Annotated in this window: 45 protein-coding genes and 1 pseudogene (2 of these 46 cut by a window edge); 30 read left to right on the top strand and 16 right to left on the bottom strand. The window is 73.8% G+C overall.

Going from position 1 to position 57671, the window contains the following annotated elements; genetic code table 11:
• From ABD223_RS25985 to ABD223_RS25970, 4 genes are all read left to right on the top strand, one after another.
• A protein-coding gene (locus ABD223_RS25985) for a cellulose binding domain-containing protein (protein WP_344039117.1) crosses the window boundary here: on the top strand, positions 1-358 show its 3' portion. 1283 nt of this gene lie to the left of the window's left edge; only the last 358 of its 1641 coding nucleotides appear in the window; its start codon lies off the left edge, out of view; its stop codon occupies positions 356-358.
• A 313-nt stretch (positions 359-671) separates the two neighbouring features.
• Positions 672-974 carry a DUF1540 domain-containing protein gene (locus ABD223_RS25980; protein ID WP_344039116.1) on the top strand — a complete coding sequence of 101 codons (303 nt, stop codon included), beginning with the start codon at positions 672-674 and terminating at the stop codon, positions 972-974.
• Positions 975-1276: 302 nt separating this feature from the next.
• The gene (locus ABD223_RS25975) at positions 1277-4513 is read left to right on the top strand and encodes a GH92 family glycosyl hydrolase (protein WP_344039115.1); all 3237 of its coding nucleotides are present in this window, start codon (positions 1277-1279) and stop codon (positions 4511-4513) included.
• Positions 4514-4555: 42 nt separating this feature from the next.
• The gene (locus tag ABD223_RS25970) at positions 4556-4924 is read left to right on the top strand and encodes an MmcQ/YjbR family DNA-binding protein (protein WP_344039114.1); all 369 of its coding nucleotides are present in this window, start codon (positions 4556-4558) and stop codon (positions 4922-4924) included.
• Between the two features lie 51 nt (positions 4925-4975).
• Here the strand turns inward: ABD223_RS25970 and ABD223_RS25965 are convergent, their stop codons facing one another.
• Positions 4976-5101 carry a hypothetical protein gene (locus ABD223_RS25965; RefSeq protein WP_344039113.1) on the bottom strand — a complete coding sequence of 42 codons (126 nt, stop codon included), beginning with the start codon at positions 5099-5101 and terminating at the stop codon, positions 4976-4978.
• Positions 5089-5529 (bottom strand): RICIN domain-containing protein, encoded by a 441-nt coding sequence (locus ABD223_RS25960; protein WP_344039112.1) that lies wholly within the window; start codon positions 5527-5529, stop codon positions 5089-5091. Before ABD223_RS25960 ends, ABD223_RS25965 begins: the two co-directional genes overlap by 13 nt.
• Positions 5530-5702: 173 nt before the next feature.
• Between ABD223_RS25960 and ABD223_RS25955 the strand changes: the two genes are divergently transcribed.
• Positions 5703-6749, top strand: coding sequence for an AfsR/SARP family transcriptional regulator (locus ABD223_RS25955; RefSeq protein WP_344039111.1), 1047 nt, complete (start codon positions 5703-5705; stop codon positions 6747-6749).
• 74 nt (positions 6750-6823) lie between these two features.
• On the opposite strand, the gene ABD223_RS25950 is transcribed toward ABD223_RS25955, so the two are convergent.
• Complete coding sequence (locus ABD223_RS25950; protein WP_344039110.1) at positions 6824-7432, bottom strand: TetR/AcrR family transcriptional regulator; 609 nt, start codon at positions 7430-7432, stop codon at positions 6824-6826.
• Positions 7433-7519: 87 nt separating this feature from the next.
• Between ABD223_RS25950 and ABD223_RS25945 the strand changes: the two genes are divergently transcribed.
• Entirely contained in the window at positions 7520-7927 is a 408-nt protein-coding gene (locus ABD223_RS25945; RefSeq protein ID WP_344039109.1) for a nuclear transport factor 2 family protein, read from the top strand.
• On the top strand, positions 7924-8769 hold the full coding sequence (locus ABD223_RS25940; protein WP_344039108.1) for a Rossmann-fold NAD(P)-binding domain-containing protein: 846 nt from the start codon (positions 7924-7926) through the stop codon (positions 8767-8769). Before ABD223_RS25945 ends, ABD223_RS25940 begins: the two co-directional genes overlap by 4 nt.
• 163 nt (positions 8770-8932) lie before the next feature.
• Here the strand turns inward: ABD223_RS25940 and ABD223_RS25935 are convergent, their stop codons facing one another.
• The 3 genes from ABD223_RS25935 to ABD223_RS25925 are packed head-to-tail and all read right to left on the bottom strand — an operon-like array spanning position 8933 to position 12737.
• Positions 8933-10552 carry a hypothetical protein gene (locus tag ABD223_RS25935; protein ID WP_344039107.1) on the bottom strand — a complete coding sequence of 540 codons (1620 nt, stop codon included), beginning with the start codon at positions 10550-10552 and terminating at the stop codon, positions 8933-8935.
• Positions 10549-11547: an FkbO/Hyg5 family chorismatase gene (locus ABD223_RS25930; protein ID WP_344039106.1), complete on the bottom strand. Its 999-nt coding sequence runs from the start codon at positions 11545-11547 to the stop codon at positions 10549-10551. The genes ABD223_RS25935 and ABD223_RS25930 overlap by 4 nt, the downstream gene beginning before the upstream one ends.
• A gap of 26 nt (positions 11548-11573) precedes the next feature.
• A complete protein-coding gene (locus ABD223_RS25925; protein ID WP_344039105.1) occupies positions 11574-12737 on the bottom strand; it encodes a 3-deoxy-7-phosphoheptulonate synthase in 1164 nt (387 codons plus the stop codon).
• A gap of 291 nt (positions 12738-13028) precedes the next feature.
• On the opposite strand from ABD223_RS25925, the gene ABD223_RS25920 reads away from it, so the two are divergent.
• From ABD223_RS25920 to ABD223_RS25910, 3 genes are read left to right on the top strand one after another with little or no spacing between them, the layout of a single operon-like run.
• Positions 13029-13601, top strand: a complete 573-nt coding sequence (locus tag ABD223_RS25920) for a hypothetical protein (protein ID WP_344039104.1) — start codon at positions 13029-13031, stop codon at positions 13599-13601.
• Positions 13598-14791, top strand: coding sequence for a sensor histidine kinase (locus ABD223_RS25915; protein WP_344039103.1), 1194 nt, complete (start codon positions 13598-13600; stop codon positions 14789-14791). Before ABD223_RS25920 ends, ABD223_RS25915 begins: the two co-directional genes overlap by 4 nt.
• Positions 14788-15489 (top strand): response regulator, encoded by a 702-nt coding sequence (locus ABD223_RS25910; protein ID WP_344039102.1) that lies wholly within the window; start codon positions 14788-14790, stop codon positions 15487-15489. Before ABD223_RS25915 ends, ABD223_RS25910 begins: the two co-directional genes overlap by 4 nt.
• A gap of 149 nt (positions 15490-15638) precedes the next feature.
• Here ABD223_RS25910 and ABD223_RS25905 read toward each other — a convergent pair whose 3' ends face one another.
• The 4 genes from ABD223_RS25905 to ABD223_RS25890 form a co-directional block, all read right to left on the bottom strand.
• Positions 15639-17171 carry a bifunctional 3-(3-hydroxy-phenyl)propionate/3-hydroxycinnamic acid hydroxylase gene (locus ABD223_RS25905; RefSeq protein WP_344039101.1) on the bottom strand — a complete coding sequence of 511 codons (1533 nt, stop codon included), beginning with the start codon at positions 17169-17171 and terminating at the stop codon, positions 15639-15641.
• A 137-nt stretch (positions 17172-17308) separates the two neighbouring features.
• Complete coding sequence (locus ABD223_RS25900) at positions 17309-20494, bottom strand: ATP-binding protein (RefSeq protein WP_344039100.1); 3186 nt, start codon at positions 20492-20494, stop codon at positions 17309-17311.
• Between the two features lie 94 nt (positions 20495-20588).
• Positions 20589-21821, bottom strand: coding sequence for a metal-dependent hydrolase family protein (locus ABD223_RS25895; protein WP_344039098.1), 1233 nt, complete (start codon positions 21819-21821; stop codon positions 20589-20591).
• Positions 21818-23569: a flavin monoamine oxidase family protein gene (locus ABD223_RS25890; protein WP_344039097.1), complete on the bottom strand. Its 1752-nt coding sequence runs from the start codon at positions 23567-23569 to the stop codon at positions 21818-21820. Before ABD223_RS25890 ends, ABD223_RS25895 begins: the two co-directional genes overlap by 4 nt.
• A 374-nt stretch (positions 23570-23943) precedes the next feature.
• Here ABD223_RS25890 and ABD223_RS25885 point away from each other — a divergent pair, with 374 nt between their 5' ends.
• The 5 genes from ABD223_RS25885 to ABD223_RS25865 all read left to right on the top strand — a co-directional run bounded on the left by ABD223_RS25885 (position 23944) and on the right by ABD223_RS25865 (position 29109).
• Complete coding sequence (locus ABD223_RS25885; RefSeq protein WP_344039096.1) at positions 23944-24603, top strand: hypothetical protein; 660 nt, start codon at positions 23944-23946, stop codon at positions 24601-24603.
• Between the two features lie 23 nt (positions 24604-24626).
• Complete coding sequence (locus tag ABD223_RS25880; RefSeq protein ID WP_344039095.1) at positions 24627-25721, top strand: carboxylate-amine ligase; 1095 nt, start codon at positions 24627-24629, stop codon at positions 25719-25721.
• Between the two features lie 354 nt (positions 25722-26075).
• The gene (locus tag ABD223_RS25875; RefSeq protein ID WP_344039094.1) at positions 26076-26465 is read left to right on the top strand and encodes a LuxR C-terminal-related transcriptional regulator; all 390 of its coding nucleotides are present in this window, start codon (positions 26076-26078) and stop codon (positions 26463-26465) included.
• A gap of 293 nt (positions 26466-26758) precedes the next feature.
• Positions 26759-27895: a dimethylsulfone monooxygenase SfnG gene (sfnG, locus tag ABD223_RS25870; protein ID WP_344039092.1), complete on the top strand. Its 1137-nt coding sequence runs from the start codon at positions 26759-26761 to the stop codon at positions 27893-27895.
• The gene (locus tag ABD223_RS25865; RefSeq protein WP_344039091.1) at positions 27892-29109 is read left to right on the top strand and encodes an acyl-CoA dehydrogenase family protein; all 1218 of its coding nucleotides are present in this window, start codon (positions 27892-27894) and stop codon (positions 29107-29109) included. Before sfnG ends, ABD223_RS25865 begins: the two co-directional genes overlap by 4 nt.
• Positions 29110-29137: 28 nt before the next feature.
• On the opposite strand, the pseudogene ABD223_RS25860 reads toward ABD223_RS25865, so the two are convergent.
• Positions 29138-29335: pseudogene (locus ABD223_RS25860) on the bottom strand (CorA family divalent cation transporter); the annotation flags it as partial.
• Between the two features lie 138 nt (positions 29336-29473).
• Here ABD223_RS25860 and ABD223_RS25855 point away from each other — a divergent pair.
• The 6 genes from ABD223_RS25855 to ABD223_RS25830 all read left to right on the top strand — a co-directional run bounded on the left by ABD223_RS25855 (position 29474) and on the right by ABD223_RS25830 (position 37264).
• Positions 29474-29824: a PRC-barrel domain-containing protein gene (locus ABD223_RS25855; protein WP_344039090.1), complete on the top strand. Its 351-nt coding sequence runs from the start codon at positions 29474-29476 to the stop codon at positions 29822-29824.
• A 68-nt stretch (positions 29825-29892) separates the two neighbouring features.
• Positions 29893-31572 carry an NAD(P)/FAD-dependent oxidoreductase gene (locus ABD223_RS25850; protein ID WP_344039089.1) on the top strand — a complete coding sequence of 560 codons (1680 nt, stop codon included), beginning with the start codon at positions 29893-29895 and terminating at the stop codon, positions 31570-31572.
• The gene (locus ABD223_RS25845) at positions 31569-33008 is read left to right on the top strand and encodes an ATP-binding protein (RefSeq protein ID WP_344039088.1); all 1440 of its coding nucleotides are present in this window, start codon (positions 31569-31571) and stop codon (positions 33006-33008) included. Before ABD223_RS25850 ends, ABD223_RS25845 begins: the two co-directional genes overlap by 4 nt.
• Before the next feature lie 107 nt (positions 33009-33115).
• Positions 33116-34822 (top strand): AAA family ATPase, encoded by a 1707-nt coding sequence (locus tag ABD223_RS25840; RefSeq protein ID WP_344039087.1) that lies wholly within the window; start codon positions 33116-33118, stop codon positions 34820-34822.
• 3 nt (positions 34823-34825) lie between these two features.
• Positions 34826-35674, top strand: coding sequence for a DUF7192 family protein (locus ABD223_RS25835; protein ID WP_344039085.1), 849 nt, complete (start codon positions 34826-34828; stop codon positions 35672-35674).
• 375 nt (positions 35675-36049) lie between these two features.
• The gene (locus tag ABD223_RS25830) at positions 36050-37264 is read left to right on the top strand and encodes a putative glycoside hydrolase family 15 protein (protein WP_344039084.1); all 1215 of its coding nucleotides are present in this window, start codon (positions 36050-36052) and stop codon (positions 37262-37264) included.
• Positions 37265-37327: 63 nt separating this feature from the next.
• Here the strand turns inward: ABD223_RS25830 and ABD223_RS25825 are convergent, their stop codons facing one another.
• Positions 37328-38230: a phosphatase PAP2 family protein gene (locus tag ABD223_RS25825; RefSeq protein WP_344039083.1), complete on the bottom strand. Its 903-nt coding sequence runs from the start codon at positions 38228-38230 to the stop codon at positions 37328-37330.
• 199 nt (positions 38231-38429) lie between these two features.
• Here ABD223_RS25825 and ABD223_RS25820 point away from each other — a divergent pair, with 199 nt between their 5' ends.
• A complete protein-coding gene (locus ABD223_RS25820; protein WP_344039081.1) occupies positions 38430-38717 on the top strand; it encodes a GNAT family N-acetyltransferase in 288 nt (95 codons plus the stop codon).
• A 105-nt stretch (positions 38718-38822) separates the two neighbouring features.
• Here ABD223_RS25820 and ABD223_RS25815 read toward each other — a convergent pair whose 3' ends face one another.
• Entirely contained in the window at positions 38823-38981 is a 159-nt protein-coding gene (locus ABD223_RS25815; RefSeq protein WP_344039080.1) for a hypothetical protein, read from the bottom strand.
• Positions 38982-39196: 215 nt separating this feature from the next.
• Here ABD223_RS25815 and ABD223_RS25810 point away from each other — a divergent pair, with 215 nt between their 5' ends.
• The 5 genes from ABD223_RS25810 to ABD223_RS25790 are packed head-to-tail and all read left to right on the top strand — an operon-like array spanning position 39197 to position 51437.
• Complete coding sequence (locus tag ABD223_RS25810; protein WP_344039079.1) at positions 39197-40045, top strand: DUF4132 domain-containing protein; 849 nt, start codon at positions 39197-39199, stop codon at positions 40043-40045.
• Positions 40045-44856 carry a hypothetical protein gene (locus tag ABD223_RS25805; protein ID WP_344039078.1) on the top strand — a complete coding sequence of 1604 codons (4812 nt, stop codon included), beginning with the start codon at positions 40045-40047 and terminating at the stop codon, positions 44854-44856. Before ABD223_RS25810 ends, ABD223_RS25805 begins: the two co-directional genes overlap by 1 nt.
• Complete coding sequence (locus ABD223_RS25800; RefSeq protein ID WP_344039077.1) at positions 44853-46007, top strand: ATP-binding protein; 1155 nt, start codon at positions 44853-44855, stop codon at positions 46005-46007. The genes ABD223_RS25805 and ABD223_RS25800 overlap by 4 nt, the downstream gene beginning before the upstream one ends.
• Positions 45991-49626 (top strand): DUF5682 family protein, encoded by a 3636-nt coding sequence (locus tag ABD223_RS25795; RefSeq protein WP_344039076.1) that lies wholly within the window; start codon positions 45991-45993, stop codon positions 49624-49626. Before ABD223_RS25800 ends, ABD223_RS25795 begins: the two co-directional genes overlap by 17 nt.
• On the top strand, positions 49623-51437 hold the full coding sequence (locus tag ABD223_RS25790) for a hypothetical protein (protein WP_344039075.1): 1815 nt from the start codon (positions 49623-49625) through the stop codon (positions 51435-51437). The genes ABD223_RS25795 and ABD223_RS25790 overlap by 4 nt, the downstream gene beginning before the upstream one ends.
• 385 nt (positions 51438-51822) lie before the next feature.
• Here ABD223_RS25790 and ABD223_RS25785 read toward each other — a convergent pair whose 3' ends face one another.
• Positions 51823-52044 carry a ribbon-helix-helix domain-containing protein gene (locus ABD223_RS25785; protein WP_344039073.1) on the bottom strand — a complete coding sequence of 74 codons (222 nt, stop codon included), beginning with the start codon at positions 52042-52044 and terminating at the stop codon, positions 51823-51825.
• Between the two features lie 285 nt (positions 52045-52329).
• Here ABD223_RS25785 and ABD223_RS25780 point away from each other — a divergent pair, with 285 nt between their 5' ends.
• Positions 52330-52674, top strand: a complete 345-nt coding sequence (locus tag ABD223_RS25780; RefSeq protein WP_344039072.1) for a hypothetical protein — start codon at positions 52330-52332, stop codon at positions 52672-52674.
• Between the two features lie 91 nt (positions 52675-52765).
• On the opposite strand, the gene ABD223_RS25775 is transcribed toward ABD223_RS25780, so the two are convergent.
• Both ABD223_RS25775 and ABD223_RS25770 read right to left on the bottom strand, forming a co-directional pair.
• Positions 52766-53023, bottom strand: coding sequence for a transposase (locus ABD223_RS25775; protein WP_344039159.1), 258 nt, complete (start codon positions 53021-53023; stop codon positions 52766-52768).
• A gap of 9 nt (positions 53024-53032) precedes the next feature.
• Positions 53033-54052: a hypothetical protein gene (locus ABD223_RS25770; protein WP_344039071.1), complete on the bottom strand. Its 1020-nt coding sequence runs from the start codon at positions 54050-54052 to the stop codon at positions 53033-53035.
• Positions 54053-54810: 758 nt separating this feature from the next.
• Here ABD223_RS25770 and ABD223_RS25765 point away from each other — a divergent pair.
• Both ABD223_RS25765 and ABD223_RS25760 read left to right on the top strand, forming a co-directional pair.
• A complete protein-coding gene (locus tag ABD223_RS25765) occupies positions 54811-56376 on the top strand; it encodes a nucleotidyltransferase family protein (RefSeq protein ID WP_344039070.1) in 1566 nt (521 codons plus the stop codon).
• A 35-nt stretch (positions 56377-56411) separates the two neighbouring features.
• Positions 56412-57671, top strand: the 5' portion of a protein-coding gene (locus tag ABD223_RS25760; RefSeq protein ID WP_344039069.1) for an MFS transporter. 21 nt of this gene lie beyond the right edge of the window; only the first 1260 of its 1281 coding nucleotides appear in the window; it begins with the start codon at positions 56412-56414; its stop codon lies beyond the right edge, outside the window.

The raw sequence follows: 57671 nt of genomic DNA, 5'->3' as shown, positions 1-57671 counted from the left end.
CGGTGTGGTCCGCGGCAACACCTTCGACGGCACCGGCATCTCCGGTCAGAACTCGGCGGACTCCTGGGTCGACGTGAAGGGCTCCGGCTACCTGATCGAGGACAACACCGGGACCTTCGCCGCGCCCGGCACGTTCGCCAACGGCTACGAGACCCACAACCCGGTCACCACGCCGTCGTTCCCCAACGGCTGCGGCAACACCTGGCGCGGCAACCGCTCCGACCTCGGCGGCGTCGGCCGGTACGCCATCCGCATCACCTCGACGTCGAAGTGCGCGGGCCTGCCGAACGTCGTGCACGCCTCCAACACCGTCACCCGCGCGGTGACCGGGTTGACCAACGTCCCGGTGACGCCGTGACTCGGTATTCGGCCGGACCTCGCTCGTCCGGTCGACTTCTCGGGCGGCGGTGGTCGGATAGCGGCGGTCGGCCGCGCTGAAAGCAATCGCGGTGAGCGGCGTGGTCGGTGTCGCGGGTGAATTCCGGTGACACCGGCGCGTTCTCGGGAGCACCTTTGACGGCTCGCTGACCTGGTGTTACCTCATCGTTTCGATGAACGTGAAACCTGTTCCGCCCATTTAGGTAAGGCTCGCCTAAATGTTTTCGAGTTGCGGGGCCGGGTAACCGGTGGGAACGTCGGGTTCGCCGATCAAGAGGTCCGGAGGAGCGGTCATGACCACCACAGAAATGCCTGCCGTCAACGAGTGCACCGTCACCGGTTGTTCCTACAACCACGACGGCTGCCACGCCTTCGCGATCACCGTCAGCGGTGAGGACGGCGCCGCCGACTGCGCCACCTTCATCCCGCTGGCCCGCAAGGGCGGCCTGCCGCGCGCCGTCGCCCAGGTGGGCGCCTGCTCGCGGACGGACTGCGTCCACAACCGCGAGCTGGAGTGCACCGCGCCCGGCGGCGTGCGCGTCGCCCCCGGCGAGGGCAGCCACGACGCCAACTGCCTGACCTACACCAAGGCCTAGCGGATCGCGACCCCCGGGGAGCGCCGCGCCGGTACGGGTGCGGCGCTCCCGGCGCGGCGCGGAGCGCGTCCCGCGGGCCGCGTCCTCACGGGCCGCGTCTCCGCAGTGGACACCCGCGAGGTGAGCGCCCGTGCCGTCGACACCCGCACCGTGGGCACCGCGCGCCGTCGACACCCGCGTCGCTGAACCCGCGCCGTCGGGACCCCGTGCCGTTGACACCCGCGCCGGACCCGTGACAGCGTTCGAAGCCGTGGCCCCGCCGCCATGATCTGACAACGTTGTCAAAGGAGAGGTCCCTGCCCATGCCTCTGCCGTCGCACCGCACCGCCGCCCTCGTGCCGGCGGCCCTCCTCGCCGCCGGCCTGGTCGCCGGCGCGCCCCCGACCACCGCCGCCGCGGCCCCCGACGACCCCACCTCGCTGGTCAACCCGTTCATCGGCACGCAGAACTTCGGCAACACCTTCCCCGGCGCGAGCGCCCCGTTCGGCATGGTCCAGGTCAGCCCGGACACCGGCGGCCAGGGCGGCTACGACTACCTCCAGGGCCACATCCACGGCTTCAGCCAGACCCACCTGTCCGGCGTGGGCTGCGGTGTCGCGGGCGAGCTGCCGGTCATGCCCACGACCGGCCCGGTGGACAACGTTGACACCAACGGCTACCGGTCGGCCTACTCGCACGACGACGAGGAGGCCCGCCCCGGCTACTACCGGGTCGGCCTGTCCCGCTACGGCATCGACGCCGAGCTGACCGCGACGCCGCGCACCGGGTGGCAGCGCTACTCCTTCCCCGCCACGGCCCAGGCCAACGTCCTGTTCAACACCGGCAAGGCCAACCAGCAGGTCCTGGACTCCGAGGTCCACGTCGTCGGCGACCGGACCATCGAGGGCCGGGTGCGCGCGGGCCGGTTCTGCGCCGGGCACGACGAGCACACCGTGTACTTCACCGCCACCTTCGACCGGCCGTTCGCGAGCTTCGGCACGTGGCGCGGCGCCACGACCGCACCCGGCGTGCCGGACGCGGCGGGCGAGGGCGGCAACGGCGCCTGGGTCACCTTCGACACCACGACCGACCGGGACGTGGTGCTCAAGGTCGGCCTGTCCTACACCGGCGTCGAGGGCGCGCGGCGCAACCTCGCCGCGGAGACCGGCGACTCCCACGACTTCGACGCCACCCGCGACGCCCTGCACCGGTCGTGGGACGAGGCGCTGCGCTCGGTCGAGATCGGCGGCGGCACCACCGAGCGGCGCACCGCGTTCTACACCGCGCTGTACCACTCGCTGCTGCACCCGAACCTGGCCGGCGACGTCGACGGCCGCTACGTCGGGTTCGACGGCGAGACGCACGTGGCGCAGGACTTCACGCCCTACCAGAACCTGTCCCTGTGGGACACCTACCGCCCGCAGAACCAGCTGCTGGAGCTGCTGCGCCCGGACGTGGCGCGGGACGTGGCGCTGTCGGTGGTGGCCGCCGGCCGCGACGGCGGGTGGCTGCCGCGGTGGGCGCTGGCCAACAGCGAGACCAACATCATGACCGGCGACCCGGTGACGCCGTTCCTGGTGGAGGCGTGGTCCAAGGGCCTGCTCGCCGGGCACGAGCAGGAGGCCTACGACCTGCTGCGCCGCAACGCCACCAGCACGCCCCCGGCCGACTCGCCCTACAACGGCCGCTCCGGCGTGGAGCACTACGCCGGCCGCGGCTACATCCCCTCGGGCCTGGAACCGGGCGTCGACTGCGCCCACAAGGGCGGCGACAACGACTGCGTGCACCCGGCGTCGGCGACGCTGGAGTACGCGGCGGCCGACGCGTCGCTGGCGCTGATGGCCCGCGGCCTCGGCCACCACGAGGACGCCGGCCTGTTCGCCCGCCGCGGCCAGTGGTACCGCAACCTGTGGGACTCCGGCACCGGCCACTTCCGCCCGCGCACCACCGAGGGCACCTGGGTGTCGCCGTACAACCCGGTCGACGCCGGCCACCAGTTCCACGAGGGCGGCGCGTTCCAGTACCAGTGGCTGGTGCCGCAGGACCCCGACGGCCTGGTCGAGCTGATGGGCGGCAGGCAGGCCACCGAACGGCGGCTGGACGCCTTCTTCGCCTACGACAAGCTGCTCACCGACCCCGAGGGCACGGTCCGCACCGACTGGATCACCCAGCCCTACGACTACTACGGCAAGCCCACCTACAACCCGAACAACGAACCGGACCTGCTCGCGCCGTACTTCTACCTGTCGGTCGGCGCGCCCGCGAAGACCGCGACCGTGGTCCGGGCCGCGATGACCCTGTTCACCACCGGCCCGGACGGCATGACCGGCAACGACGACCTCGGCACCATGTCGGCCTGGTACGTGTTCTCGTCGCTGGGCCTGTACCCGACGATGAGCGGCGCGGACTTCCTCGCCCTGTCCAGCCCGCAGTTCCCGTCCGCCACCGTCCACACCGGACGCGGCACGACGCTGGACATCACCGCGCCGGGCGCGAGCGACACCAACCGGTACGTGCAGCGCGTGGCCCTCAACGGCCGCGACGTGCGCGCCACCTGGCTGCGCTGGGACGACGTGCTGCGCGGCGGCACCCTGGCGCACCGGCTCGGCGCCACGCCGTCCGACTGGGGCACCGGGACCGGCGACCGGCCGCCGTCGGTGAACCGCGAACGGCCCGACGACCGCCGGGCCCTGGCCGCGGCGCTGCGCGAGTCGTCGGTCGTCATGCCCGCCGCCGACACCGCGCGGACGACGACGCTGTCGCTGGACGTGCTGGCCCAAGCGCCCGGCGCGGTCCCGGTCGGCCTGTCGGCCACCGCGCCCGCCGGGTGGTCCGTCGCCGTCGACCGGACGCTCGTGATCAAGTCCAACCGCCTGCCCGTGCAGCGCACCGCGCAACTGACCGTGACCGTGCCCGCCGGCACCCCGGTCGGGTCCTACCCGGTCCGGGTCACCGCCCGCGGCCCCGAGACCGTCGTCCGCGAAGCGGTGGTCGAGGTGCGCGAACCCGCGACGTGCGCGGTCACCGCCGGCGCGCAGTGCGCCGTCGACCTGGCGCCGGACGCCAACCACGACGGCACGGCCACGGTCGCGCGATCGGCGGAGGGCAACTTCGACGGCCAGGGCTGGAGCTACGACGCGGCGCTCCTGCCGACCGGACCGGTCGTCCGGGGCGGCACCACCTACGCCGCGCCGGACCCGTCCGGCACGACCGCCAACTTCGTCGAGGCACGCGGGCAGGCGCTGCTGCTGCCCGCCGGCGCCCACGGCGCGCTGCGGCTGGTGGCGGCCTCGCACAACGGTCCGGTGACCACCGGCCTGGTCGTGCGCTACGCCGACGGCAGCACCGCGGAAGCGGCGGTGACCGTGCCCGACTGGGCGGGTTCCGGCGCCGCGGCGGTGCTGGAGATGCCGCACCGCATCAAGGCCGGCCAGGGCGTGGACGGCCCACCGGTGCGGCTGTTCGGCGTCACCGTGCCGCTCGACCCGGCGAAGACCGTGCACTCGGTGACGCTGCCCGACGACCCCCGGGTGGAGGTGTACGCGATCACGCTGTCGTGACCGGGCCATATACTCGCCCACCACGACTTCCGGGGGGTTGCGGTGACGGTGCGCGACGACGAGTTCTTCCGACTGCTGGACGGGCTGGCCGAGGTGGGGCGGGCGCAGGGCGAGCAGCACACCTCGTTCAGCGTGCGCGGCAAGCGGTTCGGCTACCACTGGCCGCGCACGAGCACCGTCGGCCTGAAGCAGACCCTGTCGGAGCAGCGGGCTTTGGTGTCCGAGCGGCCGGACGTGTTCGAGGAGCAGTTCACGTCCGGCGGCTTCGGCTGGGTGGTGGTCCACCTGGCGGGCGTCGAGCTGGACGAGCTGTCCGAGCTGGTCTTCGAGGCGTGGCGGCTGTCCGCGCCCGAGGACCTGGTCGCCGAGGTGCCCGACTGGGCGGTGACCAGGCCCCACGCCCGGCGCTAGCGGCCCGGGGGGTGGGTGCGACCCCGCACCCACCCCCTTCCGGCTCGCGCCTCAGGCGGCCTCGAACTGCCACCACTGCTGCGACTGGGAGTTCTTCTGCCACAGCCGGACCTCCGCGCCGTCGACCTGCGCGGGGTCGCGGTCCACCACCGTCCGGTAGTCGTTCAGGAACCGCATGTTGTAGATGGCCGGGTCGTTCGGCCGCAGCGCCCAGTGCTGCTGGGTTCCCCGTTGCACCGCCACAGCTGGAGTCGCGTCCCGTTCGCCCCGCCGCCGTTGAGGTCGGCGTCGAGGCACATCCCCGGGAACCGCTCGTTCTTCAGCTGCCAGCCCTCGGCGATCCACACCTGCTGGCTGGTGCCGTTGCACCGCCACACCTGCACGCGAGTGCCGTTGCCGCCGTTCCGGGAGTCGGCGTCCAGGCACTGGCCCCGGTCGCCGTGCAGGCTGCGGATCCTGGTCCGCACGGCGTCGGACCGCTGCGCGTCACCGCCCCCGACGGCCGGTCGCGGCGGGAGCAGCGCGGACGCCTCCTCGGCGGTCGCGCCCGGCGCGAGGGCCGGCGCGAGGCCCAGCGCGAGCAGACCGGCGATCGTCTTCCCCATGGTTCCCCCTGTGGTCTCGCGGTTCGCGCCCTCCCGGTTCGCGAACCGCCGTTGACGACCGCCACCGTGCCGACTCGATCGTGTGATTCCTCGGTGATTTCCTCGAAACCCCTGCTGAGAGCAGGTATCCAGGTGACAGGGGACTATCGCTGGGCGCCGTGGGGGGAACCGTGGTGGAGATCCGTTTGCTGGGTGAGGTGGCCCTGCTCGTGCGAGGCCGCCCGGTCGACCTGGGGCCGCCCAGGCAGCGGTGCGCGTGGGCGGCGCTGGCGGTGGACGCGGGGCGGGTGGTGCCGGTCGAGCGCCTGGTCCGGCGCGTCTGGGGCGAGGACCCGCCGCTGCGCGCCCGAGCCACGCTGCTGACCTACCTCTCACGCCTGCGGCAGGCCGCCGGGGTGGTGAGCCTGACGCGCCGGTCGGGCGGCTACGTGCTCCAGGTCGACGGGGGAGGGGTCGACGGGGCAGGGGTCGACGGCGTGGGATCCGACGGCGTGGGATCCGACGGCGTGGGATCCGACGGCGTGGGATCCGACGGGGCTGCCGTTGGCGGGGTTGCCGTCGGCGGGGCGGTCGACCTGCACCGGTTCCGGGCCCTGCGCGTGCACGCGTCCACCGAGGACCTGGCGCGGGCACTGGAACTGTGGCGCGGCGACCCGCTGACCGGCGTCACCGGGGACTGGGCGGAGGCCGAGCGCGACCGGCTGCGGCAGGAGCGCCTGGCCGCGCAGCACGAGCCGGCCGACGCCGTGCTGCGCGCGGGCCGGGGTGGGGAGCTGGTGGCCGAACTGTCCGCGCGGGCCGCCGAACACCCGCTGGACGAGCGGGTCGCGGGCCAGTACCTGCTGGCCCTGCACCGCGCCGGGCGCACCGCGGACGCGCTGGCGCACTACCGCCGGGTCCGGGACCGGCTGGTCGAGGAGCTGGGCGCCGAGCCCGGCGCCGCGCTGCGGGAACTGCACGGCCGCATCCTGGAAGCCGACCCCGCGCTCACCGCGCCGGTCGAAGCGCCGCCCGCACCGCACCGCGCCCGTCGCACCGGCCTCGTCACGCCTGAAGCCCACCACGCCGGCCTCATCCCGCCCGACGCCCACCGCACCGGCTTCCACCGCACCGGCCCCACCGCGTCCGAAGCCCACCGCGTCCGAAGCCCACCGCGCCGGACCCTGCCGTCGCGGAACCCGCTGCCCCCGATCCCCGCCGTGAACGCCCCGCCGCCGTGAGCGCGGGGCACCCCCTCACCCGGTGCCACGGCATCGCCTCCCCCTCGGGGCGGTCAACGCGTCACACAGCTCGATCAACTCGTCGCGCGAGCGCCCAGGGCGCGCAGCAACACCTCGGTCAACCGGTCGAGGTGGTCCTCGCCCGCTTCGACGCGGCGCACCGACAGCCGCCAGTACAGCGGGCCCGCCACCAGATCCAGGGCCAGGTCCACGTCCAGGTCCTCGGGCAGCTCGCCGCGCCCCACCGCCCGCGCCAGCGTCTCCGCGCCCCGCGCCCGCCGGGGCTCGCCGACGGCCTGTTCCACCGCCCGCGCCAGCGCCGGGTTGCGCGCCGCCTCCGCCGCCAGGTCCGGCAGGATCCGCGCGAACCTCGGGTGCGTCAGCCAACCGTGCAGCGCACCCAGCGTCGCGCGCACGTCACCGCGCAGCGACCCGGTGTCGGGCACCTCGGCCAGCGGCACGCTGAACTCCGACAGCGCCGCGACCACCATGTCCTGCTTCGCGGGCCACCGCCGGTACAGCGCGCTCTTGCCCACGCCCGCCCGCTTGGCCACCGCCTCCATCGACAGCCGCCCGTAGCCGTGCTCGGCCAGCTCGTCCAGCACCGCCTCGGTGATGGCCGAGGTCTTGTGCGCCTGGAGGACGGCGGCGCCGGTCGGGGTCCGCCGGAGGTGCTCGCTCATGCGGCCCAGCATAGGGGTGGACGGAACGGTACCGTCCCGCGTAGGTTGGACGGGACGGTACCGTTCCGTCCAACTGGAGGCATCGCCGTGAACGCACGTGAGATCGTCGACGAGGCGCTGCGCCTGGTCCTGGCCCACGACATGGGAGGGTTCGCCGACCTGTGGGCCGACGACGGGGTGATGGAGTTCCCGTTCGCCTCGGCCGAACCGCGCCGCCTGGTCGGCCGCGAAGCCGTCCGCGACTACCTGCGCGACTACACCGACCACCTCGCGCCCGAGGCGGTCACCGCGCTGACCGTGCACCGGACCGCCGACCCCGAGGTCGTCGTCGCCGAGTTCGAGGTCGAGGGCCGGCTCGTCGCCACCGGCGCGGGCTACCGGATGCCCTACGTCGCCGTGATCACCGCCCGCGACGGCCGGATCACCCGCTACCGCGACTACTGGAGCCCCGCCGCCATCCCGGACACCGGCTTCGGGAAGGGCACGGCCGCGTGACCGCGCTGATCATCGGCGGCACCGGCACGACCGGCCGCCGCCTCGTCGACCTGCTGCGCGGCACGACCGACCTGCGCATCGCCACCCGCACGCCCACGGCCGCCGAGCACGTCCGGTTCGACTGGCACGACCCGGCCACGCACGGGCCCGCGCTGCGCGGCGTGGACCGCGCCTACCTGGTCGCCCCGCTCGGCGTCACCGACCCGGCGCCGATCGTGGCGCCCTTCCTCGCGCTCGGCGACCTGCGCCGCGTGGTGCTGCTCGGCTCCTCCGCCGTCGAGGAGTCCGACACCGGCCTGGGCGCCCTGTCCCGCCTGGTCCGCACCGCCGTGCCGGAGTGGGCCGTCCTGCGCCCCTCCTGGTTCATGCAGAACTTCACCGGCGACCACCTCCTCGCCCGAGGCCTGCGCGCCACCGGCGAGATCGTCACCGCCACCGGGGACGGGCGGGTCGCGTTCGTCGACGCCGGCGACATCGCCGCGGTCGCCGCCCGCGCCCTGACCGACCCGGAGCCCCACGACACCGACCACCTCATCACCGGCCCCGAGGCCCTGTCCTACGCCGACGCCGCCGCGATCATCACCCGGGTGACCGGCCTGCCGGTGCGCCACCGGTCGGTCAGCGCCGACGCGCTGACCGACCGGTTGGCGGACTCGGGCACCCCCCACGACTTCGCCCGAGTGCTCGCCGGCCTGGACGAGGCGATCCGGCACGGCGCCGAGGACCGCGTCACCGACACCGCGCCCTCCGTCACCGGCCGCCCCGCCCGGACGTTCGGCGAGTTCGTCGCGGCGCACCGCGACGCCTTCACCCCCGCCGCGCGACCACCAGCGCGGCGGTGACCAGCCGGTGCGCCGGCGAGGCGCCGGTGGCCTTCAACGCCCCGGGAGGACCCCGACGAGGACAACCCCCTGTCCGACGGCCCCGCGCCCACCCCCCCGAGGAGCGCCCGCCCGCCGGCGCCTCCGCGGGGACCGACCCCCAGCCGGTCCCCGCGGAGGCCCCTCACCCGCCGGCCCCGAGCCCGGTGGCGAGCGCCGCGCCCACCGACCTCAGCACCTCGTCGGTGCGCGCCACCTGCCCGGCCACCGCCTCCAGCGCCCGCGCCACCGCAGGCCCCACGACCCCCGGCCACTCCACGCCCGCCGCCCGCTGCCGCGCCTCCTCGGTCGGCTCCGGGAACTCGGCCGCCACCGCGTGCACCACGGCGCCCAGCACCGCGTCCAGCACCAGTTCCGGCAGCATCGACGACACCAGGTTCGGCAGGTGCCCCGGCTGCTCGTCGCCCGAGCGCGGCAGCCACGGGTCCAGGCTCGGCCGCAGCGCCTCCCACCGCCCCGCGCCCGCCGCGCCGACCCCGAACCGCCCGGCCCACTGCGCCGCGTCGGCCCGCGTCGCGGTGGCGGCGAGCACCTCCCGCACGTCGGCGCCGACCCGCAGCAGCTCCGCCAGGTCCGGCGAGCCGAGCGAACCCGGCCTCAGGTCCATCGACACCCGGTGGTGCCAGCGCGCGGCCCACACCGCCCGCCACCACATGCCCTCCTGCGCCTCCGGGCGGGCCAGCCACACCGCGATGTTGCGGTAGTAGGCCTTGATCTCCTCGTACGCCGTCCGACCCGATGCCGACGCGGCGAACCCGACGCTCTTGACCGGGTCTTGCGGCACGGTCGGGTCGCCGACCAGGTTGATGTTGAAGAAGTGGTGCCACGTGGCGTCCACCGCCACCCGGCCCACCCCTGCCCGGTGCCCGTCGTAGGCGCCGACCGCGCCGAAGGTCCGCGCGTCGAGCCTGCCCTTGCGCGGGTCCAGCTCCGCGGGCCGGGCGTTGATCGTCGACCACGCCACCACCTCCGGCGCGAGCCCGCCCGGGTACTCGGTGACCTCGTACCCGGCGAGGGTGAACGTCGCACCCAGGTCCTCCGGCACGGAGCACTCGCCCTCGTGCGGGTGGTCGGGCAGCACCCGGATCGGCCCGCGCGGCCCGCACAGCAGCGGGTGCGGGTAGGCCTGGTGCGCCCACTTCGGCGAGTCCGACGTGGCGTACATGCGCGGCGTGACCACCTGCGGCACGTCGTCGGACTGGTCGTTGAGCTGGAACAGCGGGTCGTTGCCCTCCAACAGGGTGTCGTGCCGCCCCGGCCCGTCGACCGACGGCGCCACCGGCTCCCCGTTCGGGCCCGGCTCCGGCCAGTGCCACTTGCGCATCGTGCGCACCCGGGGCACCGCGCCGCACAGGGACACGCCCAGGTCCTCGTGGTCGCCGGTGGCGAACATGCCGCCACCGCCGTCCATGAACTCGGCCAGCGCCCGCAGCTCGACCTCCTCCAGCGACGGCCGGTTGGACCGCGCCACGCCGAACAGCCAGATCTGGTCGTACTGCGACAGGTCGTGCCCGTCGAAGCGGAACAGCGGCAGCTCGGCGGACAGCGCGGGCAGGTTGCGCTCGCGGTGCGCCTTGGTCACCTCGACCCGGATCCACGGCAGCGCCGGCGCCTCCAGCACGTCCACCAGCGTGGACAGGCCGAAGTCGGCCTCGTCGAAGCTCGCCTCGCCGTCGGTCACCATCAGCACCCGGACGGTCCGGGGCTCGGCGTGGACGGACGTGGTCGCTCGGGTGTCTCTCACGGTGCGATCCCTTCGATTTCCACCAACAGGTCCGACCGGTGGACGTCGACCGCGAACACGGCGACCTCCGCCCGGCGGGGGAACTCCTCGCGGCACAGCCGCGTCACCACCGGCACGTCCCCGGGGCGCTTGACGTAGACCTTGACCCGGCGCAGGTCCTGCAACGCCCACCCGCCCGGCAGCCCGTGCCGGGTCAGGTTCTCCGGCCCGATCAGCGCGGCGACGGTGGCCAGCGCCACCTGGCACTGCCGCACCACGTCGCCGTGGCACACCGTGGCGCCGCCGACCGTGCTCGCGGTGCCGGACACGTGGAGCACGCCCCGCTCGCGCCCCGGCTCCGGCGCCAGCCACGTCGCGTGGGCGAAGCCCGGCGACCGCGACCCGCTCCGCCCCGGGCGCTCGCGCGCGGCCAACGGGTTCTCCAGGTGCACGGCGCGGCGCGAGCGGTGCGCCAGGAACCAGAACCCGACCCCGCCGCCCAGCGCGCCGATCCCGGTGGCGGCGGGCGCGGGGCGCGAGGACTCGTCGAACGCCCGCGCCCGGCCCGCGCGGAACCCGGCGTGGACGTCGCCGCCGCCGGCGTCCCGGTCGGTGATGCCCCCGATCGCGTTCCACGTCCGGAACAGGTGCGGGTACCCCAGCCGGTCCAGCAGGTCGAACGCCGCCAGGTACGCCTCGCGCACGGCCTCGCCGCACCCGGCCGACGGCCCGACGTCCGCCGCGCCGAACAGCACCTCGCCGTCGTGGGCGTAGTGCAGGCCCCGGTGCTCGCCGGTGCTCACCGGCCCGGTGGCGGTCCACACCTCCACCACCTCCGGCACCCCCGGCCGGACCATGTGCAGCGGCAGCACCGGGCGGCCGTGCTCCCACCGGGCCGGGCCCGCCCGGTCCGAGTGGCGGATCGCGCCCAGCACGTCCACACCCGCCATGTCCTCGAACTCCCCCGCGGTCCGGAACGAACACCGCAGCGGTGTGATCTCATTGGTGCGCAACACTTGTCCCTCCCGGGATCTTCGCCTTCTCAGTCCACGTCGTGCCACGCCGCGACGACCGCGAGCGCCTGCTCGGGGTCGAGCACGGGACCGCGCGGGCCCGCGCGCGACCCGGAGCGGGTCGCCGAGCCGTTCCACCGGCGCCCGGCCACGTCGTCGGGCGCGACCGCCAGGTGCAGCCCGCCCGCCACCGCGCCGGCCACGCGCACGGTCGCCCGGAAGTCCGCCACCTCGCGGACCGCCGCGTCGACGAACCGGGCCCCGCGGTCGTCGGCGGCGGTGTTGCCGCGGACGGGGTCGCACAGCCAGATCACCGGGTGGCCCGCCGCGCGCACCGCGGCCACCAGCGGCAGGAGCAGCGCCGACACGCGGTCCGCGCCGAGCCGGGCGATCAGCGTGAGCCTGCCCGGCGTGCGGTCGGGGTCCAGCCGCTCGCACAGCGCCAGCACCTCGTCCCGGCCCGCGCCCGGCCCGACCTCGCACGCCACCGGGTTGGCCACCGAGGCGAGCAGTTCGACGTGCGCGCACCCGGGGTCGCGGGTGAGGTCGCCGATCCACGGCCAGTGCGTCGAGGTCAGCAGGGCCGCGCCCCGCTCGTCCCGGCGCACCAGCGGCAGCTCGTAGTCCAGCACCAGCGCCTCGTGGCTGGTCCACGTCCACGGACCGCGCTCCCGCAGGAACCCCGTCGCGGCCCGCGCCGCGTGGTAGCCCGCGACCAGCCGCGCCGGGTCGGCCCGCCGGGCGTCCTCGTCCGGTTGCGGCGCGTTGACCAGGTCGCCCCGGTGCACCGGCAGCTCCACGCCGTCGACCACCTCGGTCGGGTGGGAGCACGGCGTGGCGAACTGGCCCGCGAACCGGCCCACCCGCGCCACCGGGCGGCCCCGGCCCAGGGCCCGTGCCAGACCGTCCAGCAGCGCGGTCTTGCGGATCAGGCGCCCGGGCGCGCACTCGGCGAACGGCTCGACGCGGTCACCGGCCTGGAGCACCAGGCGCCGGCCCGCCGCCACCTCGGCCAGCGCCGAGCCCAGCGCCGCCACCTCGTCGGCCGTCACCAGTCCGGGCAGCGCCGCCAGCCGTGCCCGGAACCGCCGCGCCCGGTGCTCGGGCCACGGCGGCCGCTGTGCCGCCGGACGCGCCCCCACCCGCTCGGACAACACCGGTTCCCAAGCCGCCGGAATGGTTTCGATCGACATCGAGACCGCCTCCCTGCGATGCCCGCCGTTCGATTTCCACGACAATGGTGGCGAATCCGGGGAGTCGTTTCGTCTGCCCTGGGTGGGATTCCGGGCCTCGTCCCGGCCCCGCGTCGTCGCTCGATCGAGGTAAGACCCGGGGTGGACGGTCAAGCTCCCCCGCCGGGGGGACGATACGGACCGACGGGGGTGGTGCCATTGTCCGTGCGGACCGGGAAATGGCTCGCGCTCGGCGCGGAAAGCGCCCGTCCGCGCCCGAGGAAAAGGGCCGAGGCGACAAGGGGAGGAAAAGTGTCCGGTTCCGATGTGCGACTGGTCGTGTCCGTGCAGGCGCGTGGTTTCGAGGACGTGCCGTGGGAGGGCCACCTCGTCACCGGCTTCCTGATCGCGCCGGACGAGGTGGTGGTGCCGGCGGGCGCCGAGGTGCTCACCAAGGCCGCGGACGGCATCGACCTGCTGGTGCTGCCCCTCGCGCCGGACTCCGACCACCTGGACCCCGCGCGGCGCCTGGAACGGCTCGCGGGCGTGCGGGTGCGGCTCGTGCCCACCGGCAAAGGCGACAAGGCCGGCAACGTCACCGCCGCCAACGCCTCGCGCTACCGGCCCGACCGCCGGGAGGTCACCCGCGACGAGTTCAACCGCGCCCTGGCGGCGCACGACCACGACGTGTGGGCCGCCCTGGAGGACCTCGGCGTCGTCGAGACCGGGCTGCGCGACGCCGTGACCGACGAGCTGCTGCGCGCCGTGCCCGCCGCGGAGGACGCCTGGCGCAGGCCCGTGTTCGAGGACTTGGAGGACGGCTTCCCCGGCAAGGACCCGATGATCTGCGAGCACGTCGGCGTCTGCCGTGGCAGGGCGCTGTGACCTGGCGGTGGGTCGTTCCCCGGCCGGTCGCGGTCGACCTCGTCCTGGCGGTGTCCGCCGGCCTGGTGGACGCCTGCCTGTTCTCCGCCCTGGTCGGCCACTGGACCGGCGACGTCCGCGACTGGTCGGCCGCCGCGTTCCTCGTGACCGGCTCGGCGGCCCTGCTGCTGCGCCGCCGGTGGCCGGTGGCCGTGTTCGCGTTCGCGTGGGTGGAGGGCGTGCTCGCCGCCCCGATCAGCGGCGTCGACGTGCGCCTGGCCGCCACCTCCGCCGTCGCGCTGTTCACCGTCGCGTTCACCCGGTCCGGACGGGCGTCGACCGGCGCCATGATCGCCTGCGCGGTGCTCGCGCTGCTGGCCGGCCTCCAGGAGGCCGCGACCCACCCGCCGGGGGAGCGGGCCGTGGCGATGCCCGCCACCACGCTGTTCTACCTGCTGCTCTACGGCTGCGTCTGGGCCTTCGGCCGGTGGACGCGGGTCAGCAGGCGGCTCGCCGCGCGGGAGGCGGTGCTGGCCGAGCGCGGCCGCATCGCGCGCGAGCTGCACGACATCGTCGCCCACTCGGTCACGGTCATGGTGCTCCAGGCGGCGGGCGCGCGGCGCGTGCTCGCCACCGACCAGGCGCGGGTGGGCAAGGCGCTCGGCCACATCGAGGAGGCGGGGGAGCAGGCCATGGGCGAGCTGCGCCGGATGCTGACCGCGCTGCGGCTCAGCTACCACGACGACCCGCCACCGCCCGACGGCGTCACCGGCAGGCCGCAGCCCGGCCTGGCCGACCTGGACCGCCTGGTGCGCGCGGTGTCCGCGGCGGGGGTGCGCGTGCGCACCCGGGTCGAGGGCAGTCCCCGCCGCCTGGCCGCCAGCGTCGACCTGGCCGCCTACCGGGTGGCCCAGGAGGCGCTGACCAACGTCACCAAGCACGTCGGACCGGGCGCGACCGTCGAGGTGCGGCTGACTTGGGGCGACGCCGACCTCACCGTCACCGTCGTCGACGACGGCCGCGGCCGGCCGCCCGACCGCGTGCTGTCCACCCACAACGGCCTGACCGGGTTGCGCGAACGGCTGGAGATCGTCGGCGGGCGCCTGGCCGCCGACCCGCGCCCCGAGGGCGGGTTCCGGCTCACCGCCGTGCTCCCCGCGCCCGCGCCGCAACCGGAACGGGTTCCCGAGCGGGTCGAGGAGGTCGGGTGATCCGGGTGATGCTGGTGGACGACCAGCCCCTGGTGCGGGCCGGGCTGGTGATGCTGCTGGAGGCCGAACCCGGCATCGAGGTGGTCGCCGAGGCCGACGACGGCGCGGCCGCGGTGGCGCTGGCCGCCGAGCTGCACCCGGACGTGGTGCTGATGGACGTGCGGATGCCCGGCGTGGACGGCGTCGAGGCGACCCGGCGGATCATCGACGCCGACCCGGCCGGCGAGGACCACGCCACCAAGATCATCATCTTGACGACCTACCACGTGGACGAGGCCGTGTACGCGGCGCTGCGGGCCGGCGCGACGGGCTTCCTGCTCAAGGACGCGGTGCCGCGCGAGCTGGTCGACGCGGTGCGCACGGTCGCCCGCGGCGAGGCGTGGCTGGACCCGACCGTCGCGAAAGGACTGATCCGCGAGTTCGCCAGCCGCCCCGCGGGCAGCGCGCCCACCTCCGCCGAGCTGGGCGAGCTGACCGCCCGGGAGCGCGAGGTGCTGGTGCTCGTCGCGCACGGCCTGTCGAACCCGGAGATCGCCTGCCACCTGGTGGTGGGCGAGGCGACGGTGAAGACGCACGTGGGCCGCATCCTGATGAAGCTCGGCCTGCGCGACCGGGCGCAGGCCATCGCCGCCGCCTACCACAGCGGGCTGGTCCAACCGGGTAGTCGACCACCGCCACCGGCCGGTCGCGCCCGGTGAGCCCCGCCCCGCCGGCGTGCCGCGGGGCGATGCGCCTCCGTCCGCGCGCGGCGCAGGCCACGTCGCGGTCACGGCCGGGCGGCCGGCACGGGCTCACCCGGCCGATCCGTCCGCCGGCACGGGCTCCTCCTGTCCGCCCGTCCGCCGGCTCATCCCGCCCGCCCGTCCGCCGGCACCCGCGTGATCACGGCCTCGGCCGCCACCTCGGTGGCGTGGACGAACCGGTCCGGGCGCAGCACCACCACACCCGTGCCGTGGCGGGCGAACCACGCGGTCAACACCCCGTCGGCGTCGAGGACCTCGCTGATCCCGCCGCCCGTCGCCCCGCCCGGTGGCACCACGCGCACGAACCGCGCCGCCGGCCCGCGCCACCCGGTCGCCGTGCCCAGGTCCACCGCGGGCCCGATCACCGCGAACTCCGCGCCCAGCACGTCGTCCAGCAGCCGCCGCACGCCGTCGACCACGACCTCGGGCTGCGGGAACATCGCGCCGACCGCACCGCGGCAGCCCGGCAGCGCGGGCCGCGGCTTGAACTCGAAGCGGCGGACGGCGCGCCGCACCCGCGGCACCAGCTGCACGGCGCGCATCAGCACGTCCCGCGCGAACGCGGCGAACCGGTCGCGCACCAGGAACACCCGGCCCAGGCGAACGCTGGTGCGGGCCATCTCCTCGGTGTGCGGCCGGCGTTCGCGCTCGTAGGTGTCCAGCAGCGCGTCGTCCGCCTCGCCCCGCAGCACCAGCGCGAGCTTCCACGTCAGGTTCGCCGCGTCCCGCAGCCCGCTGCACAGGCCCTGCCCCAGGAACGGCGGCATCTGGTGGGCCGCGTCGCCCACCAGGAACACCCGCCCGGCCCGCCAGCGCTCGGCCACCAGGTGGTGGAAGGTGTAGACGACCGCCCGCGCCACCGCGAACCGCTCCGGGTCCACGTACGGCGAGACCAGCTCGGCGATGGTCCCCGGCCGGGTCATCACCTCCGGGTCCTCGCCGTCGCGCAGCATGAACTCCAGCCGGTGGGTGCCGAACGCGCCGGGCGAGACGAACGCGGGACGCCGCCAGTCGCACACGAACCGGGTCGTCGGCACCCGCACCCCGCCCGGGGCCACGTCACCGGACACCGCGAGCCACGGCTCCGCGTACGACGTGCCGGTCAGGCCGACCCCGGCGGCGACCCTGGTGGTGCTGCGCGCGCCGTCGCACCCCAGCACGTACCGGGCGCGCACCTCGCTCTCCTCGCCGGTGCCCACGTCCCGCAGCACCAGCGCGACACCGTCCCCGTCCTGCTCCAGCCGCACCAGCTCGACCCCCGTCCGCAGGGTGACGCGGTCGGGGAACCGCCCCAGGCCCGCGCGCAGCGCCGCCTCCAGCCGGGGCTGGTCGAAGAAGTGCAGCGGCCGGGCGCCCAACCCGAAGTCGACCTCGTCCAGCGCGATGGTGGCGAAAGCCCGACCCCTGGCGTTGACGTACTCCGCCACCGAAGGCGGGTGCATGTCGCGGGCCACCTCGTCGCGCAACCCGGCCTGCTGGTAGATCCGCAGCGCCTCGTCGTCGCAGGAGAACGCGCGGGGCTGCCCGTGCGGCGAGGTGGAGCGCTCCACGACCAGCGTGCGCACACCGCGCACGCCCAGCAGGTTGGCGGTGAGCGCGCCGACCGGCCCGCACCCCACCACGACAACGTCGAACATCCGGTCCCTCCCTGTTGGCTGTGCCGAGCCATGACAGCGGAGGGCTGTGGGAATCGTGTGGGAGACGCTGTTGAGGTCGTTGTGGGGTTCGCTGTCGGGTTCGCTGTCGGTGTCGGTGTCGGTGTCGCAGCACCTGATCAGCGGAACCGGGCGACCAACAGGAGCGCCCCCTGCTCGGCCGCGATGCGCGCCCCGGTGACCAGGTCTTCCCCGGCACCGCGAGCCAACCCCCGGATCCGGTGCAGCTCCGCGACGAGCACCCGTTCCCCGGCGGCCACGGCGGCGACGAGCCCCGCATCGGCCAGCTCGGCGGCCGCGTCGAGCCGACCCACGACCAGGTGCGCGTCAGCCACGGCGGCAGTGGTGATCGTGCGGGTGGACCGCAACCCCAGCCGGTAGATGCCATCGGCGGCCGCGCGCATGGCAGCGAGCCGCGACACGTCACCCCCGCGCACGGCGGCCCACTCGGCGAAGAAGTCGCCGACGGTCACGAAGTGCGGCATGTTCTGCCGGGCGCCGAGTTCCCGGCAGCGGAGGGCCGCCACCTCCCCGGCGACCACGTCGTGCTCCTGGAGGGCGGTCCACCCGGCGAACAGCGCCGCGTTGGCCCGGCCGTACGGGTCGTCGGTCCGCTCGGCCAATTCGTGCGCGGCCAGGAGGTCCCGCCGCGCGGCCACGGCGTCACCGCGCAGCGAGCGGACCAGGGCGCGGAAGTCGTGGGTGGCGAGTGTGGGCGCGCGCCCGGTGCGGCCGACGAGCAGCCGCGCGTCGAGCCGGTCGATCGCGGCGGTGAGGAGGTCGTCGGCGTCGGCGAGGCGACCGGTGAAGTAGGCGACCACGCCCAGCAGGTACCGACCGGCGACCCCGCCCAGCTCTTCCGCTCCGCTCTCGGCCCCAGCCCCAGCCCCAGCCCCAGCCCCAGCCCCGGCCCCGGCTCCGGTTCCGGCCTCAACCTCAGCCCTGGCCCAGGTCTCAACCCCGGCCTCTGCCTCAACCCCGACCTCGGCCCCAACCTCACCTTCGACGAGGCGGGTAGCGAGATCTCGGGCGATGTCGAATTCCGCCCGGTTGCAGGCCAGCTCGCCGAGTGTCCACAGGGCGAGCCTCCGATCAGTCCCGAACTCCCGGAATTGTCGGTGCCCGCCGGTAGGGTAAAAGCAGGGGTCCCCTGGGCGGGGACTCCTGCGAAGCGAGCGCTCGGGCCCGGAGAGCTGCTCCAGCAACTCCCGCGCCCGCGCCGCCGCCCGGTCCACCGCGTCGCTGCCGACCCCCACCGTGATCTGGAGCAGCGACGTCCGCTTGAGCTGCACGTCCAACTCGGCCTCACCGGTCGTCAACGCGGCGGCGCGGTCCAGGTGCGCCAAGGCGTCCTCGTAAGCCAACCGCCGCGTGGCGTCCTCCGCCGCCTCCAGGGTCCAGCGCAGGTGGTCCGAGGCCCGGTCGCGCGCCCGCGCGTAGTGGTGGGCCAGCTCGGCGGGCGACAGCCACCCGTGACCGGCGTCGGCCAGCCTGGCGTGCAGCTCCGCCCGGCGGCCCGGCCCCAGCTCCGCGTACACGGCCTCGGCGAACAACGGGTGCCGGAACCGCACCACCCCCGGCCCGGTCTCCACCACCAGGTGCCCCACCCCGGAAAGCCACCCGCCAGACCCGGCCCCGCCAGACCCGTCCGGCACCACCCCGCCCAGCACGGCCAAGTCCAGCTCACGCCCCGCGACGCCCAACAGGTCCACCCGGTCACGGCTCGGCGAGTCCAGCGCGTGCAACCGGAGCCGGACCGCGTCACGCACACTCGGCGGCGGCTCGTCACCGGGCGACGCCAGCAGTTCGGTGATGAAGAACGGGTTGCCGCCCGTCCGGGTGACCAGCCGGTCCACCAGGTCGGCCGGGGGAGCCGACCCGGTGCGCGACCGCACCAGCTCGGCGACCGCCCCCGCGTCCAGCCCGGCGGGCCGCACCTGGCGGTACCCGGGACCGCGGGCCAGGTCGGCGAGCGTCGCGACCAGCACCGGGTCGTGCTCGTAGGGGCGCAGCGTGGCCACCACGAGCGCCCGCGACTCGGGCAGCGCCGCGGCGACGTACCTCAGCAGCAGCAACGAGTCGGCGTCCGCCGCGTGCAGGTCGTCCAGGACCAGCACCAGCCCGGCGGGCTCGGACGTCGAGCGGATCAGCTCGGATACGGCCTCGTAGGCCCGGAACCGGGCCGCCGGGTCGGTCCGCTCGGCCGGCGGACCGACCGCGAACCCCGCCAGCGCCGGGTCGTCCGCGCGCGGCGCCAGCGACCGCACCACCTGCGACCACAGCCAGAACGGCGGCGCCTGCCCGAGGTCGGGGCAGCGACCCCACACCACCGGCACGCCCGCCCGCTCGACCAGTGCCCGCGCCAGGCTGGTCTTCCCGATCCCGGCCTCGCCGACCAGCGCGACGAACCGGCCGCCCTCCCGCGCCGCCGCCGCGAGCGCCCCGTCCAGCACCGCCAGCTCGACCGCCCGCCCCACCAGCGCCGAACCGCGCGTGTCCTCCGCTCCGGCATCGCGTGTCGTCCGGTCCGGCACCGCGAACCGCACGTCCACGGGCGGCACGGCGTGGTCGAGGACCTGCCGGTGCAGCGCGCGCAACCGCTCGCCCGGCGCGACGCCGTGCTCCTCGGCCAGCCGCCGCCGCCCCTCGTCGAACGCGGCGAGCGCCTCCGCCTGCTGCCCCGCCCGGTAGAGCGCGAGCATCAGCTGGGCGCGGGCGTGCTCGCGGTCCGGGTGGGTCGCCACGAACCGGCGCAGCTCCGGCAGCACGGCGTCGTGCCCGCCCGCGGCCACGGCGGCGGTGAACCGGCACTCGCCGGCGGTCAGCCGCGCCTCGACCAGCCGCGCCACGTCGGGCCGCACCGCCGCCAGGTCCGCCACCGGCACGTCGCCGCGCCACAGCGCCAGCGCCTCGGCGCAGCGCCGCTCGGCCGCCACGGGGTCGCCGCCCGCCAGCTCCCGCGCGCCCGCCTCCGCGAGGTCGGTGAAGCGCACCGCGTCCACCGAACCCGGCGGGACGCGCAGCTCGTAGCCGCCGGTGTGCCCGAGCAGCACCTCGCCGGCCGCGCGCCGCCCGCGCCCCGGCTCCAGCGCCCGCCGCAGACCGGCGACGTAACCGCGCAGCGTCACGTGCGCCCCGCCCGGCGGCCGCCCGTCCCACAGCGCGTCCGCCAGCCAGTCCACGCTCAGGACCCGGTTGGCCCGCAGCACCAGCAACGCCAGCAGGTCACGCTGCTTCGGGCCGCCGACCGCCACGACGCCACCGTCGCGCTCCACCCGCAACGGCCCCAGGACCCCGAACCGCACGCACGACCCCCAGGCAGCAGAGGCCGCGAGCCTACCTCCGCCCGGCGCCGCGGCTCCCGCGGCCGGCCGGCCGGGTGGTCGCCGAGGGCGCCCTTCACGGGCGGGTGAGGACGTGGCCGTCCTGCACCACGAAGTCGACCTTTCCCATCACCGAGATGTTGGTGAGCGGGTTGCCGGGCACGGCAACCAGGTCCCCGGCGCAACCGGGGCGCAGGCGGCCCAGGTCCGGGCGCTTCAACAGGTCGGCGGCGGTGGCGGTGGCGGCGCGCAGCGCGTGCGCGGGCGGGATGCCCACCTCGGTCATGTCGACGAACTCGCGCCAGTTGTCCTCGTAGGGGAAGACGCTGGCGTCGGTGCCGAAGACCAGGGTGGCGCCGCTGCCGACGAGCAGCCGCGAGGACGCGCGGATGCGGTCGGCGTGCGTGCGGAACTGGGCGCGCACCACCGGCGGTTCGCCCTCCCAGAACTCGTCGTCGTCCAGGTGGCCGAGGAAGTGGGCCATGGAGTGCAGGGTGGGCACCAGGGGCACACCGCGCTCCGCCAGCAGGGCGAAGGTCTCCTCACCGGCCATGTTGGCGTGCTCGACCGAGTCCACGCCCGCGCGCACGGCCCGCCGCACGGCCTCGTCGTTGAACGCGTGCACCGCGCAGGGCAGGCCGAGGTCGTGCGCCGCCCCGACGATCGCGTCCACCTCCGCCTGCGAGTAGGTCACGGTCGCCGGGTCGTCCGCGGGGGAGGAGAAGCCGCCGCTGCCCGCGAACTTGATCCACTCCGCGCCCGCCCGCGCCTGTTCGCGGACTCGGCGGACCACCTCGTCGACCCCGTCGCCCAGGGTGCCGACCTGGAGGCCGTACCGGGTGGCCAGGCTCGGTCGCTTCTCGCCGTGGCCGCCGCGCGCGGACAGCATGTTCGGCGCGGCGACCAGGCGTGGCCCGGTGACGACCCCCTCGGACTGGGCGCGGCGGAGGTCGACGTTGCCGGGGTAGTCGCCGCAGCCGAGGTCGCGGACGGTGGTGAAGCCGTTGTCCAGCAAGGCGCGCATCGCGGTCAGCGCCCACAGGACCTGGACGCCGATGGGCTCGGTCACCATGGCCTCGTCGAGCACGTGCACGTGGCAGTCGATGAGGCCGGGGAGCAGCGTGTGGCCGGGCAGCACCACGGTGTCGGTCGCCCATGCCGTGTCCACGTCCCGGCCGACGGCTTCGACGCGCCCGCGCCGCACCAGGACCCGGGCGTGGCCGTCGGCGACGAGCCGTTCGCCGTCCCACAGCCGGTCGGCGACGACCACGAGGTCGCCGTCCGCGCCGCTGCTCGTCGTCGCGGTCACCGCCGATCACCCTCGACGTCGTCGGGGAGGACGAGGGGGCGGTGGTGCTCGTCGTCCCACAGGTCGCCGGGACCGGGGTTGTCCGGGGTGGTCCGGCCGCCGAGGCAGCGCAGGACGCCCCAGGCGGCGTTGAGGCCGGAGGCCATCGCGTGGTCGAGCCACCCGGGCGACCACGCGACGTCGTCGCCCGCGAGGAACAGCGGGGTGACCGGTTCGCCCGGCACCGGCGGTGAGCCGGTGAAGTCCTTGACGAAGTTCGCGAACAGGTCCCACTGGTAGGTGTAGTCGCCGGGACGGGCGTAGCGGCAGTAACCGCGGAAGTTCCGCTGGTTCTCCCACGAGATCGTGCACGCCTCGGCGTTCTCGGCCTGGCGGCGCAGTTCGCCGGCCACCTCGGGGTGGATCTCGGCCAGTTCGCGGACCAGCGCGCGGACCCTCTCGTCAACGGTGGACGAGGCCAGTTTCGTCGAGTCCTGGGCCCAGGTGAAGCTCAGCACGAGCACGCCGCGCCGCCCGCCCGGTCGGCGCGGTTCGCCGTAGTCGAACGTGTAGGTCGCCCTGGGCAGCCGGTCGGTGATGGTGACGCCGTCCAGGCTCGTGCCCTCCCAGAAGGGCGACTCCGTCACCAGGACCGTCTTGGCCGACTGCCAGTAGGCGATCCTGCGGATCGCCTCGCGCAGGCGCGGCCCGAACGGCCGGACCCCGTTCAGCGGGCGGACCTCGACACCGGTCTCCAGGATGTGCAGCTGCGGTGTGAACACGACGGCCGGGTACCACTGGCTGGTGCCGTCCTCGCAGTGCACCACCACGCCCCGCGACTGGTCGGCGCCGACCTCCAGCGCCGTCACCGCCGGTCGCGGCGCGCCGCGGTTGACCTCGGCGAGGCTGGTGGGCGTGCCGTCGGGCCCGGTGGTCCCGTGGCCCCAGAAGGCGTCCGCGAGCGCGCTGATCCCGTCGTCGAGCAGGTACATCGTCGAACCCTCGGTGGCCAGCAGCATCCGCAGCGTTTCCAGGAACGACAGGTGGTAGAAGGTGTCCCACACGGTGGTGGCCACGCCCGTGGTGCCCAGCAGGTGCGCGTCCGAGCGGCTCAGGCCGACGCCGCCGGGGTCGCGCAGGAACCGGTAGAAGGTCCACTCCTCGAAGCGGTGCGCCAGGTCGGACCACAACCGCCGCGCTCGCGCGCGGTCACGCGCCACCAGGGCGTCCTGGAGCTCGAACACGCCGATGCGCCGCAGCGCCGCCTCCCACCTCCGGCGCGCCCGCCCGAACCCGGGGTGCTCGGCGGACAGGTCCGCCATGGTGCTCACCGAGCGGGTCTCCCCGTTGAGGTCGACCACGGTCCGGGGCGTGACGTCGGCGGCGTACTCGTCGCGGAAGGGGCTCCGGCGCAGGCCGAACTCCTCGGTGTAGTGGCGCAGCAGGTGGGCCGAGTCGGGGAAGCGCATGCACCCCAGCTCGACCACGGCGCTGTCCGCGTCCGAGAGCCGCCGGGAGTACATGCGCCCGCCGAGCCTGCGCCCGCCGGGACCGCCGGGTTCGGTCTCCGCCTCGTAGAGGATCGGGCGGCAACCGATCCGCAGCAGTTCGTAGGCCGCGGTCAGCCCGCTGCCGCCCGCGCCCACCACGGCCACCGGCGAGCCCAGCGCGTGGTCCGGCAGCCGGCCGATCCGCCGGCCCCCCGACACGTGCTGGGCGTAGTCGAACGGGAAGTCGACCTGGAGGTCTGCGGCACGCGGTTCGGTCACGCTCGGTCCTCTCCCGGGATGTGACGACCACGCGCGCACGCGCCTGGCCGTCACCGGTGTTGTGCGGGAACCGTTCCGCCGACCCGGCGTGCGCGGAAGTCGGGAAATGTCGACGGGGAGTTCCGGATCATTGTCCGAATGGGTACGGCTGCTCCCGCTGCAAAGTAACAGCGACGCCGGAGGTCGGTCCAGTGCCGCCGAAGAATGAGAGGGGAAATCCCTCGTGTGTCGCAACGCGCCCGCGGCAACGGGAAGATCGCGCTCGGGATCGGTGGACTAGGGCATAAGTTGCATATCTTCTCGGGAGAAGGCGGCCTAGGCTGGCGGCAGTGCGTTACCCGGTGCGCAACCCGTGCGCGACCAGGAGGGCGGTCATGGCGAAAGCCGCGGAAATCATCGAGAACTACGAGGCGTTGCTGCCGATCAAGCAGCAGGTCGAGAGCAACGAACTGCTCGCGGCGGCGCGGGCGGGGCGCGTCCACCCGCAGCACCTCCAGCGGTTCGTGACGGGGGAATTCCTCACCCAGCAGGCGGAGATACCCCGTTTCGGGATCCTGATCGACCGGTTCCGCCACGAGGTCCCGGTCGGGTTCTTCGCGTACGTGGCGACGGTGTACGTGTCGCAGCGGAGGCTGTTGAGCGACGCCGCCGCGCCCGCCGTGGGCCTTGACCCCGACGAACTGCGCCGCGCGGACCTGCCGCAGGCGGTCGTCCAGCTCAACCAGGCGGTCACCTGGGTCGCGGCGCACGCGGGCCCGGCCGAGGCGGCGATGGAGCTGCACACCGACTTCCGGTTGTTCTGCCCGGTGGCCGCCGAACTGGTGACCGCGCTGCGCGAGCTCGGCAACGTCCCGGATCCGGTGATCGCGTACCTGGAGAACTACTCGGCCGAACCCGCGGAGATGCGGCAGCGGCTGCCCGAGGTGGTCGCGCACGGGCTCTCCCAGGGCGAGCCCGAGCGGTGGGTCACCCGCAGCGCCGAGCAGGTCCCCGACCTGCTGTCCGACTACTGGCACTACATCGCGACCGGCTGACCGGCGTCCGTGAGGGGTGCGCGGTGGAGCTGACGGTAGGTGTGGAAGAGGAGTTCCTCCTCACCGACGCGACGACCCGGCGGACGGTGTGGCGATCGGCCGAAGTCCTCCGCTCCACGGCGCAGCGGGTCGGTGACGGGATCGTCCCCGAGATGGCCGAGGCGCAGGTCGAGACGGTCAGCCGGGTGTGCGCCGACCTGTCCGAGCTCCGCGCGGAGCTGCTGGTGCTGCGCCGGGAGGCGGCCCGCGCCGCCGAAACCGCCGGGTGCCGCCTGGTCGCCAGCGGCACCGTCGTGCTGGGCAGCCCCGGTCCGCCCCCGGTGCTCGACCAGCCGCGCTACCACCGGATCGTCGAGCGGTTCGGCCCGGTGGTGGACCAGCAGTGCGTCTGCTCGTGCCACGTGCACGTCGGGATCGCCGACCGCGAGGAGGCGGTGCAGGTGGTCAACCACCTGCGCCCGTGGCTGCCGGCGCTGCTCGCGATCTCCGGCAACTCGCCGTACTGGGAGGGGCGCGACACCGGCTACCACAGCTGGCGGACCCAGCTGTGGGGCCGCTGGCCGATGGCGGGCCCGCCGCCGCGCCTGACCGGCGCGCACGAGTACCGGGAGGTGGTCGCGGACCTGGTGGACAGCGGCGCGATCCTCGACGACGCGATGCTCTACTGGTACGCCCGCCCGTCGCACCACCAGCCCACGGTCGAGGTCCGGGTGGCCGACGTGCCGCAGACGGTGGACGACACCGTCCTGATCGCGGCGTTGGTGAAGGCCCTCGCCACCACCGCCCTCGCCGACGTGCGGGCGGGGCGCGCCGCGCCGCACGTGGCCGACCAGGTGCTGCGGGCGGCGTGCTGGCGAGCCTCCCGCTACGGCCTCCCCGAGGACGCCGCCGCGCCGCCCGCCGGTGACCGCTCGTGGACCGCGACGGGCCTGTCCGCCCTGGTCAACCACATCTCACCGGCGCTCGACGCCGCCGGTGAGACGGGTTTCGCGCTCAACGCCCTGCGCGAACGGCGCGCGGGCGGCTCGGGTTCCCTCCGGCAGCGGCTGGCCCACCGGCGCCGGGGCAGGCTGGAGGACGTCGTGGACATGTTGGCGGAACGCGCGGTGGCGGGGTGAGCCGCGCTCCACCGGTCGAGCGCCCGGCCCCGACGACGGACCACGGGAATGCGCGCGACGGCGCTTCCGGCGCCGGCGGCCGAATTCCCCGTGACGAATGCGAAAAAAAGACCCCGGACTTCACCGGGGAACGCCCGATCGGGGTCCGGGCGGGTGGTGGGTCGGTTTCCCGCGGCAGAATTCCACTGGAGACCGCCGCGCGGCTCCGGCACGGCCGGCTCTTGTACCCCGGCTCCGCTGGAGGAGCCATTCTTAAGGCGGCAACCGGGTGATGACCCGATCAGTGGTTCGTTTCCGGGAAGGGAGTCGCTATGGTTGCTGAGTGTAGTCGAGCGCGATGACGGGACGGTCCTGATGCCACCGTCGCAGGACGATTTCTGCCGAGCCCTGGACAGGGCGCTGGAGCTGCAACGGCTCGCCTCGGAGGCGTGGGGCCAGGTGCACCACACCCTGGGTGCGCCCCAGGAGGTCCGGCGGACACCGGCGGTCTCGCCCGCCGAGCTGACCCCGCGCGAGACGCAGGTGATCACCCTGATCGGAACGGGCATGTCGAACCGGTCCATCGCCCGGCAGCTCCGCATCTCGGAGCGCACCGTCAAGTCGCACCTGCACAGCATCTTCGCCAAGCTGGGCGTCGCCACGCGCGGCGAGGCGATCGCGCAGCTGAGCGGCGGCCCGCCGCCCGGGTGGCTGTGCCCGGGGTGCTCGACCGTCTACCACGGCGCCGGCATCCGGCTGCACTGAACACCCGCGTCCCCTCCCCAGGAGTCGCACGGCAGGCGGGCACTGTGGCGCAGGTCACCCGGGCAAGGCTCGACGTTCGGTGCGCGCAAGCCCGTTCACCATGTGGACCCGTAGCGCTCCGTGTTGACCCGGTCGCCGCCCGCTGCTGGAGTGGGGGCGTGAAGCACCGGACCGCGCTGACCAGGCGCCGCCACGTGGACTTCGTCCGCGTCGCCGCGCAGGGCTGTCGCCACCGATAGGCCCGACTTCCCCCTCATCCGTCCTCTGAGGACGTACAAGACCGGAGTTCCACCGTGCCCGAGAACCGGGAGCGGGGGCCGCTGAAGTTCGCCTACTGGGTGCCCAACGTCAGCGGCGGCCTCGTCGTGAGCAAGATCGAACAACGCACCGACTGGTCCTACGACTACAACCGCGAGCTGGCCGTGCTCGCCGAGGAGAACGGGTTCGAGTACGCCCTGAGCCAGGTCCGCTACCTGGCCGGCTACGGCGCGGCGTACCAGCACGAGTCCACCAGCTTCAGCCTCGCCCTGCTGCTGGCCACGCGGCGGCTGAAGGTGATCGCCGCCGTCCACCCCGGCCTGTGGCACCCCGCGGTGCTGGCCAAGTTCATCGCCACCGTCGACCACGTCTCCGGCGGGCGCGCCGCGGTCAACGTGGTCAGCGGCTGGTTCAAGGGCGAGTTCACCGCCCTCGGCGAGCCCTGGCTGGAGCACGACGAGCGCTACCGGCGCGCCGAGGAGTTCATCCGCGTGCTGCGGGCGAGCTGGACGGAGGAGTCGGCGCAGTTCGCGGGCGACTTCTACCGCCTGCGCGGCTACGACCTCAAGCCCAAACCGCTGGAGGTGCCCGGCCGGGCGCACCCGGAGGTCTTCCAGGGCGGCAACTCCACCGCCGCGCGAGCCATGGCGGGCCGGGTGTCCGACTGGTACTTCAGCAACGGCAAGGACTTCGACGGCGTCACCGAGCAGGTCCAGGAGGTCGGCCGCGCCGCCGAGCAGCACGGCCGCACCGTGCGGTTCGGCCTCAACGGCTTCCTCATCGCCCGCGACACCGAGGCCGAGGCCCGCGAGACGCTGCGCGAGATCGTGGCCCGAGCCGACGTCCCTGCCGTGCAGGGGTTCCGCGACGCGGTCCAACAGGCGGGGAGCTCCACCGCCGACGGCAGGGGCATGTGGGCCGACTCGTCGTTCGACGACCTCGTGCAGTACAACGACGGCTTCCGCACCCGGCTGATCGGCACGCCGGAGCAGGTCGCCCACCGCATCGTCGAGTACAAGAAGCGCGGCGTGGACCTGTTGCTGCTCGGCTTCCTGCACTACCACGAGGAGGTCGTCCACTTCGGACGCCACGTGCTGCCGATCGTCCGCGAGCTCGAAGCCGACCTCGACGCCTCCGCCGCCACCGCCGAACCGATCGGAGCACGCCCGTGACCACCTCCGCGCAACGCACCTGGACCACCACCCCGACCACCCCCGACGAGTGGCTCGGCCGCGCCCGCGAGGTCGCCGCCCTCCTGGCCACCGACGCCGTCGCCCGCGACCGGGCCGGCGCCACCCCGCACGCCGAGGTGGCGTTGCTCAAGGACGCCGGCCTGGTCACCCTGCTCGGCCCGGTCGGGCACGGCGGCGGCGGCCAGGACTGGACCACCGCCTACCGGGTGATCCGCGAGGTCGCCGCGGGCGACGGCTCGATCGGCCAGCTGCTGGGCTACCACTACCTGTGGTCCTGGGCCGCCCGCCTGGTCGCCACCCCGGCGCAGGTCGCCGCGGTGGAGGAGCAGGCCACCCGCGAGCGGTGGTTCTTCGGCGGCGCGGTCAACCCGCGCGACGACGACCTGACCATCACCGACGAGGGCGACGAGATCGTCTTCACCGGCCGCAAGTCCTTCTCCACCGGCGGCAAGGTCTCCGACGTCACCGTGCTGGAGGGCGTGCTGGAGGGCACCGACAAGCACGTCTTCGCCATCGTCCCGTCCCACCAGGACGCCATCGCGTTCAACGACGACTGGGACAACCTCGGGCAGCGGCTCACCGAGAGCGGCAGCGTGGAGATCCGCGGCGTGCGGGTGCCGTGGGCGCAGGCCGCCGGTTACGTCGACAAGGAGTTCCGACCGAGGGTCTACAACACGCTCAACGTCCCGCTGATCCAGCTGGTGTTCACCAACTTCTACCTCGGCATCGCCAGGGGCGCGCTGTCCACCGCCGCCGCCTACACCCGCGACCGGACCCGGCCGTGGCCCTACGCGGTCGACGTCAAGGACCGCGCCGTGGACGAGTTCCACGTCCTGGAGACCTACGGCGACCTCCAGGCCAAGCTGTGGGCCGCCGAGGCGCTGGCCGAGCGCGCCGCCGGCCTGATCGAGGCGATCAACACCCACCCCGACACCGTCACCGCGCGCGAACGCGGCGAAGCCGCCGTGGTGGTCGCCGCCGCCAAGCTCCGCGCCATCGACACCGGCCTGGAGATCGGCACCCGGATCTTCGACGTGACCGGCGCCCGGGCCACCGCCAACGGCGTCGGCCTGGACATCTTCTGGCGCAACCTCCGGACCCACAGCCTGCACGACCCCTCCGCGCACAAGAACGCCGAGGTCGGCCGCTACGCGCTGGTCGGGGAGGTGCCCGAGCCCACCTGGTACACGTGACCCGCCCGGGCGCGCGCGACGGCGGGCGTCACAGCCAGTCGCGGCGCTTGAAGGAGACGTACAGGCCGACCGACAGCAGCACCATGACGGCCGTGGACACCCAGAAGCCCCACGGCTGGTCGTAGCCGGGGTAGGGGACGTTCTGACCGTAGAAACCGGTCACCGCGGTGGGCAGCGCGATGATCGCCGCCCACCCGGTGACCTTCTTCATGATCATGTTCGGCCGCCCGTGCGCCAGGAAGCCGACGCCGCAGCCCGCCAGGTGCGGCGACTCGTCCCACCTCGCCGTCACCCGCCCGGCCGGCCGCTCGCCCGTACCGGCGACGCGGCGCATCGAGTCGGCGGTTGCGGGTAACCCGGGCGCATGTTCCCCGCAGAGAACCTCCGCGACTGGGTCGGCCACGACGTGATCGACCCGGACGGCAAGACCATCGGCGGCCTGGAGGCCGTGTACGTCGACACGGTGACCGACCAGCCCAGCTTCCTGACCGTCGAGGTCGGCTTCCTCGGCCGCCGCAGGCTCGCGTTCGTGCCCGCCCTCGGCGCCACGGTCCTGCCGAAGGCGGTACGGGTGCGCTACTCGAAGGACCTGGTCAAGGACGCCCCGTCGATCGAGACCGACGGGGAGCTGTACGCCCAGGACGAGCCGGGGGTCTTCGCCCACTACGGCCTCGACCACGGTCCCGGGACGGAGCGCCGCCTCGCCCGGCGCTGACCCGGATCCCGGTCACACGAGCCGGTCGTGGCGGTGACCCGGGGCGGGTCGCCTGGTTCACTGCGGACATGACGACACCCCGGGTCGCCCGGCCCTCGATCCTCACCGTGGACGACGACCCCAACGTCTCCCGTGCGGTGGCGCGCGACCTGCGCCGCCGGTACGGGAGCGGTTACCGCGTCGTCCGCGCCGAGTCGGGGGCGCAGGCCCTGGAGGCGCTGCGCGAGATCAAGCTGCGCGGCGAGGAGGTCGCCGCGCTGCTGGCCGACTACCGGATGCCCGGCCTGAGCGGCATCGAGTTCCTGGAAGCCGCGATGGACCTGTTCCCGGCCGCGCGGCGGGTGCTGCTCACCGCCTACGCCGACACCGACGCGGCGATCCGCGCGATCAACGTGGTGGACCTCGACCACTACCTGCTCAAACCGTGGGACCCGCCGGAGGAGAAGCTGTACCCGGTGGTCGACCGGCTGCTGGAGGCCTGGGCCGCCGACGACCGGCGCGAGGTGCGGCAGGTGCGGGTGGTCGGCCACCGCTGGTCGGCCCGGTCCTACGAGGTGCGCGACTTCCTGGCCCGCAACTCGGTGCCGTTCCGCTGGCACGCCGTGGACGACGGCGACCCCGAGACCGCGCGGCTGCTGGCCGCGGCCGGGCAGGACGGCGCCCGGCTGCCCGTGGTCGTCACCGCCGACGGCCGGCCCCTGGTCGAACCGGGCGACGCCGAGCTGGCCGCCGAGGTCGGCCTCAGCACGCGGCCCTCCACCGACTTCTACGACCTGATCGTGATCGGTGGCGGGCCCGCGGGCCTGGGCGCGGCGGTCTACGGCGGCTCGGAGGGCCTGCGCACGGTGCTCGTCGAGCGCCGCGCCACCGGCGGCCAGGCGGGCACCAGCAGCCGCATCGAGAACTACCTGGGCTTCCCCGACGGCGTGTCCGGCGAGCAGCTGACCGAACGCGCCCGCAGGCAGGCGCTGAAGTTCGACGTGGAGGTGCTGACCGCCTGCGACGTGGTCGGGCTGGAGGCCCGCGGCGCGGCGCGCGTGGTGCGGCTGGGCGACGGCACCGAGCTGGCCGCGCACACCGTCATCCTCGCCACCGGCGTGTCCTACCGGATGCTCGACGCGCCCGGACTGGGCGGGCTGACCGGCCGCGGCGTGTACTACGGCGCGGCCACCACCGAGGGCCCGCACTGCGCGGGCCAGGACGTCTACCTCGTCGGCGGGGCGAACTCCGCGGGCCAGGCGGCGCTGTACTTCGCCGCCCACGCCCGCCGCGTGGTGCTCGTGGTGCGCGGCGACTCGTTGGCGCGGTCGATGTCGCACTACCTGGTCGAGCAGCTCGCGCGGGTGCCGGCCATCGAGGTCCGCACCTGCACCGAGGTCGTCGGCGGCGAGGGCCGCGACCACCTGGAATCGCTGACCCTGCGGCACACCAGGACCGGCGAGACCACGACCGTGCCCGCGTCGTGGCTGTTCGCGTTCATCGGCGCCGCGCCGCGCACCGACTGGCTCGACGGCGCCGTGGCCCGCGACGAACGCGGGTTCGTGCTCGCCGGGCCGGACCTGGTCGTCGACGGCGCGCCACCCGCGGGCTGGGAGCCCACCCGACCGCCGTACCACCTGGAGACCAGCCTGCCGGGCGTGTTCGTGGCGGGCGACGTGCGGGCGGAGTCGGTCAAGCGGGTCGCCTCGGCCGTCGGCGACGGCGCGATGGCCGTGTCCCTGGTCCACCGCTACCTGGAGCGCTCGTGAACACCGACGACCTGCGCGGGCTGTTCCTGTTCGAGCACCTGTCCGAGGAGCAGCTCGCGTGGCTGGTCGCCCACGGGCAGGTCGAGACCCACGCCGCGGGCACGCGCCTGCTGCGCGAGGGCGAACCCGCGACGTGCTTCTTCGTGCTGCTCGACGGCGCCGTGGCGCTCAGCCGAACGATCGGCGGCCGGCGCGTGGAGACCAACCGCACCGACCACCGGGGCTCGTACTTCGGCGCGACCCAGGCCTACGTCGGCGCGGAGGTGTCACCCGGCGAGGGCTATCAGATGAACGCCGACGCGATCACCGACGTGCGGCTCTACCAGCTGCCCGCCGACGACTTCGGCGCGGTGTTCCGCGAGTGGTTCCCGATGGCCGTGCACCTGCTGGAGGGCCTGTTCTTCGGGATGCGCAACACCCAGCGGGTGGTGGGGGAGCGGGAACGGCTGCTCGCGCTGGGCGCGCTGTCGGCCGGGCTGACCCACGAGCTGAACAACCCGGCGGCGGCGGCCGTGCGGGCGACGGCGGCGCTGCGGGAACGCGTGGCCGGGATGCGCCACAAGCTCGCGCTGCTGGCGGGCGGCTCGCTCGACCCGGCGGCGCTGCCGGCGCTGGTGCGGTTGCAGGAGGGCGCGGTCGAGCAGGTCGCCAAGGCGACCGCGCTGGGACCCATGGAGGCCGCCGACCGGGAGGACGAGCTGGCCGACTGGCTGGCCGACCACGGCGTCGACGGCGGGTGGGACCTCGCGCCCGTGCTGGTCGCGGGCGGCCTGGACGCCGACTGGCTGGAGCGGGCGGTGAGCACCTGCCCCGTCACCGCCACCGAGGCCGCCGTGCGGTGGCTGGCCTACACCGTGGAGACCGAGACCCTCATGAACGAGGTCGAGGACGCGGCCAACCGGATCTCCTCGCTGGTCGGCGCGGCCAAGCAGTACTCGCAGGTGGACCGCGCGCCGTTCCAGGTGGTCGACGTGCACGACCTGCTCGACTCCACGCTGGTCATGCTCGGCGGCAAGCTCGGCGACGGCGTCCGGGTGGTCAAGGACTACGACCGGGCGCTGCCGCCGCTGCCCGCCCACGCCGCCGAGCTGAACCAGGTGTGGACCAACCTGGTGGACAACGCGGTGGCCGCGATGGGAGGCCGCGGCACGCTCGCCGTGCGCACCGCCCGCGACGGCGACCACCTGCTGGTGGAGGTGGGCGACACGGGCACGGGCGTCCCGCCCGAGGTGCGGGACCGGATCTTCGAGCCGTTCTTCACCACCAAGGCCGTCGGCGAGGGCACCGGGCTGGGCCTGGACATCACGTGGCGCATCGTCGTGGAACGCCACGGCGGCGACCTGCGCGTCGAGTCCCGGCCCGGTGACACCCGCTTCCTGGTCCGCCTGCCGCTGTCGGCGGGGTCGTTGCCGGATCGACCCGGAGGCGCCGCGTAGGACCGCGGGGGCGACGGCCGGCTGTGGCAGCAACATGCCGCCCGCCGCGGGCCTCCCCGGAACGGTTCCACACTGGGGACGGGATCACGTTGAGCGGGGGAGGAAGCGTGCGGAGCAGCACGAAGGCGGAGGTCGTCCAGATCTCCGAGGCGGTGGCGCGTGCGGTGTTCACGCAGAGCAACCTGCTCTGGATGGTGCAGAGCGAGATCCAGGCCCGCCTGCCGGAGACCATCCGACAGCACGCGCAGGCGTCGCTGCCCGGCCTGGCCGAGTTCGCGGTCGCCGAGGCCACCCCGGACCTGGCCGAGATGCGGGCCGCGGTGGAGGGTGCGGCGCGCAAGGAGCTGGAGGCCGGCCTGCCGGCGCTGGTCAACCGCGCCGCGGACGCCCTGCTGCCGGACCTGGCCAGGGCCGCGGTGCGGGACGCGACACCGGACGCGGCGGAGCTGCGCGAGGAGCTGGTCGCCGCGGTGGGCTCGGAGGTGACCGGCATCCTGCGAGGTCGGGCCGGGGACGTGCTGGCGGAGGTGGTGCGGCAGGCCACCGACCAGGTGCGCGACGCGGTCGCCGGCGCCCTCGCGCGGCAGTCCGAAGAGGTGATCGCCGAACTGGCCCGCGTCGCGGTCGCCAGGGCCACGCCGGACCGGCACGAGGTGCGGGACGAGCTGGTGCGCGCCGGGTCCGCCGCGATGGTCGAGGTGGTGCGCGCGGCAGTCGAGGGCGCGGCGCCCGAGGCGGTGCGGGCCGAGGCGGAGGGGGTCCGCGGCTCGCTGGCCGACGCGGTGCGGCGGGAGGCGGGGGAGGTGCTGCCGGGACTCGCCCGCGACGCGGTGGCCGCGGCGACTTCGGACCTGCGGCTGCTGCACGACGAGCTGGCCGGCAAAGCCGCGGTCGCGGCGACCGAGATGGCCCGCGAGGCGACCCGCGAGGCCCTGCCCGGCGTGGTCGACGAGGTGTCCGAGGAAGCGTTGAACTCGGTGCGCGGCGCGATCCGCGACGAAGCGGAGAAGGCGTTCGCGCAGTACGCGCCGAACGTGGTCACCGTGGTGCTCCCCCAAGGCGGGGAGGTGGAGCTGGGCGCGGACACGCACGCGGTGCTGCCGGAGTTGCTGGTGGCGCTGCACGCGCGCTGCCACGTGCTGCTGGTCGGCCCGGCGGGCACCGGGAAGTCCATGCTGGCCAAGCACGCCGCGGGGGCGCTGGGCCTGGAGTTCCAGGCGCTGTCGCTGGGGCCGACCACGCCCATGAGCAAGGTGTTCGGCTACTACGACGCTCACGGCCAGTACCGCGACACCCCCTTCCGCCGTGCGTTCGAGCACGGCGGCGTGATGCTGCTGGACGAGCTGGACAACGGCCACCCCGGGCTGCTCGCCGAGCTGAACCAGGCGCTCGCGCTGGGCCTCTGCGCGTTCGCGGACCGCATGGTGGACGCGCACGAGGACTTCCGGTTGGTGGCCACCGGGAACACGTACGGCACCGGGGGCGACCGGCAGTACGTCGGCCGGCAGACGCTGGACTCCGCCACGCTGGACCGCTTCGTGGTGATCGACGTGCCGATCGACGAGGGGTTGGAGGAGCGGATCGCGCTGCGGCACGCGCCGTCGCACCCGGACGCGGTGCACGAACTCCTCGCCGAGGTCCGGGACCTGCGAGAGCTGGTGGAGGAGAAGAAGCTGCCGGTGCTCTTCTCACCGCGGACCAGCATCGACGGCGCCAAGCTGCTGGAGGCGGGCGCCACCCTGGACCAGGTGATCCGGTGGCGGGTGGTGCGCGGCCTGTCCGACGCGCACCGCAGGGCGCTGGAACTGGACTGACCGGTGCTCCCCACGACGTTGCCACCGCTGCTGTCCTGGCACGAATTCCTGGACGCCGCGACGGCCCGGCCGTCCATCGGGCACGGGCACAGCAGGAGGACCGATGTCGAGTGGCCCGGCGCCTCCTGGGACGAGGCGGTCCGGCTGGCCGTCGACGGCTGGCCGCTGGCCCTGGAGGAGGCCGACGTGACCATCGGCCAACTGCGCGACAGCGCCGGCCTGTCACACGCGGTCACCGTGCTGGAACCGACCTGGGACGTGACCGGCAGCGAGGTGGACGTCGGCGCGTACCTGGCCGGGGTGCCGGAGTGCATGGTGGACGCGGTGCCCCGGCAGGTCTCCCGGCGAGGCAAGGTGATCACGTTCCTCGTCCCGGCCTCGTACTCGCACCGGATCGGGCACGACGTGATCATCAACCGCGGCCTGGCGCTGGCCACCCTGTGCGCCGCGATCATCGACGCCGGCCACAGCGTGGAGATCTGGTCCGGGGACGCCGGGGTGCTGCACCTGCCCCGGGGGCGGCAGCGCTACTGCGCGGTGGCCCGGGTGATCTCGGCCGGCGAACCACTCGACGTGGGCAGGCTGATCTTCGCGATGGCGCACCCGGCGATGCTGCGGCGGCTGTGGTTCGGCATCTGGGACGCGCAGCCGAAGGAGGTCGCCGCGGCGGTGTTCGCCTCCAACTACGGGCTCCCCCCGTACACGTGCCACGCCACCGACCTGCCCGATGGGATCACCGAACCGTACGTGTTCCCCTACCTCACCGAAGAGGACCGGCAGTGGGACGACCTGCCCACCGCGCTCTCCTGGGGACGGCAGGTGTTCGGCGACCTCGGGCTGATCCAGGGCTGAGGTCACCGGGGCGCCGCCGCGCCGACCGCCGGACTCCCGGGCGCGCCACCGAGGCCATGATCTATTACCAGTTGACCGGAACAGTTGCGCCCAATGGAGACGAAGAATTTCGTGCCTGCTGTGGCGCACGTTACTTGACTCGTCCGCCGAGCAACGGTTTTACTGCGGCTGCGCGTTTGGCTACCGGACAGTAGAAGATCGGCGCGCACACCAATACGAGGGCGGGCACGCCCATTGTTCCCTGCTGTGGTCGACACGTCCCCGTGATCGGCGATGGGTGCCGCCTGCCGAAAACAGGAGTTCGGCATGCCCCTGCTCAACCGGAATGAACGTGGTCGGCGCCGCCCCGCGCGACTCGGCCGCACCCGCATACTGATGTCCGCGGTGCTGGGCCTCACGACGGCGGCGGCCCTGGTGGCCCCGGCCGGGTCGGCGGGGGTCGAACCCGCCGCGAACGCGAGCGGAGGTGGGCAGGTCCAATCGTTCTGGCTGCACATGAACAGCACCCCGGTAGACGAGAAGACGCTGGTCACCGAGGCGAAGCGGCGTAGCTACGTGGTGCTCAACGCCTGGGAGGGCGACCTGGCCGCGAGGTTCAAGGCGGTCAACCCGGCGATCGAGCTGTTCGTCTACAAGGACCTCTCCTCGACCCGTTCGTACGCGTGCCGCAACGGCGTGGACGACGAGCACCTGCCTGCCGGGATCGGTTTCTGCGAGGCACAGCGCGATCACCCGGAGTGGTTCCTGCTCGATTCCGGGGGCAAGCGGTTCGAGTACGGCGGCTATTCCGGTCACTGGCAGATGGACGTCGGCAACACCGCTTACCAGCGGGCGTGGGCGCGGAACGTGGTGGCCAGTGCGAAGGCGGGCGGTTTCGACGGCGTGTTCATGGACAACGCGTTGTTCCCGTGCGACGCCTACCACGAGGGCGTGTGCCCGGCGAAGTACCCGACCGACGCCGCGATCCAGGACGCGTACACCTCGATGCTGGCCAACACCCGCGACGAATTCGTCTCCGCGGGGTTGAAGACGGTGGCGAACCTGTCCAACGCGCGGCTGCACGCCGGCGCGTGGGACGCCTACACCGAGCACCTCGACGGCGGTTTCGACGAGTGGTGGCTGACCTTCGACGACGCGAACCTGCTGCCCGAGTACGCCGAGGGCTGGAGCAGGCAGGTCGCCGAGATTGCCGCCAACGAGGCGCGCGGCAAGATCACCTGGGTGCAGCCGCACTTCAGCCCCGACGCCGAGCGGCCCTACCGGTACGCGCTGGCCAGCTACCTCATGGCGGCCGGTGGGCGCGCCGCGTTCGCCGACGTGCACCGGACCGACGGCTACGGCGACGCCTCGCCCTGGCGCGCCGAGTACGACTGGGACCTCGGCACGCCCTCGGGGCCGTACCGCTCGGTGGCGCGCAACGTCTACCAGCGCGACTTCGCCTGCGGCACGGTGATCGTCAACGCCAACCCGTCCACCACCGCCGCGGTCACCGTCAAGGTCAACGGCGACCACACCGACGAACGCGGCGCGGCCGTCACCTCCGTGGCCCTGCGCGGCACCTCGGGATCGATCCTGCGCCGACCCTGCTGACAACAGCGGACGAAGCGGTGAGCGGGTCGCTCGTCGCGCCCGGTGTCCCCGCCCCGCGCGCCGTCAGGTCTTCAGCCGGCGCCAGGAGGCCAGGAACACCAGTGCCGCGACGAGCGACCCGGCCGAGGCGAACGACCCCGCGCCGAGGTAGAGGTCCCACTCGTAGTCGTGGTCCCGCACCGCGCCGGCCAGGCCGGCGCGGGCGAGCGGCACGCCCCACAGGACGGCGCCCAGGACCAGCCCGACCAGGGCGGACACCCCGGCGAACACCCCGATGACGACCCGGCCGACCCGGCGACGGCCTTCGTAGCGGTGCAGCGCTCCGCGACGCGCCAACCACCACGACGCGAGCGCGGCCAGGGCCAGGGCGATCGCGTCCGCGGCGAGGGTGTCGCCGAGCCGGTGCCACTTCGCGGTGAGCGCGTACTGACCGATGCCCACCGCCCACGGCAGCAGGAGCAGCATCACCACGCCGCGCCACCGGTGGGGCACGACGATCACGGCGGCGAACAGCACGGTCATGGCGATCGCGGTGTGCCCGCTGGGCAGGCTGTTGTGGGCGTAGTCGCCCACCACCTCCACCAGCGGGGGTCGGACCAGCACGAACCGCTTGAGGCCCTGGACGACCACCTGGCCCAGCACGATCACGCCCACCGCCGCGACCGCGAGGTCCCACCGCCGCCGCAGCGCGCCGACCAGCGCGACCAGCGCCACGGCCACCGCCAGCGAGTAGGCGGTGATCTCGTCCAGCGCCCGCCACGCCTCACCGGCCTGGGCCGCGTCGACCTGGTCCGCGCCGCGCAGCGCGGCGTTCTCCAGTTCTTGACCCGTCGTCGTCCACACGGTGAGCACGTAGACCAGCGCCGCCACCCCGGAGGCCGCGACCGCGATCACCTCCCACCGCCGGGGCCGGATCGGCGCCGCGACCTGCTCCGGCCGCCGGCCGGCCTGTTCCCCTGGTGCCACGGCCACCCTCCATCACCACGATCGGAGGTCCATCGTGGAGCGACTCGCCGCGCACCGCCCGGTGTGGCGGCGCCCCGGGCGGGACGTGCGCCCGCCTCGGGGGCACACGTTCGGCTGCGCTCCCCGCTCGTGGACCGGCGCCGGAGTTCGGCCACCCCGCCGCCGGGCACTTCCCCCGCCATGGGCCTTGACCGCCGCGGTGGACCCTTGGGCAGCGCGGAACGGGGGCCGGCGCTACACCTACATGGGCGCCAGGCCCGAGGCGCAGGGCCGCGGCCTGGGCAGGGTGCTGATGGCGGGCTTCGCGTCCTGGTGCGACCACGAGGGCGTCGGCTTCTACGCCGAGGCGAGCTCGCCGAGGAGCCTGGCGCTGTACGAGCGCGTCGGGTTCCCCCGCCTCGGTGATCCGATGGCCCTGCCGGACGGGCCGCTCCTCCACCCGGTCTGGCGCGGCCCCGCGAAGCCCGGAGCCGGGTCGCGCCCGTGACCGCGCGCCCGGCACCCCCGTCCCGCGTCACCGCGGGAAATGCCGCGCGGGCGACCCCCCGGCCTTCCGCGCGCGTGGAATTCGTCGTCGACCTCTATTTCCGCGTCACCTGATGAAAAGATCTTGAACGCGCGGTGTGCGCACCCCCCGGTAGAAGCGCGCGTCGGCGCAGCCGACGATCGCCAAGCCCGCCAGCATCGGCAGGGCCATGGCCCCCTCGACCGCCAACGCGCTGGTCAGCGCGATCCAGAGCAGCAGTCTCATGGGAAAAGAATAGAGAGATCCGGGTCACACCCACAGGCAATTTGGGGAAGACTTGAGGTAAGGGATTCCAGGCCGCAATTCGGCGGATCGCACTTCCATCACCCTCGGTGCCCGGCCGATCACGGTGTGATCATCAACGGACGCCCTGATCGTTTTGTCGGACCTCGTCGCTAGCCTCCCGCCATCACACCGAGCACGACTGGCAGGAGGACACCGTGGGCTGGCTCGACGCCTCGTCCGGGTACCAGGTGCGGTTGGGGGAGAACGGGCGCGTCCAGTGCCGCAACGGCAAGGGCAAGCTGCTCTCCTCGGTACCCGCCTCGCTGAAGGAGGACCCGCGAGTGGTCCAGCTGCGGCAGCTCGCCGAGTGGCTGGCCCGCCACGAGGCCGAGTGCCTCGCCGCGGTGGACGGGTGGATGGTCCGGTCGCTGCCGGTGCCCACCGCGCTCGTCGCGGAGGTCTGGGCGGACACCGCGTGGGCGACCGCGCTGCGCGACCTCGTGGTCACCGCGGACGACGAGGTCGGCTTCCTGCGCGACGCCGACCCGGACCGCGGCCTCGGCCTGGTCACCCTCGACGGCGACACCGTCCGCGCCCGGCCCGAGGTGGTGCGCATCCCGCACCCGGTGCTGCTGGACGACCTGGAGGAGCTGCGCGAGTTCGGCGCCGAGCTGGGCGTGGAGCAGAAGGCGCAGCAGCTGTTCCGGCAGACCTTCGCCCGCCCGGCCGACCTGGCGGGCAAGAGGTCCGTGGACGACTTCTCGGGCGGCAGGTTCGAGCAGCTCAACCACGCCCTCGGCCGGTGCCGCGCGCTCGGCTACCCGGTGCGCGGCGGTGACGCGGTCTACGCCGCGTTCGAGGAGGGCCGCGTCGTGGAGGCCCGCTACTGGCTCGGCTCGGACTACCCCGAGGGCGAGACGTGGACCGGCGACCTGCGCTGGGCCCTGGAGGACGGAACCGCGCTGGCGCTGACCGACGTCGGACCGGTCGCGTGGTCGGAAGGCATGCGCATGGCGTCGGCGATCCACGCCGGCCGCGTGGTCGAGGAAGAGGCGGTGGCCTGATGGACGACAAGGCGCTGATCAACGCCGGCGCGGTGCTGCCGGTCGCCGACGCGACGGGCGACGACCGCGACACCGTCACCGCCCGCCACTACGGCCACCCGGCCCTGGACGACCGCGTGGTGGTCCGGCTGACCCCCGCCGTCCTCGGCCGCGCCGAGGACCTGACCTGCGAGTACCTCGGTTTCGGCGAACCGGCGCGCGTCACCGGCGTCGGCACCGGGCGGCGCAGCGCGCTCGGCTTCCCCGCCTGGGCCCTGGTGCACGACCCGGCCAACGCCCACCACGCGCTCAACCTCGTCAAGGACGTGGAGCGCCTGGCCCGCACCGCCAAGTCCCGCGCGGGCGCGGCCAAGGACGGCTTCACCGCGCTCGGCGACATGCTCGGCCGCTCCGCGCCGCACTTCCTGCCCACCTTCTACGAGCAGGCGGGCCGGATCTTCCTCCAGCACGGCAACCCCACCTACGCGGCGAGCATGTTCGGCAAGGCGCGGGAGGCCGAGGAGGTGCACGACCTCGCCGTGGACCCCGAGCGGATCCGCGAGGTGTTCCTGGAGTTCGCCTTCGCCGGCGCGCTCACCGCCAAGGCGCTGTCCGCGCACGCGAAGGGCCTGGCCCGCAAGCACGACCCCGACGAGGCGCACGAGCTGTTCCTCACCCTGTGCGTGGAGCGCACGCGCGGCGGCCTGCCGCCCTACACCGGGATGCCGGAGGACCTGCGGCGGCTGGCCAAGGCCGCCAAGCGCACCCAGCGCGTCGAGGACGAGCGGCTCCTGCGCGCCGTCCTGGACAGCTCCGCGATCAACCGCGCGGGCGCCGGGTTCTGGAAGTCCTACCGGGACTCCCTGGTCGCCGTCGCCCGGGGCGACGCCGAGGTGCGCGCCCGGCTGCTGGCGTTCGTGCCCGACTCGGCCGCGGCGCTGGACACCTGGATCGACATCCTCGACGCCTGCGGCGCGACCGAGGCGCTCACCGGCCCCGCGGGCGGGGCGCCCGCCGACCCCGCCGGGTGGCTGTCGTCGGTGCTCGGGGTCCGCGCGGGCGGCTGGCGCGGTGTCGGCCGGTCGCGGAAGCTGCTGGACCTGGTCGAGCGCATGGCCGACCGGCTGGCGGCCGACGCCGTGCCGGTGAACGTGCTGCGCTACTGGCGGCAGGGCGAGCTGGACGTGCTGGACCTGCTGGTGTCCCGCGACGTGCCGATCATGCCGGGCGACCGGGACGAGGTGCGGCTCGACGTGGGCGGGTGGCTGGCCGACCAGGAGCCCGGTCGCCGCGACCTGACCGCGCTGGCCGGGTCCGACCGGTTCGGCGACGCCCTCGGCGAGGGCCTGGCCGAGCACGCCCGCCAGCACGCCCGGCACGGCGCGGTCAGGCCGGAGGTGCTGCTGGCGGCCATCGCCGTGCCGGGCCTGCGCGCCGCGTTGCGCCGCCTGCTCACCACCCGCGCCGCGGAGGTCGCCGCGACCGGCCTGCCCGACCTCGAACGGCACCTGGAACGGCTGGCCGTGCTGCGGCTGCCCGAGGCGTTCGCGGACGTGCCGGAGGCGGCCGAGGCGATCGCCGCCACCGACGTCGCCGCGGCCCTGCACCGGACCCTGCGCTCCGGCGTGTTCGACGAGCTGGGCTGGCCCGCCCTGGAGGAGGCCGTCGACCGGCTGAAGGGCTCCGTCCCGAAGGGCCAGTCGCTCGTGGCGTGCGGCGAGGGGTGGCCCGCGCTCGTGCTGCGCGGCGGCGAGACGTTCGTCGTGGTGGGCCCGGACGGGATCCTCGCCGAGCACGTCGCCCGCATCCCCGCCGACGCCCGCCACCGGTGGTCGTTCGAGCCGACGGCCTCCTGGTTCGACGGCGTCCTGCTGGTGCGCTGGCAGGGACCGGAGGGCGAGCTGGCCTACTGGAGCGACGCGCCGGACAGCGTGTTCCAGCCGGGTGAGGACCACCGCTACCACCACCGCCGCGACCAGCCGCTGCCCTCGATCGCGCTGCCCGGCGGCGCCCGCTTCACCGGTCGCCGGGCCGCGCGCCCCGGCGACACGCGGGTGCCGACGCCGCAGGAGGCCCACGGCGACGGCATCGGCGTGTGGACCCACCACCACGACCGGACGACGTGGCGCTGGCGCGAGGTCGACCCGGCGACCGGCGAACTGGGCCGGGCGAGCCTGCCCCGGTTCCTGGAGGACTTCGCCGCCGACGGCGCCGAGCTCCAGCTGGCCGACTGCGACCTGCGCCCGGCCACGCCCGCCACCGCCGGCAGCCCGCTCGGCACGGCCGACGGCCTGCACGGCTGGCGCCTGCGCCGCGAGGCCGACCGGTCGTGGACCGGCGAGTCCGCGGACGGCCGCCGCGTGCGGGTGCCCGACGGCGCGCCGCGCCCGACCGGCGTGCTCCGGCTGCCCGGCGCCGACCTGGTGCTGGGCGGCCACCGCGACTCGGTCCTGCTGCTCGCCGAGGACGGCGACCTGCTCGGCACGGTGTCGACGGGCGGCCACCACTCCCGCTTCTCCGCGGGCACGCCGTTCGTGCCGCCCCAGGACTGGTGGCACGTGCTGAGGCCGCGCGACGAGGCCGGGTCCGCCGCGCTGCGCGCGGTGACCAGGAAGGCGGTGGACGCCATGCTCGCCGCGGCGAGCGCGGAGACCGAGGAGACCGGCAAGCGCACGATCCGCCAGCGGCTGGCGGCCTTGGTGCGGGGCGAGCGCGACGAGCTGTTCACCGCCGTGGCCAAGGCGCTGCCCGGCCTCACCCACCCCGGGCTGATCTCGGGCGTGGCGGACCTGGTGCGCCGGACCGCGGACCTGCTCCGCTCCTACCGCGGCTACGGCGAGATCGCCGAGGCCGCCCGCGCGGTGGGCCCGCGAGCCGTGCCGACCGGCCCGGAGGTCACCGAGGAGGACCTGCACGCCGCGCTCGGCTGGTTCGGCGGCCACCGCTCCCACCGGTCCGGCGGCGCCGTGCCGACCACCCTGCCCGCCCTGGTCACCGCGCTCGGCGAGGCCGCCGCCCGGCCCGAGCCCCGCGCGCTGCCCGAGTCGCACAGCCCCGACTGGTTCCACTCGTTGCCGAGCCTCGGCGCGCTGGTCCACCGGGCCGCGTCGCCGCTCACGCCCGACGCGCACCGCGACGCCCTGGCGCTGGTGCTGCGGAACCTGGCCGACAGCGGGCTCGCCGACGGCCACTGGCGCGTGGTCGGCGTGGTGGTGCCACCTGGCGACGCGGTCGTCCACCGCCGGGTGATCCCGGTCGGCGACGGGTTCATCGCCCCGTTGGAGTCGCAGTGGCGCCGCGAGCCGGGCAGCCGCTTCACCGGCCTCCAGGTCACCCGGACCCCCGGCCGGTACGAGCTGCCGAGCGGGTGGCAGCTGGAGCACTCCGACGAGGCGCGCGCGCCGTTCGGCGGCGAGCGGATCCGCCGGTTCCTCGACGCGCTGGCCGAGCACGGCCCCGCGCCGTGGTTCCCGGAGGCCGTGCCCGCGCTGGTCGAGCGCACCGGCCTGGCCACCGCCGAGGCGACCGTGCTGCTGGCCGGGATGCCCGCCGTGTCCAGCTGGGGCGCCCACTACCTCAGCACCGACCACCGGCGGCTGCTCGGCCTGTCCGCGGCCGGCGCGAAGGCCGCCAAGGAACGGCTCCGCGGCCTCGACACCCCCTACCGCCGCCGCCTGCTCGACGCCGCCGTGCCCGCCGACCCGACCGAGCTGTGGACGCGCGGACCGGACGTGGCCGCGGTCGCGGAGGTGTGGGTCGCCGAGCACGGCCGGCGCACGCCCGTGCCGGACGACGTGCTGGTGGACGCGGTGAAGCAGTTGCGCCTGTCGAACGCGGCCGAGTTCGTCACCGGTGTGGTCGACCCCGCCGGCACCGCGTGGTTGACCACCGACGCGGACCTGCGGTTCAACGGCGCCACCCTGGTGGCCCGCAACCCCGGTGGCTTCAGCCGCGAGACCCTGTGGGCGGTGCCGCAGGTGCTGAAGTGGCTGGCGCAGCGGCTGCCGGTCGGCTCGCCGCTGCGCGCGCAGCTGCCCGAGGCCCTGGCGCTGGCCCGGCAGCGGGTCGAGCACCCGGGGTTCGCCGTCGAGCTGAGCGGGTGGATCTCCGCCGCCGACGTGCGCGCGCTGCTCGACCTCGACGCGCCGGCGGAGGGCCAGGTCGTCCGGTACCGCGACTGGCTGGACGTGGTCGGCGTGCGCAACGACTACTGCCGCTTCGTGGTCCGCCCCGGCGGCCTGGGCGCGCAGGACGTCGAGGTGCTGGTCGCGGTCGTGGAGCTCGCGCACGGCCACGACCTGCTGCACGGGATCGACCAGCTCACCGACGACGGCCTCACCGCGGTGTGCGCCGCGACCGCGCCCGAGGGCGTCGACCCGGCCGCGTACTTCCAGGACCCGACCGTGTCGGCGCCCCACCTGGTGGGCGAGGTCGCGGCGCGGACCGGCCTGTCGGAGGACGCCGCCGTGCTCTACCTCCAGCTGCTGGCCCTGCACGACCCGACCGACGCGAACGCGGCCCGCTGGACCGGGTGGAAGCCCGCCCGGTTGAAGGGGGCCCGCGCCGAACTGGCGGCGACCGACCTGGTGCTGACCGCGAAGCGCGCCCGCGCCGGGCGCTCGCTGTTCCTGCCCGGCGGGTGGCTCGCGCTCGGCGCGCCCCACCTGCCGCTGGAGGCGTGGAAGGCCCCGATGTTCGGCTTCACCACCACCCCGCGGGGCGTCGTCGTGCCCCGCGAACCGATCGCCGACCTGTTCGCCCGCGCGTGGCAGCGGGTGCTCGACGGCGACGCGCCCGCCTACGAAGAGCTGAAGACCGGAGGACGCAGGTGACCGCCGCGCAGAAGAGCGGACCCAGGCAGGTCGAACCCGCCGAGGACGCGTACCGCGAGGAGCTGGCGTTCCTGGCCGCGTACGACGACGGACCCCGGCCGCCGGGCTGGCGGCTGACCCCGCGCGCCGCGGTCACCTTCGTGATGGGCGGCGGCGACGCGCTCGCGCTGCCCCGGCCGGTGACCGGCCTGCCGTCCCGCCTGGTGATCAGCCCCAAGTTCGTCGGCGAGCGCGCCCTGGTGGAACGGGCGGTGGTCACCCTCGCGGGCGAGCGCGGCCTGCTCCTGGTCGGCGAACCGGGCACGGCCAAGTCGATGCTGTCGGAACTGCTCGCCGCCGCCGTGTCCGGCGACAGCGGGCTCGTCGTCCAGGGCACCGCGGGCACCACCGAGGACCAGCTCCGCTACGGCTGGAACTACGCGCTGCTGCTGGCCGAGGGACCCAGCCCGCGGGCGATGGTGCCCTCGCCGGTGCTCACCGCGATGCGCACCGGCGCCGTCGTCCGGGTCGAGGAGATCACCCGCTGCCTGCCCGAGGTCCAGGACGCGCTGGTGTCGATCCTGTCCGACCGGCGGATCGCGGTGCCCGAGCTGTCCGGCACCGATGCCTCCACCGTGGACGCCGCACCCGGCTTCACCGTGATCGCCACCGCGAACCTGCGGGACCGGGGCGTGTCGGAGATGTCGGCCGCGCTCAAGCGGCGGTTCAACTTCGAGGCGGTCGGCCCCATCGGCGACCTGGCCGCGGAGACCGCGCTGGTGCGCAGGCAGGCCGGGGCCGCGCTGGAACGGGTCGGCGCGCCGTTCGCGGTGGACGACGTGGTGCTGGAGGCGCTGGTCACCGCCTTCCGGGACCTGCGCAACGGCGTGTCGGAGGAGGGCTGGTCGGTCGAGCGGCCGTCCACCGTGATGAGCACCGCCGAGGCGGTGTCGGTGGCCACGTCGCTCGGGCTGGCCGACGCGTACTTCCCCGGCGACCGCGACCCGCTGTCGCTGCTGCCCGGCCACCTGCTGGGCGTGGTGCGCAAGGACGACCCCGGTGACGCGGCCCGCCTGCTCGGCTACTGGGACGGCGCGGTGCGGCGGCGGGCCGAGTCCGGGGCCCGCACCTGGCGGCGGCTGTGGGAGCTGCGCGATGTCCTCGACGCCTGAGGTCGGTGGCGGGGACTGGGCGCCGGTGGCCGGTGACGTGGGCCCGGTGTCCGCGGCGGCCGGCGGGATCCGGCCGTCCGCGGCAGGTGGCGGGGTTCGGCGGTCTCCGGTCGCCGACGGGCGGCAGGCAGCCGGAACGGCCCCGACCTCCGGGTCGGTCGGCGCGGTCGGTGCGGGCGTGGATCCCGCTGCCGGGGCCGTCGTCGCCGCGTCCTCGACCTCCGAGGTCGTCGACCGGCTGGCCGGCCACCGCGCGCCGTTCCTGATCGGGGTGCGGCACCACTCACCCGCCTTGGCGGCGGTGGTGCCCGCCCTGCTGGAGGCGTGCGCCCCGGACGTGCTGCTGGTCGAACTGCCCACCGAGCTGGGGGAGTGGCTGCCGCACCTGGCCGCGCCGGACCTGGTGGCGCCGGTCGCGCTGTCCGGGGCCGCGCGCGACGGCGGCGAGCCGGCGTTCTACCCGTTCGCGGACTTCTCCCCGGAGCTGGCCGCGATCAGGTGGGCGTTCCGCAACGGCGTCGAGGTGCGGCCGTGCGACCTGCCGCTGGCGCTGCGCGGCGACGAGCGCCGGTCGGGCGGGCGGGGCGCGTCCCCGCTGACCGACGCGCTGCGCCGCGCCACCACCGGCCGCGACGGCGACGACCTGTGGGACCGGCTGGTCGAGGCGGCCGCGCCCGGTCAGACCGCCGAGGCGGTGCGGCGGGCCGCGCTGCTGGTCGGCTGGGCGCTGCGCGAGGACGCGGCGGCGACCGGCGTCGACCCGCTCGACCTGCGCCGCGAGGCGTGGATGCGGCGGGAGGTGGCGCGGGCGGGCGACCGGCGCTGCGCCGCCGTGATCGGCTCCTTCCACGCGCCGGCCTTGTTGTCCGGCCACCTGGACGAGACGCCGCCACCGCCGTCCGACGTCGTCACCTCCCTGGTGCCCTACGGCTTCGCCCTGCTGGACGAGCGCTCCGGCTACCCCGCGGGCATCCGCGACCCCGAGTGGCAGCAGGCCGTGCTGGAGGCGGGCGGCGCCCCGGCCGCGGTGGAGGCCGCCGCGGCGGCGGTGGTCGTGCGGATCTGCGCGCGGATCCGGGAGCTGGGCCACCCCGCCGGCCCGGGTGAGGCGCGCGAGGCCCTGCGGCTGGCGACCGACCTGGCCCGGCTGCGCGGGCTGCCCGCGCCCGGCCGCGGCGAGGTGGTCGAGGCGGTGCAGACCGTGCTGACCCACGCCGAGCCGCTGGGACGCGGGCGCGTGGTGGCGCGCGCGGCCGGTGACGTGCTGGTCGGGCGCCGCACCGGCGTGCTCGCCCCCGGCACGCCCAAGTCCGGCCTGGCGCCCGCCGTCGAAGACCTGCTGGCCTCGCTGCGGCTGCCCGGTCCGGGCTCGCGGGAACCGGTCGCGCTGCGGCTGGACCCGCTGCGCTCGGCGCTGGACGCCCGGCGCGAGGTGGCGCTGCGGCGGCTCGCGGTGCTCGGCGTGACCTACGCGACCGAGACCGCCACGACCGGCGTCGGCGGCGGCGAAGCGCTGACCACGCGGTGGACGGCGGCGTGGACCCCGGCGACGGCCGCGACGCTGCCCGTGGCCGGCCTGTGGGGCGCGACCCTGGAACCGGCCGCGCGCGGCCGGCTCCGCGCCCGCCGCGCCGAACGGGACCAGCGCGGCGGGCCCACGCCCGCCGACGTGCTGGCGGACCTGACCGACGCGGCGGCCTGCGGCCTGCCCGACCTGGTCGGTGACCTGCTCGCGGACGCGGCCACCGCGCTGCCGTCGTCGGCGACCCTGCGGGAGCTGCTGGCGGCCCTCGACCTGCTGGACCGGCTGCGCGCGGGCCACCTGCCCGGCACCCCGGGCGACGTGCTCGACGCGCACCCGCTGCTGGCGCCGGACCTGGAGACCGCGGCGGTCGGCCTGCTCGACGGCCTGGCCGGGTCCGAGGACCCGGAGGACGCGCGGGCGCTGGTGGAACTCGGGCAGCGGCACGACGCCCACGGCGCGGGCCTGAGGCTCGCGGCGTCCCTGCGGCGGCTGGCCGACGAGGGCGCGCCGCTCATCTCCGGCGCGGCGGGCGCGGCGCGGGTCCTGCTGGGCCTGGCGCCGCCGGCCGCGCTGGGCGAGCGGATCGCGTCCTGGGTGGACGGCGCGACCACGCCGCAGCGGCGGGACGTGCTGCGGCGGGCGTTGACCGGTGTGCTCGCGGCGGCGGGACCGCTGCTGGAGACGCCGGAGGCCCTGGAAGGGCTGCTCACGCGCGTGGAGCGGTTGGCGGACCGGGACTTCCTGGACCGGTTGCCCGCGCTGCGCGGCGCGTTCACCTCGATCGGCCCCGCCGCCCGCGCCCGGGTCCTCGCGGTGGTCGAGGAGCGGACCGGCACGGCGGTCGACCGGGCCGGCGAACCGGACCCCGAGCTGCTCGCGGTCTGGCTGGAAGCCGAACGCGCCGGGGCGGACGCCCTGCTGGCGCACGGCCTCGGCCGACCTCGGCCCGTCACGGGCGAACCCGCCGCCGAACCCCGCGCCGAGGCGACGGGGCCGGCGGACCTGCCGGTGGCGGTGCGGTGGCGGCTGGTGCTCGGCGCGCGCGGCGAGCGACCGGCGGGCGCGGCGCGTTACGCGGCGGCGCTGGACGAGCTGTACGGGGCGGACCGCGGCGAGGGCGCGTCGGGCGGCGACCTCGGCGCGGACCGCTCGACGCCCTTCCCCGACGTCCGGGAGTGGTCGGAGGAGCTGCGGGAGCTGTTCGGCGAGGGCGTCCGCGAAGAGGTGCTGGCCGCGGCCGCGGAAGGCGGACGCCTGGAAGCGGCCCTGGAGATCGACCCCGGTTCGGTGCGGCCCTCCGTCGAGCTGCTGCGCAACGTGCTGTCGTTGGCGGGCGGCCTGCCCGAGAGCACCGTGGCCCGCCTGCGCCCCCTGGTGGCGCGGCTGGTCCGCGACCTGACCGCGCAGCTGGCCAACCGCGTGCGACCCGCGTTGACCGGCCTGCGGCTGCCCACCCCGACCCGCCGGCCGGGCGGGGGGCTGGACCTGCCGCGGACGTTGCGCGCCAACCTGGCCACCGCGCGCCGGGACGCCTCGGGACGGGTCCTGGTGGTGCCGGAGCGGCCGGTGTTCCGCACGCGCGGGCGCAGGTCGGCCGAGTGGCGGCTGGTGCTCGTGGTGGACGTGTCCGGGTCGATGGAGTCGTCGACGGTGTGGGCGGCGCTGACCGCGTCGGTGTTCGCCGGCGTGCCCGCCCTCTCGACGCGCTTCCTGGCCTTCTCCACCGAGGTGGTGGACCTGAGCGAGCGGGTGTCCGACCCGCTGTCCCTGCTGCTGGAGGTGCGCGTGGGCGGCGGCACGCACATCGCGGGCGCGCTGCGGCACGCCCGTTCCCTGGTGACCGTGCCGGAGCGGACCATGGTGGTGCTGATCAGCGACTTCGAGGAGGGCGGCCCGATCGCGCCGCTGGTCGCGCAGGTGCGGGAGCTGGTGACCTCCGGCGTCACGGTGCTGGGCTGCGCCAGCCTGGACGACACGGGCGTGGCGCGGTACTCCGCGTCCGTGGCCGGCGCGCTCGTGGCGGCCGGGATGCCGGTGGCCGCGCTGAGCCCGGTCGAACTGGCCCGCTGGGTGGGGGAGAAGGTGCGCGGATGACCTTGCCGCTTGTGGCGCCCGCCGTGGTGGCGGACGTGCTCGACGCGCTGCCGCCGCGCCTGCGCAAGCGCGTGGACACGGCCCTGGACAAGGCGACCTCGTGGACCGTGACCGCCTCCGCGGACACCGCCCGCGCCGAACTGGACCCGGAGACCACCCTCACCTGGACCCTGCACGACGGCGTGCTGACCGAGGCGACCGACCTGTCCTGCTCCTGCCTGCTCGCACCGAAGTGCCTGCACCGGGGCATCGCGGTGGCCGCAGCCGACATCGCCGAACCGGACACCGCCGGCCCTCCGCCGCCCTCACCATCCCTGTCGCCCTCGCCATCCCCACCGCCTTCCGCTGTCGGCACCGCGAGCCCACCGGCCGTTCCCGTCGCGGAACCCGAGCAACGCGCGGCGACCGCGCTCTGGGAGGCGTGCGCCACGATCCTGCGCTCCGGCGCGACCGGCAGCGGGGCGGTGGTCCGCGCCGAACTGCTGCGAGCGGTCCACAGTGGACGCGTCGTCGGCCTGCACCGCGCCGCCGCGACCGGGCTGCGCATCGCCTCGTCCCTGGCGGCGGCCCGGACCAACGCCTCGTCGTTCGACCGCGAGGCGCTCACCGCCGACTTGGTCGACCTGATGCTCCTGTCCCACCACCTGCGTGCCACCACGACCACTGCCACCACGGCCACCGGCGACCTCGCCGAACTGCGCGGCACCGCGAGGCGCGAGTACCACCCGATCGGCGCGCTCCGCCTCTACGGCCTGTGCACCGAGCCGGTGGTGACGACCTCCGGCTACGGCGGCGTGGTCACCCACCTGGTGGACGACACGGGTCGGCTGTGGACCGTCCCCGCCATCACCCCGGGCGGCCCGGAACGCGTCACGGCCGCCGCCAACGGCCCGGTGGCCATCGGCGAATCCGGCCTGACCCACCGGGCACTGGGCCGCTCCGGCCTCCTGCTCTCCGGCGGCACGGCCTCACCGGACCACCGGCTGGGCGCGGGCAAGGCGGTCCGCGCGGTGGCCGCCACCGGCACGTCCTGGGACGAGCCACCCCTGGCCGCCCTGTGGACCCAGTCCCTGACCGACCAGGTGACCCGGGCCCACCAAGCCCACACCCGCCCCGACACCCACCGCCCGGCGTCCGCGGACCTGCTGTTCCTGGACGCCACCGTGCTGGGACCCACGGGCCCGGCCCTGCGCGTGGCGGTGGGCGAGGCACGGGTGGACCTCGTCGGCGCGGACCGGAGCACCCACGACAACCTGCGCGTCCTGGCCACCGCGACCGGCCTGCGCCTCAAGGTCGTCGCCCGCCTGCTGCCGGACCGCCCCGCCACCGCCACCGCCCTGGCGGTGTCCGGCGACCTGGACCTGCCCACCGACCTCCGCCACCACGTGGACCTGGGCCTGGACCACCTCCAGCACTCCCACCTGACCAGCCACAACACCCAACGAGCCCTCTCCGCCGACCCACCCGCACCACCCCCACCCGCACCCAGCCGAACCCCACCCCCGCTGCGCCCACTGGCGAACGTGCTGCACCGCATCACCCTGGGCGGCCGCGCGGTAGCGGCGATCTCGTCAACCGCAAGGGAGGTGACCACCCTGTCCCGCACGGGCCTGACCACCACCGCCGACCTGTTGGCCGACCTGGCGGCAACCTCACGCGACCGCGAACGCGACGCGTTCGGCCGAGTGGTCCGCGACGCCGGCGACGACTTCCCCCTGGCCTGGCTCAGAGCCGGCGTGCACGTCCGCGAATTCACCCGAGCCGCCGCCCGCCAAGCCTGGCTGGACGCCACGAACGCGCAACACCCCTGACCAAATCGCGACCGCTCGGCCGAACGCGGCGCTACTCGTCGTGCTCACTGTCCGGGCGACGTGCAGGCGCGTCGGTGCGTTGCCGTCCTGGGGCGAGGTGTCGGCATCGGGGGCCATGCGACCACTCTGGGACTCCAGTGGTTCCGGTTGGTAGAGGCCGAGGGTGAGTCGGGTGAGGGCTCACCTGCACCACGCCGACGCACCCTGACCTGCGCCAGCGGTCGGTCAGCGGTCAAGCCGGCCACCTCCGGGCACGTAGGCCGTCGATTCGCGGGTGGTGCCAGGTCGGATCAAGTCGTGAAGTCGGCCGAGGCGTGCCGTGGGCGCCTGGTCTGGAGAACCAGGCGCCCACCCGATGATCGCACCATGCCGGGACCCCGATCGGTCACAGGAAGATCTTCACCAGCACCTCTTGTCCGTCGTCACCGCGCACCACGACCTGACGACCGTCCTTCAGTTCGCCGGCGATGAACTCGTAGAGCTGGATCGCCCGGTTCACGATGTCCACCTTCTTGAGCCCCGTGTCGTCCTGGAGCTTGGCGAGGGCCCTGGCGCTCTCCCTGACCAGGGCGATGTTCACGCGGGCCACGACGGCCGGCTCTTCCATGGCGTCGGCTTCGCTTGACGGCGAGATGGTCCTACTCCCTCCAGGCTTCCCAGGCGGCGTCCCGGTCTGCCCATCATCGCAGATCACACACCTTTAGCCTACTGGTGACACAGAAAATGTGTGGAAACGGTGGCGAAGTCGTCTGATTCGTGCGATGCTTCCCGAGCACGGGCGGCAGTTTGTCCACTGCCTGCATCCCCGTGCCGGGTCCCGACGCATCTCCGGGGGGATGGGACCCCTGGGTGGGCCGGTCGAACGGCCTCCCCACAAAAGAGAGGACCGGACTTGGACACTCCGGAGCAGGAAGGCGAAGATCCGAAAATCGCCGAGTCGGAGTCAATCGAGGATGAACGCCCCACCCGTGAGGCGAGGTTGCGCATCGAGAAGGGAGAGTTCGCGGTGGATGTGTCCGTGCCGTCGAACCACACTTCCCGGCTCCTCGATGCGGCGGTCACCACGCTGGTGGTCGTCGGCGCGCTTGTCGCACCGGCGATGACGTTGAAAGCTGCGCCTGAGGATCTTCCGCACTGGGCGACGATCGGTCTGATCACCGTCCAGTTGGCGATCCTGATCTTCATGGGTGTGAGCAGCGTCGAACAAGCCGGTCCCCAACGCCGCCTGACCGGCTGAAACAGGAACATTCGAAGGGGCGCCTTGTCCACAAGGCGCCCCTTCGAATGTTCCTGCCGGCACCCATATTGAATCGAAAATATTCGGTTGCCTATACGATGGCGTAGCGGAGGTGCGGTGCGCGGAAGTAGCCGCGGACGATGCGTGGTTGGCGTTGGCGGTGACGCAGAAATCGGCGGGTCTCGTGAGCGAGGCGGTCGAGGAACGTCGTGAACACCGGTGCGGTGAACCGCTCGGCGAACACGGTGAACCACAGCGCGCCGCGCGAGGCGACCGCGGACATGACGTTGACCCGCAGCTGTTTGCCGGTCACCCGCACGATCGGCGTGCGGCCCTCGGGCGCCCAAATAGAAGCATCTCAACCTCCCAGCAGGTCGAACAAGTCTTGGCGTTGTGCAGGGTCTGTGACGTCCGACCTGATATGAAAATTTCGGCATGATGCGACCAGGTGTGCCAACTGTGCTTTTTGGGCGGCGTAGTCGGCGGCAAATCGTGGGACTTCACCTCCCCGCAGGTCGAGCAGATCCTCCGCTAAATGGTAGACGTTGATGCCCAGCGCGAACTGCTCGGCCAGGTCGAGTGCGCGCTGCTTGTCCAGGACTTCCAGTTGGTTCGACGACCGTGGACTGAAGTCGACAAAACAGAGATTGCGTACCGGAGTCGGATCAGGGCTCGCAACGACGAACAAGTCCTCCGGGTCCACCACGAACTCGCCGTCCGCCAGACCAGGGCTTTGTTGGACTTGTGCGGTCAGGGCTTCCAGGGTGGGGCCGGGGCGGATCCGCATGAGACTGGCGACGCCGGTTACCCGACCTCGATTCACCAAGAGCAGCGAGTTGCTCACGAACCGGGCCCCGTGTCGACACATCCAGGTCAAGAAGACCGTTTTTCCGGCACCGCGGTGTCCAATGACCAGAGTTGCCCCCGAACCGATCAAGAATGCCCCACCCTTAAGCAAGGTCATCCCCCGGTCGACCGCGTACTCCAACATGATTCGTTTGACGAGATACGGCCACACCACCCTTTCGAGAGATGTGCCGACGACATACAAACGACGCCCTCGTGATATCAAGTGGATCGCTGGTCCGAAATGTCCGATCGTATAGTAGCCCTGCATGAAATAACGTGCCCTACTGCTGGAGTCGACCAACCCGGACAACTCCTTTTTGTGCACGGAAAAATTGTCGCCGCGCAGGCAGAACAGTTCAAAGTCGGGCTCATGGCAGGATGGCACATGGGCGGTACGACTAAGGATTCCCAGAAAAGAAGGTTTTTCCAGATCGCTCGTCAAACGTGCGGTGATGGGCCCGAGGCGAACCGTCTCGTCTGTCCGCAAGGTGATCTCTGTCAAAATTTGTTCGATATCCTTACCGGTCACTGCACCCTCCCATGGGCCGCCCTCGTGGCAGATACGAATCCTGCATCCGGGGCACTCCACCGCGCGGCATCAGGATTGGCTGGCCCTCTACTCCCAGGAGAATTTCCACCCGAGGAGTTGTCGCTACCCGGACTTGTCCACATCCTGTCATTCTTCCACCGGGCGAGCGGTGGCCGTCAAGCGAGCTGCCCGTTCGTCGGGGAGGCGCCGTGAGACGATCTTGAGTATCGACTTGTCGTGTCGGCGGTTCATCGGACGATGCTCCACGCGGGCGGGCCGGTCACGCTTGACATCCCGTGATCACTTCGGCGAAGCGTCAGGACGAATGAGATGGAATTACGGCCCGGCTCTGGCCAGGAGCGAGGAGACTGGCTATGGTCGGACGAAGGGTTGCCGGTTGGGCGGCAAGGAGGGTAAAGATTCCTCGAGCACTCGGAATTCGGTTCTCAAAGAATTCGTTCGCGATCGGACCGCTGTTCTTGTCGCCGTGAATTCCAGTCAGATCGGCCGCAACAACGTGAATTCACAGGACTGCTTCCCTGGAAAGCGGTGCCAAGCCCGTCCGGCCCGCAACACCGGTCGACGAGAAGCCGCTCCCGGGTTGCCCTCCCCGTTCCCGATCGACCCGCGGTGTTCATCGGCTGTGAGCGCCGCCGGTGCGCCGGGCCTGGGATTACCCGGGCGACCTGCACGACGGGGCCTCTCGACGCGAGCTCGCACGTCGGACCTCGGACGGATGAGCCGGGACAGGGGGAGAGGTGAACGACGAGTATTCCCGGGTGGCGGCGACCCTGTGCTGGGCGTGCACCGGCCGGTTGGCGCCCATGGACTGCCCGCACAACCTTCTGGTCGCCGCCGTAGCCGCCCATCGCATACCGAGCAGGTTCTTGGCGCGAGCGGCCGAGAGCGGAACACGGATCCCGAAGCGTTTGCTCGACGAGGTGAGGAGCGTCGAGCAAACGCAACTGGCGGCCGCGGACGCCGTTGAGCGGGACGTGGCTTGGCTGGCGGAGGTCGTCACCGGCCACCACGCGTGGGACGGGATGCCCTTCGTCGTGCTGAAGGGCAACGCGGCGAGCTACTTGATGCCGGCGGAGGGGACACGGCGGGGCACTGCCGACATCGACCTGCTGACCTGTGACCCGGTGCGGTACGAGGAGATCCTCCAATCGGCCGGGTACCGCTCGCGGGGAGATCATTTCGGCGGCCACGAGGCGGCGAACCTGTACTCGGCCGATCACTGCGATGTGGATCTGCACCGGTACTGCCCCAGTTGGCGGCCTCCGCGTGGACCGTACAGCAGGTACATGCCGGACAGGCGGGAACTGTGGATGACCGATTGGGTCCGTTGCGATCCACTGGGCTACGACGCGATCATCGACGCCTCGGTCCCCCATCCCGTTGTGCCCAATTCCTGGTTGCGCGTGCCGAACGTCACCGCGAGCGCGCTGATAATTTGCCTTGAATTATTTCGGGATTATGTCTCGAATAATCAGGAGATGGCGACGATCCGACTCGGCGACTTGTGCGAAGTGGCGGAGCTCATAAATTCCTCCGACTTTGATGCCGCAGTGTTCGCCGATCTCGTCGCACGATGCCGGGCCCAGGACTCGGTGGCGCTCGCCGGTCAACTCATCGGTCAACTTTTCGGCTCGGCCGGTCACTTCCCCATTGACACCCCCGGCCTTGCTCGCTATCCGCAGATGATCGGCATAGGCCAGCTCTTCGACACCGGACCACGGTTGTCCGACCTCCTGCTCCGCAGGGACAACTTCGGTGAAGCCCTGCGGCACATGACACCCAACGAGATCAATCCCCAGAACCTGCCGTCGGTGATCCAGGTCCGCAGGACCGGGGTGGCCGTCGACGGGCGTCCCGCCACTGCGGTGAGATCGCTACCCCCGGCGCACGCGGGTGACAGCGACGTCAGGTTCGACTGCACGATCAACTTGGACGACCGCCGTGTCGCTTTCGACATCGGAGGGCTCTACCCGCCGGGCCCCTTCAGAGATGTGGTCAAGATAATTTTCGAGCATGACACGATCGTCACCGGATACGATGGTTACCGGACGGAAGTCAGGTATCCGGCTCCCACTTCGAACTGTTCGGCCGTGTGGCAGATCGGTGTTGACGACTGGCGCGTTCGCATCGAGGTTCCGAGAACCGCTTTCGGCCTGGACCGGACGGCGATGCCCGCTGTCCCCGTAGTGGTCCACTGCTGCAGGTTCCTGGAACCACCGAACGACAGTTGGGACGAGTACTACCGGAAAGGGGTTTCAAGCGTGTCCGTGCCGGTGTTGTTGGCGGCCGGGCAGCGACCGTGACTTCGCCTCCACCGCAAGACACCGTCGCCGACGGCGTGGACGACCGTCGACACAACGAGACGGGCGGGCGGTTCAAGTATGCCTTCGCTGCCCTTCGCATCCCGAACTTCAGGTTCTACCTGACAGGCCAAAGCGTCGCCTGCACAGGTATCTGGATGCAGGTCATGGCCTTGGATTGGCTCGTTCTCGAACTGACGGGCAGCCCGACGGCCGTGGGCCTCACCATGGCCGCCCAATCCCTGCCGGTGTTGTTCCTGGGAGCGGCCGGCGGAATCGTTGCGGACCGCTATTCCAAGCGCGTGGTGCTCATCGCGACGCAGAGCGCTTGTGTGGTGCTGAACTTCGCCATGGCGTCGCTCTCGGTTTCCGGACACGTCCGGATCCAACACGTCTACGTCTTCGCGGTAGCCCTCGGGATGGTTTTCGTCGTCGACAACCCGGCGCGGCAGGTGTTCACCGGCGAGATGGTGCCAATGTGGTGCATACGCGGTGCCATCGCGTTGAACTCCGCGGTGTTCCACGGTTCCAGGCTGATCGGCCCGATCGCCGCGGCGATGCTGATCCACACAGAGGGAATGGGCTGGGTGTTCGCCGTCAGCGCCGCCTGTCACCTGTTCTCGCTGCTCGTGCTGACGTTGATCCGCTCCGGCGACCCGGTGACCGATCAGGCCGCAGCCGCAGGTCCGATCCTGGTGCGCTCGGTATTACGCGACGTGGTGGCCGAACCTCGGGTGGTCTGGACGCTTTTCCTGGTCGCGGTGATCGGCACCTTCGGGTTGAAATTCCCCGTCGTGCTCGCGGCGATGGCGGATTCGACCTTCGACGGCGGCGCACAGCTCTACGGACTGTTCAACGTCGCGCTGGCGGCCGGGTCGGTGGTCGGGGCGATCCTGGGAGGGCGCTGCGCCCGGACGCGGCTCCGTGTGGTGGTGGTGTTGGCCGTCGTCTTCGGCTGCACCCAGGCGATCGCCGCGGTCGTTCCCGCACTCGAGGTCTTCTTGATAGCCCTGATCGCCTTGGGGGCTTCGAACCTCGCGTTCCAAACGGTGGCGAACTCGTCCCTGCAGGTGTGGACCCGACCCGAGGTCCGCGGACGGGTCATGGGTCTCTACATGCTCGCCTTGATCGGGGGCGCCCCACTGGGCGGTCCTGCGGTGGGGTGGGTCTGCACCCTGTTCGGCCCGCGCACCGGCATGGTCGTCTGCGGAGTGGTCCCGCTCGCCGCCGCCGCGCTGGTCGGTGCGTCGCTGCACCGCCCCGAACCTCGATGGCACTCCCCGCGGAGGGAGCGCCGG

Source organism: Saccharothrix xinjiangensis (assembly GCF_039527585.1).
In the GTDB taxonomy this organism is placed as follows: domain Bacteria; phylum Actinomycetota; class Actinomycetes; order Mycobacteriales; family Pseudonocardiaceae; genus Actinosynnema; species Actinosynnema xinjiangensis.
This window is presented reverse-complemented; position numbering and strand designations above follow the sequence as displayed.

Excerpts from the sequence above, each read along its gene's own strand:
- ABD223_RS25980 (WP_344039116.1), top strand. The coding sequence starts at position 672 with ATGACCACCACAGAAATGCCTGCCGTCAACGAGTGCACCGTCACCGGT.
- ABD223_RS25975 (WP_344039115.1), top strand. The coding sequence starts at position 1,277 with ATGCCTCTGCCGTCGCACCGCACCGCCGCCCTCGTGCCGGCGGCCCTC.
- ABD223_RS25965 (WP_344039113.1), bottom strand. The coding sequence starts at position 5,101 with ATGCGGTTCCTGAACGACTACCGGACGGTGGTGGACCGCGACCCCGCG.
- ABD223_RS25960 (WP_344039112.1), bottom strand. The coding sequence starts at position 5,529 with ATGGGGAAGACGATCGCCGGTCTGCTCGCGCTGGGCCTCGCGCCGGCC.
- ABD223_RS25950 (WP_344039110.1), bottom strand. The coding sequence starts at position 7,432 with ATGAGCGAGCACCTCCGGCGGACCCCGACCGGCGCCGCCGTCCTCCAG.
- ABD223_RS25925 (WP_344039105.1), bottom strand. The coding sequence starts at position 12,737 with ATGTCGATCGAAACCATTCCGGCGGCTTGGGAACCGGTGTTGTCCGAG.
- ABD223_RS25905 (WP_344039101.1), bottom strand. The coding sequence starts at position 17,171 with ATGTTCGACGTTGTCGTGGTGGGGTGCGGGCCGGTCGGCGCGCTCACC.
- ABD223_RS25885 (WP_344039096.1), top strand. The coding sequence starts at position 23,944 with ATGGCGAAAGCCGCGGAAATCATCGAGAACTACGAGGCGTTGCTGCCG.
- ABD223_RS25875 (WP_344039094.1), top strand. The coding sequence starts at position 26,076 with ATGCCACCGTCGCAGGACGATTTCTGCCGAGCCCTGGACAGGGCGCTG.
- ABD223_RS25855 (WP_344039090.1), top strand. The coding sequence starts at position 29,474 with ATGTTCCCCGCAGAGAACCTCCGCGACTGGGTCGGCCACGACGTGATC.
- ABD223_RS25850 (WP_344039089.1), top strand. The coding sequence starts at position 29,893 with ATGACGACACCCCGGGTCGCCCGGCCCTCGATCCTCACCGTGGACGAC.
- ABD223_RS25830 (WP_344039084.1), top strand. The coding sequence starts at position 36,050 with ATGTCCGCGGTGCTGGGCCTCACGACGGCGGCGGCCCTGGTGGCCCCG.
- ABD223_RS25815 (WP_344039080.1), bottom strand. The coding sequence starts at position 38,981 with ATGAGACTGCTGCTCTGGATCGCGCTGACCAGCGCGTTGGCGGTCGAG.
- ABD223_RS25805 (WP_344039078.1), top strand. The coding sequence starts at position 40,045 with ATGGACGACAAGGCGCTGATCAACGCCGGCGCGGTGCTGCCGGTCGCC.
- ABD223_RS25795 (WP_344039076.1), top strand. The coding sequence starts at position 45,991 with ATGTCCTCGACGCCTGAGGTCGGTGGCGGGGACTGGGCGCCGGTGGCC.
- ABD223_RS25790 (WP_344039075.1), top strand. The coding sequence starts at position 49,623 with ATGACCTTGCCGCTTGTGGCGCCCGCCGTGGTGGCGGACGTGCTCGAC.
- ABD223_RS25785 (WP_344039073.1), bottom strand. The coding sequence starts at position 52,044 with ATGGAAGAGCCGGCCGTCGTGGCCCGCGTGAACATCGCCCTGGTCAGG.